68 protein-coding genes (2 of these 68 only partly in view) are annotated in these 54443 nt (G+C 37.9%); 38 read left to right on the forward strand and 30 right to left on the reverse strand.

The window, feature by feature from the left end; genetic code table 11:
• A protein-coding gene (locus tag ACOZIR_RS08920) for a hypothetical protein (RefSeq protein ID WP_045293340.1) crosses the window boundary here: on the reverse strand, nt 1–16 show its beginning. The gene continues 251 nt to the left of window position 1, outside the view; 16 of the gene's 267 nt are visible here — the first part of the coding sequence; its start codon is at nt 14–16; its stop codon lies beyond the left edge, outside the window.
• Nucleotides 17–215: 199 nt separating this feature from the next.
• Here ACOZIR_RS08920 and ACOZIR_RS08925 point away from each other — a divergent pair, with 199 nt between their 5' ends.
• Complete coding sequence (locus ACOZIR_RS08925) at nt 216–965, forward strand: SDR family NAD(P)-dependent oxidoreductase (RefSeq protein WP_216144819.1); 750 nt, start codon at nt 216–218, stop codon at nt 963–965.
• A 42-nt stretch (nt 966–1007) separates the two neighbouring features.
• On the opposite strand, the gene ACOZIR_RS08930 is transcribed toward ACOZIR_RS08925, so the two are convergent.
• Together ACOZIR_RS08930 and ACOZIR_RS08935 are read right to left on the reverse strand one after the other, a co-directional pair.
• Complete coding sequence (locus ACOZIR_RS08930; protein WP_048018963.1) at nt 1008–1538, reverse strand: GNAT family N-acetyltransferase; 531 nt, start codon at nt 1536–1538, stop codon at nt 1008–1010.
• Between the two features lie 235 nt (nt 1539–1773).
• Nucleotides 1774–2778 (reverse strand): DUF3231 family protein, encoded by a 1005-nt coding sequence (locus tag ACOZIR_RS08935; RefSeq protein ID WP_045293334.1) that lies wholly within the window; start codon nt 2776–2778, stop codon nt 1774–1776.
• A gap of 317 nt (nt 2779–3095) precedes the next feature.
• On the opposite strand from ACOZIR_RS08935, the gene ACOZIR_RS08940 reads away from it, so the two are divergent.
• From ACOZIR_RS08940 to ACOZIR_RS08965, 6 genes are all read left to right on the forward strand, one after another.
• Nucleotides 3096–3890 carry an AAC(3) family N-acetyltransferase gene (locus tag ACOZIR_RS08940; RefSeq protein ID WP_310877859.1) on the forward strand — a complete coding sequence of 265 codons (795 nt, stop codon included), beginning with the start codon at nt 3096–3098 and terminating at the stop codon, nt 3888–3890.
• Nucleotides 3891–4160: 270 nt separating this feature from the next.
• Nucleotides 4161–5393 carry an NAD(P)-dependent malic enzyme gene (locus ACOZIR_RS08945; RefSeq protein WP_013057787.1) on the forward strand — a complete coding sequence of 411 codons (1233 nt, stop codon included), beginning with the start codon at nt 4161–4163 and terminating at the stop codon, nt 5391–5393.
• A gap of 164 nt (nt 5394–5557) precedes the next feature.
• The gene (locus tag ACOZIR_RS08950) at nt 5558–5863 is read left to right on the forward strand and encodes an antibiotic biosynthesis monooxygenase family protein (RefSeq protein WP_013057785.1); all 306 of its coding nucleotides are present in this window, start codon (nt 5558–5560) and stop codon (nt 5861–5863) included.
• The gene (locus ACOZIR_RS08955; RefSeq protein WP_045293326.1) at nt 5860–6225 is read left to right on the forward strand and encodes a hypothetical protein; all 366 of its coding nucleotides are present in this window, start codon (nt 5860–5862) and stop codon (nt 6223–6225) included. Before ACOZIR_RS08950 ends, ACOZIR_RS08955 begins: the two co-directional genes overlap by 4 nt.
• 218 nt (nt 6226–6443) lie before the next feature.
• Nucleotides 6444–7088: a hypothetical protein gene (locus ACOZIR_RS08960; RefSeq protein WP_045293324.1), complete on the forward strand. Its 645-nt coding sequence runs from the start codon at nt 6444–6446 to the stop codon at nt 7086–7088.
• A 99-nt stretch (nt 7089–7187) separates the two neighbouring features.
• Nucleotides 7188–7607 carry an Rrf2 family transcriptional regulator gene (locus ACOZIR_RS08965; RefSeq protein WP_013057782.1) on the forward strand — a complete coding sequence of 140 codons (420 nt, stop codon included), beginning with the start codon at nt 7188–7190 and terminating at the stop codon, nt 7605–7607.
• A 30-nt stretch (nt 7608–7637) separates the two neighbouring features.
• Here the strand turns inward: ACOZIR_RS08965 and ACOZIR_RS08970 are convergent, their stop codons facing one another.
• From ACOZIR_RS08970 to ACOZIR_RS08990, 5 genes are all read right to left on the reverse strand, one after another.
• Complete coding sequence (locus ACOZIR_RS08970; RefSeq protein ID WP_025751143.1) at nt 7638–9260, reverse strand: APC family permease; 1623 nt, start codon at nt 9258–9260, stop codon at nt 7638–7640.
• Nucleotides 9261–9661: 401 nt separating this feature from the next.
• On the reverse strand, nt 9662–10117 hold the full coding sequence (locus tag ACOZIR_RS08975) for a hypothetical protein (protein WP_014459377.1): 456 nt from the start codon (nt 10115–10117) through the stop codon (nt 9662–9664).
• Between the two features lie 239 nt (nt 10118–10356).
• Nucleotides 10357–10809 carry a DMT family transporter gene (locus ACOZIR_RS08980; protein WP_013057779.1) on the reverse strand — a complete coding sequence of 151 codons (453 nt, stop codon included), beginning with the start codon at nt 10807–10809 and terminating at the stop codon, nt 10357–10359.
• Nucleotides 10810–10821: 12 nt separating this feature from the next.
• Nucleotides 10822–11250 (reverse strand): DMT family transporter, encoded by a 429-nt coding sequence (locus ACOZIR_RS08985; RefSeq protein ID WP_310877858.1) that lies wholly within the window; start codon nt 11248–11250, stop codon nt 10822–10824.
• A 70-nt stretch (nt 11251–11320) separates the two neighbouring features.
• Complete coding sequence (locus ACOZIR_RS08990) at nt 11321–11635, reverse strand: ArsR/SmtB family transcription factor (protein ID WP_013083854.1); 315 nt, start codon at nt 11633–11635, stop codon at nt 11321–11323.
• A gap of 296 nt (nt 11636–11931) precedes the next feature.
• Here ACOZIR_RS08990 and ACOZIR_RS08995 point away from each other — a divergent pair, with 296 nt between their 5' ends.
• From ACOZIR_RS08995 to ACOZIR_RS09005, 3 genes are all read left to right on the forward strand, one after another.
• On the forward strand, nt 11932–13422 hold the full coding sequence (locus tag ACOZIR_RS08995; RefSeq protein WP_310877857.1) for an MFS transporter: 1491 nt from the start codon (nt 11932–11934) through the stop codon (nt 13420–13422).
• Between the two features lie 286 nt (nt 13423–13708).
• Entirely contained in the window at nt 13709–13879 is a 171-nt protein-coding gene (locus tag ACOZIR_RS09000; RefSeq protein WP_013057775.1) for a hypothetical protein, read from the forward strand.
• A 146-nt stretch (nt 13880–14025) separates the two neighbouring features.
• Nucleotides 14026–14418, forward strand: coding sequence for a hypothetical protein (locus ACOZIR_RS09005; RefSeq protein ID WP_340141935.1), 393 nt, complete (start codon nt 14026–14028; stop codon nt 14416–14418).
• Between the two features lie 23 nt (nt 14419–14441).
• Here the strand turns inward: ACOZIR_RS09005 and ACOZIR_RS09010 are convergent, their stop codons facing one another.
• Nucleotides 14442–14798 carry a helix-turn-helix domain-containing protein gene (locus ACOZIR_RS09010; RefSeq protein WP_029714436.1) on the reverse strand — a complete coding sequence of 119 codons (357 nt, stop codon included), beginning with the start codon at nt 14796–14798 and terminating at the stop codon, nt 14442–14444.
• A 267-nt stretch (nt 14799–15065) separates the two neighbouring features.
• Here ACOZIR_RS09010 and ACOZIR_RS09015 point away from each other — a divergent pair, with 267 nt between their 5' ends.
• Together ACOZIR_RS09015 and aspA are read left to right on the forward strand one after the other, a co-directional pair.
• Entirely contained in the window at nt 15066–16049 is a 984-nt protein-coding gene (locus tag ACOZIR_RS09015; protein WP_340141936.1) for an asparaginase, read from the forward strand.
• A gap of 20 nt (nt 16050–16069) precedes the next feature.
• Nucleotides 16070–17500: an aspartate ammonia-lyase gene (aspA, locus tag ACOZIR_RS09020; RefSeq protein WP_421535551.1), complete on the forward strand. Its 1431-nt coding sequence runs from the start codon at nt 16070–16072 to the stop codon at nt 17498–17500.
• Between the two features lie 31 nt (nt 17501–17531).
• Here the strand turns inward: aspA and ACOZIR_RS09025 are convergent, their stop codons facing one another.
• The gene (locus tag ACOZIR_RS09025; RefSeq protein ID WP_340141937.1) at nt 17532–17975 is read right to left on the reverse strand and encodes an HIT family protein; all 444 of its coding nucleotides are present in this window, start codon (nt 17973–17975) and stop codon (nt 17532–17534) included.
• 254 nt (nt 17976–18229) lie between these two features.
• On the opposite strand from ACOZIR_RS09025, the gene ACOZIR_RS09030 reads away from it, so the two are divergent.
• The 4 genes from ACOZIR_RS09030 (at nt 18230) to ACOZIR_RS09045 (ending at nt 20416) form a co-directional block, all read left to right on the forward strand.
• Nucleotides 18230–18652, forward strand: a complete 423-nt coding sequence (locus tag ACOZIR_RS09030; RefSeq protein ID WP_071273162.1) for a MerR family transcriptional regulator — start codon at nt 18230–18232, stop codon at nt 18650–18652.
• A gap of 427 nt (nt 18653–19079) precedes the next feature.
• The gene (clpP, locus tag ACOZIR_RS09035; RefSeq protein WP_310877984.1) at nt 19080–19661 is read left to right on the forward strand and encodes an ATP-dependent Clp endopeptidase proteolytic subunit ClpP; all 582 of its coding nucleotides are present in this window, start codon (nt 19080–19082) and stop codon (nt 19659–19661) included.
• A 12-nt stretch (nt 19662–19673) separates the two neighbouring features.
• Entirely contained in the window at nt 19674–19838 is a 165-nt protein-coding gene (locus ACOZIR_RS09040; protein WP_169746674.1) for a hypothetical protein, read from the forward strand.
• Between the two features lie 161 nt (nt 19839–19999).
• Nucleotides 20000–20416 carry a hypothetical protein gene (locus tag ACOZIR_RS09045; RefSeq protein WP_045293309.1) on the forward strand — a complete coding sequence of 139 codons (417 nt, stop codon included), beginning with the start codon at nt 20000–20002 and terminating at the stop codon, nt 20414–20416.
• A 281-nt stretch (nt 20417–20697) separates the two neighbouring features.
• Here the strand turns inward: ACOZIR_RS09045 and ACOZIR_RS09050 are convergent, their stop codons facing one another.
• On the reverse strand, nt 20698–20967 hold the full coding sequence (locus ACOZIR_RS09050) for a GlsB/YeaQ/YmgE family stress response membrane protein (protein WP_013057765.1): 270 nt from the start codon (nt 20965–20967) through the stop codon (nt 20698–20700).
• 350 nt (nt 20968–21317) lie between these two features.
• Between ACOZIR_RS09050 and ACOZIR_RS09055 the strand changes: the two genes are divergently transcribed.
• A complete protein-coding gene (locus ACOZIR_RS09055; protein ID WP_045293307.1) occupies nt 21318–22133 on the forward strand; it encodes an STAS domain-containing protein in 816 nt (271 codons plus the stop codon).
• A gap of 43 nt (nt 22134–22176) precedes the next feature.
• Here ACOZIR_RS09055 and ACOZIR_RS09060 read toward each other — a convergent pair whose 3' ends face one another.
• Nucleotides 22177–22362 carry an aspartyl-phosphate phosphatase Spo0E family protein gene (locus ACOZIR_RS09060; RefSeq protein WP_013057763.1) on the reverse strand — a complete coding sequence of 62 codons (186 nt, stop codon included), beginning with the start codon at nt 22360–22362 and terminating at the stop codon, nt 22177–22179.
• Between the two features lie 158 nt (nt 22363–22520).
• The gene (locus tag ACOZIR_RS09065; RefSeq protein ID WP_013057762.1) at nt 22521–22784 is read right to left on the reverse strand and encodes a GlsB/YeaQ/YmgE family stress response membrane protein; all 264 of its coding nucleotides are present in this window, start codon (nt 22782–22784) and stop codon (nt 22521–22523) included.
• 197 nt (nt 22785–22981) lie between these two features.
• Here ACOZIR_RS09065 and ACOZIR_RS09070 point away from each other — a divergent pair, with 197 nt between their 5' ends.
• From ACOZIR_RS09070 to ACOZIR_RS09080, 3 genes are all read left to right on the forward strand, one after another.
• Nucleotides 22982–23746, forward strand: a complete 765-nt coding sequence (locus ACOZIR_RS09070) for a GNAT family N-acetyltransferase (protein ID WP_045293305.1) — start codon at nt 22982–22984, stop codon at nt 23744–23746.
• A gap of 142 nt (nt 23747–23888) precedes the next feature.
• Nucleotides 23889–24365, forward strand: coding sequence for a hypothetical protein (locus tag ACOZIR_RS09075; protein WP_014459392.1), 477 nt, complete (start codon nt 23889–23891; stop codon nt 24363–24365).
• 138 nt (nt 24366–24503) lie between these two features.
• Nucleotides 24504–24980 carry a hypothetical protein gene (locus ACOZIR_RS09080; protein ID WP_045293303.1) on the forward strand — a complete coding sequence of 159 codons (477 nt, stop codon included), beginning with the start codon at nt 24504–24506 and terminating at the stop codon, nt 24978–24980.
• Between the two features lie 36 nt (nt 24981–25016).
• Here the strand turns inward: ACOZIR_RS09080 and ACOZIR_RS09085 are convergent, their stop codons facing one another.
• Together ACOZIR_RS09085 and ACOZIR_RS09090 are read right to left on the reverse strand one after the other, a co-directional pair.
• Nucleotides 25017–25850 carry an STAS domain-containing protein gene (locus ACOZIR_RS09085; protein WP_045293302.1) on the reverse strand — a complete coding sequence of 278 codons (834 nt, stop codon included), beginning with the start codon at nt 25848–25850 and terminating at the stop codon, nt 25017–25019.
• Between the two features lie 238 nt (nt 25851–26088).
• On the reverse strand, nt 26089–26871 hold the full coding sequence (locus ACOZIR_RS09090; RefSeq protein ID WP_045293299.1) for a PAS domain-containing protein: 783 nt from the start codon (nt 26869–26871) through the stop codon (nt 26089–26091).
• Between the two features lie 152 nt (nt 26872–27023).
• Here ACOZIR_RS09090 and ACOZIR_RS09095 point away from each other — a divergent pair, with 152 nt between their 5' ends.
• The 3 genes from ACOZIR_RS09095 (at nt 27024) to ACOZIR_RS09105 (ending at nt 29115) form a co-directional block, all read left to right on the forward strand.
• Nucleotides 27024–27287: a hypothetical protein gene (locus tag ACOZIR_RS09095; RefSeq protein ID WP_310877851.1), complete on the forward strand. Its 264-nt coding sequence runs from the start codon at nt 27024–27026 to the stop codon at nt 27285–27287.
• 351 nt (nt 27288–27638) lie between these two features.
• Complete coding sequence (locus ACOZIR_RS09100) at nt 27639–28304, forward strand: cobalamin B12-binding domain-containing protein (protein WP_045293297.1); 666 nt, start codon at nt 27639–27641, stop codon at nt 28302–28304.
• Nucleotides 28291–29115, forward strand: coding sequence for an STAS domain-containing protein (locus tag ACOZIR_RS09105; protein ID WP_045293295.1), 825 nt, complete (start codon nt 28291–28293; stop codon nt 29113–29115). The genes ACOZIR_RS09100 and ACOZIR_RS09105 overlap by 14 nt, the downstream gene beginning before the upstream one ends.
• A gap of 406 nt (nt 29116–29521) precedes the next feature.
• Here ACOZIR_RS09105 and ACOZIR_RS09110 read toward each other — a convergent pair whose 3' ends face one another.
• Entirely contained in the window at nt 29522–30436 is a 915-nt protein-coding gene (locus tag ACOZIR_RS09110) for a LysR family transcriptional regulator (RefSeq protein ID WP_013083830.1), read from the reverse strand.
• Nucleotides 30437–30845: 409 nt separating this feature from the next.
• Here ACOZIR_RS09110 and ACOZIR_RS09115 point away from each other — a divergent pair, with 409 nt between their 5' ends.
• Nucleotides 30846–31949, forward strand: coding sequence for a citrate synthase/methylcitrate synthase (locus ACOZIR_RS09115; protein ID WP_016764746.1), 1104 nt, complete (start codon nt 30846–30848; stop codon nt 31947–31949).
• Nucleotides 31950–32006: 57 nt separating this feature from the next.
• Here the strand turns inward: ACOZIR_RS09115 and ACOZIR_RS09120 are convergent, their stop codons facing one another.
• The gene (locus ACOZIR_RS09120) at nt 32007–32471 is read right to left on the reverse strand and encodes a DUF4306 domain-containing protein (protein ID WP_223260182.1); all 465 of its coding nucleotides are present in this window, start codon (nt 32469–32471) and stop codon (nt 32007–32009) included.
• A gap of 188 nt (nt 32472–32659) precedes the next feature.
• On the opposite strand from ACOZIR_RS09120, the gene ACOZIR_RS09125 reads away from it, so the two are divergent.
• Nucleotides 32660–33544, forward strand: coding sequence for a diacylglycerol/lipid kinase family protein (locus ACOZIR_RS09125; protein WP_045293294.1), 885 nt, complete (start codon nt 32660–32662; stop codon nt 33542–33544).
• A gap of 29 nt (nt 33545–33573) precedes the next feature.
• On the opposite strand, the gene ACOZIR_RS09130 is transcribed toward ACOZIR_RS09125, so the two are convergent.
• Nucleotides 33574–34137: a YitT family protein gene (locus tag ACOZIR_RS09130; RefSeq protein WP_310877850.1), complete on the reverse strand. Its 564-nt coding sequence runs from the start codon at nt 34135–34137 to the stop codon at nt 33574–33576.
• 359 nt (nt 34138–34496) lie between these two features.
• On the opposite strand from ACOZIR_RS09130, the gene ACOZIR_RS09135 reads away from it, so the two are divergent.
• Together ACOZIR_RS09135 and ACOZIR_RS09140 are read left to right on the forward strand one after the other, a co-directional pair.
• Nucleotides 34497–35666, forward strand: a complete 1170-nt coding sequence (locus ACOZIR_RS09135; RefSeq protein WP_310877849.1) for an MFS transporter — start codon at nt 34497–34499, stop codon at nt 35664–35666.
• A gap of 180 nt (nt 35667–35846) precedes the next feature.
• Nucleotides 35847–36293 carry a GNAT family N-acetyltransferase gene (locus tag ACOZIR_RS09140; protein WP_045293289.1) on the forward strand — a complete coding sequence of 149 codons (447 nt, stop codon included), beginning with the start codon at nt 35847–35849 and terminating at the stop codon, nt 36291–36293.
• Between the two features lie 325 nt (nt 36294–36618).
• Here the strand turns inward: ACOZIR_RS09140 and ACOZIR_RS09145 are convergent, their stop codons facing one another.
• Nucleotides 36619–36978, reverse strand: a complete 360-nt coding sequence (locus ACOZIR_RS09145) for a hypothetical protein (protein WP_310877848.1) — start codon at nt 36976–36978, stop codon at nt 36619–36621.
• 66 nt (nt 36979–37044) lie between these two features.
• Nucleotides 37045–37911 (reverse strand): YitT family protein, encoded by an 867-nt coding sequence (locus ACOZIR_RS09150; protein ID WP_014459409.1) that lies wholly within the window; start codon nt 37909–37911, stop codon nt 37045–37047.
• A 162-nt stretch (nt 37912–38073) separates the two neighbouring features.
• On the opposite strand from ACOZIR_RS09150, the gene cobT reads away from it, so the two are divergent.
• Nucleotides 38074–39111, forward strand: coding sequence for a nicotinate-nucleotide--dimethylbenzimidazole phosphoribosyltransferase (gene cobT, locus ACOZIR_RS09155; protein WP_221777852.1), 1038 nt, complete (start codon nt 38074–38076; stop codon nt 39109–39111).
• Nucleotides 39112–39169: 58 nt separating this feature from the next.
• On the opposite strand, the gene ACOZIR_RS09160 is transcribed toward cobT, so the two are convergent.
• The gene (locus ACOZIR_RS09160; protein ID WP_013057740.1) at nt 39170–39304 is read right to left on the reverse strand and encodes a hypothetical protein; all 135 of its coding nucleotides are present in this window, start codon (nt 39302–39304) and stop codon (nt 39170–39172) included.
• Nucleotides 39305–39621: 317 nt separating this feature from the next.
• On the opposite strand from ACOZIR_RS09160, the gene ACOZIR_RS09165 reads away from it, so the two are divergent.
• On the forward strand, nt 39622–40302 hold the full coding sequence (locus ACOZIR_RS09165; RefSeq protein ID WP_045293283.1) for an FHA domain-containing protein: 681 nt from the start codon (nt 39622–39624) through the stop codon (nt 40300–40302).
• 15 nt (nt 40303–40317) lie between these two features.
• On the opposite strand, the gene ACOZIR_RS09170 is transcribed toward ACOZIR_RS09165, so the two are convergent.
• The 3 genes from ACOZIR_RS09170 to ACOZIR_RS09180 form a co-directional block, all read right to left on the reverse strand.
• Nucleotides 40318–41085 carry a class I SAM-dependent methyltransferase gene (locus tag ACOZIR_RS09170; RefSeq protein ID WP_045293281.1) on the reverse strand — a complete coding sequence of 256 codons (768 nt, stop codon included), beginning with the start codon at nt 41083–41085 and terminating at the stop codon, nt 40318–40320.
• 187 nt (nt 41086–41272) lie between these two features.
• Nucleotides 41273–41734 carry a DinB family protein gene (locus tag ACOZIR_RS09175; RefSeq protein WP_045293279.1) on the reverse strand — a complete coding sequence of 154 codons (462 nt, stop codon included), beginning with the start codon at nt 41732–41734 and terminating at the stop codon, nt 41273–41275.
• A 122-nt stretch (nt 41735–41856) separates the two neighbouring features.
• A complete protein-coding gene (locus tag ACOZIR_RS09180; RefSeq protein ID WP_013057736.1) occupies nt 41857–42132 on the reverse strand; it encodes an AbrB/MazE/SpoVT family DNA-binding domain-containing protein in 276 nt (91 codons plus the stop codon).
• A 411-nt stretch (nt 42133–42543) separates the two neighbouring features.
• On the opposite strand from ACOZIR_RS09180, the gene rpsN reads away from it, so the two are divergent.
• Nucleotides 42544–42813, forward strand: a complete 270-nt coding sequence (gene rpsN / locus ACOZIR_RS09185; protein WP_045293278.1) for a 30S ribosomal protein S14 — start codon at nt 42544–42546, stop codon at nt 42811–42813.
• Nucleotides 42814–42842: 29 nt separating this feature from the next.
• Here the strand turns inward: rpsN and ACOZIR_RS09190 are convergent, their stop codons facing one another.
• Complete coding sequence (locus ACOZIR_RS09190; protein ID WP_421535552.1) at nt 42843–44132, reverse strand: SH3 domain-containing protein; 1290 nt, start codon at nt 44130–44132, stop codon at nt 42843–42845.
• 570 nt (nt 44133–44702) lie between these two features.
• Between ACOZIR_RS09190 and ACOZIR_RS09195 the strand changes: the two genes are divergently transcribed.
• Nucleotides 44703–45236, forward strand: a complete 534-nt coding sequence (locus tag ACOZIR_RS09195) for a GrpB family protein (protein WP_028412757.1) — start codon at nt 44703–44705, stop codon at nt 45234–45236.
• Nucleotides 45237–45271: 35 nt separating this feature from the next.
• Here ACOZIR_RS09195 and ACOZIR_RS09200 read toward each other — a convergent pair whose 3' ends face one another.
• The 4 genes from ACOZIR_RS09200 to ACOZIR_RS09215 form a co-directional block, all read right to left on the reverse strand.
• Nucleotides 45272–45952 (reverse strand): DUF4397 domain-containing protein, encoded by a 681-nt coding sequence (locus tag ACOZIR_RS09200; RefSeq protein ID WP_045294843.1) that lies wholly within the window; start codon nt 45950–45952, stop codon nt 45272–45274.
• A 115-nt stretch (nt 45953–46067) separates the two neighbouring features.
• Nucleotides 46068–46505, reverse strand: a complete 438-nt coding sequence (locus ACOZIR_RS09205; RefSeq protein WP_045294844.1) for a hypothetical protein — start codon at nt 46503–46505, stop codon at nt 46068–46070.
• A 92-nt stretch (nt 46506–46597) separates the two neighbouring features.
• A complete protein-coding gene (gene nfsA, locus ACOZIR_RS09210; RefSeq protein WP_045294845.1) occupies nt 46598–47335 on the reverse strand; it encodes an oxygen-insensitive NADPH nitroreductase in 738 nt (245 codons plus the stop codon).
• Between the two features lie 29 nt (nt 47336–47364).
• Entirely contained in the window at nt 47365–47649 is a 285-nt protein-coding gene (locus ACOZIR_RS09215) for a putative quinol monooxygenase (RefSeq protein WP_013057729.1), read from the reverse strand.
• Between the two features lie 204 nt (nt 47650–47853).
• Here ACOZIR_RS09215 and ACOZIR_RS09220 point away from each other — a divergent pair, with 204 nt between their 5' ends.
• A complete protein-coding gene (locus ACOZIR_RS09220) occupies nt 47854–48168 on the forward strand; it encodes an ArsR/SmtB family transcription factor (protein WP_013083811.1) in 315 nt (104 codons plus the stop codon).
• Between the two features lie 19 nt (nt 48169–48187).
• Here the strand turns inward: ACOZIR_RS09220 and ACOZIR_RS09225 are convergent, their stop codons facing one another.
• Complete coding sequence (locus ACOZIR_RS09225; protein ID WP_045294847.1) at nt 48188–48523, reverse strand: CHY zinc finger protein; 336 nt, start codon at nt 48521–48523, stop codon at nt 48188–48190.
• A 177-nt stretch (nt 48524–48700) separates the two neighbouring features.
• Here ACOZIR_RS09225 and ACOZIR_RS09230 point away from each other — a divergent pair, with 177 nt between their 5' ends.
• The 6 genes from ACOZIR_RS09230 to ACOZIR_RS09255 all read left to right on the forward strand — a co-directional run.
• Nucleotides 48701–49768, forward strand: coding sequence for an undecaprenyldiphospho-muramoylpentapeptide beta-N-acetylglucosaminyltransferase (locus tag ACOZIR_RS09230; RefSeq protein ID WP_029714620.1), 1068 nt, complete (start codon nt 48701–48703; stop codon nt 49766–49768).
• 499 nt (nt 49769–50267) lie between these two features.
• Nucleotides 50268–50822 (forward strand): signal peptidase I, encoded by a 555-nt coding sequence (gene lepB, locus ACOZIR_RS09235; RefSeq protein WP_028412768.1) that lies wholly within the window; start codon nt 50268–50270, stop codon nt 50820–50822.
• A 90-nt stretch (nt 50823–50912) separates the two neighbouring features.
• Nucleotides 50913–52007 (forward strand): NADH-dependent flavin oxidoreductase, encoded by a 1095-nt coding sequence (locus ACOZIR_RS09240; RefSeq protein ID WP_045294849.1) that lies wholly within the window; start codon nt 50913–50915, stop codon nt 52005–52007.
• 249 nt (nt 52008–52256) lie between these two features.
• Nucleotides 52257–53144 (forward strand): sulfite exporter TauE/SafE family protein, encoded by an 888-nt coding sequence (locus tag ACOZIR_RS09245; protein ID WP_013057718.1) that lies wholly within the window; start codon nt 52257–52259, stop codon nt 53142–53144.
• A gap of 443 nt (nt 53145–53587) precedes the next feature.
• The gene (locus ACOZIR_RS09250; RefSeq protein WP_013083806.1) at nt 53588–54049 is read left to right on the forward strand and encodes a hypothetical protein; all 462 of its coding nucleotides are present in this window, start codon (nt 53588–53590) and stop codon (nt 54047–54049) included.
• A 115-nt stretch (nt 54050–54164) separates the two neighbouring features.
• Nucleotides 54165–54443, forward strand: the 5' portion of a protein-coding gene (locus ACOZIR_RS09255; RefSeq protein WP_045294851.1) for a hypothetical protein. Its footprint extends 180 nt past the window's final position; the window shows 279 of its 459 coding nt (coding positions 1–279); it begins with the start codon at nt 54165–54167; the stop codon falls past the right edge of the window.

Genomic DNA, 54443 nt, shown 5'->3' on the forward strand with positions numbered 1-54443 from the left:
CTGTGTGTTCATGCATAGCCATCACCTCCTTACCCTATAGTAAATGCAAAAAATGACAGACTGCTTGTACACATGCTGATTTTTAGTAAAAAAGGCGTTCAACTATGCCTAACTTAACTAATTTCATAGCAATAAGGTGATGAATAGAAACGGCTGGTAGAAAAAAAGAATGCTATAATGTAAAAGAAAGGAATTTTCATCAAGGAGGGAGAAACATGCACCAAAAAAGAGTAGCGGTTATTACAGGGGGAGCAAGCGGAATTGGCAAAGAAACTGCCTTAAAGTTTGCACAAAAAGGAGACGCGGTGGTCATTGCTGATTATGATGAAGGAAAAGGAAAAGAGACTCTTCAAAAAATTGAAGAAGCTGGTGGCCACGCTTTATTTGTGCAAACGGACGTCACCAAGTTTGAAGAAGTGGAAGCACTGATTGAGGAAACGGTGAACAAATTTGGACGAATTGATGTGATGTTTAACAATGCAGGGATTGGACGCCCTACATCTATTTTAGATCAAGACCTAGAAGAATATCACCGTATTATTAATGTGAATCAGCACGGCGTTACATATGGAATTATGGCAGCGGGCAGGAAAATGAGAGAGTTAGGTATTAAAGGCGTCATTATTAATACGGCATCTATTTTTAGCTTCTTAGCTTCACCCGGTACCTATGCTTATCACGCAACAAAAGGAGCTGTTGTGATGATGACAAAGTCAGCTGCGCTAGATCTCGCTAAATACGGTATTCGCGTCGTCGCCGTTGCGCCAGGGTTTGTTGATACGCCTATTATTCAAGGCTATAAAGACAACGGTATGATTGAAGGAATGAAAGCGAAAACGATGAGCAGAGAGCTCACTACACCAAAACAAATTGCAGATATGGTTTATTTGCTTTCTTTAGAAGAAGCGGGAGCTGTAAACGGCAGCGTCATCATGGCTGATGATGGGTATGCGGCATTTAAATAAAATAAAAAAAGGATTCTTTTTAAGAAAAGAATCCTTTTTTTACTATGTAGGAGGCAGGGAGCTATATACAAACGTATCGTGAGCTTTTCCGTTTTGATACATATAGTTTTTTAACACTCCTTCTTGTTGAAATCCGAGTTTTTCAAGCACGTGCTGAGATGCCTTGTTTTCAAGAAACACAACAGCTCCAATCCGCACTAGCTGAAGGGTAGCAAATCCATAAGCCATAACAGCCGAAGCAGCTTCCGAAGCATAGCCGTGACTCCAGTGCTGAGGGTGTAGCTCATAGCCAATTTCCGCGCGCTTATGCTTTTGGTTCCACTGATTCAATCCAACTGTCCCGATTAGTTCCCCCGTATCGAGCCGTTCGATTCCCCATCGCAAACCTTTTTGATTTCTGTAGTTTTCAGCAAAAATATCAATCAGCACCAAAGCTTCTTGGAAAGTTGTGAATTTTTCTTGCCCGTAATATTTGATAACTTCTTCCTGAGAAAAGCAGTCAAAGATAGTATCTGCATCCGCTTCTGTTATTTCACGCAGTTTAGTGCGAGGTGTAGAAAGAATAGGAAACAATTTTTCTCCTTTCTATTTTATATAGAAAGATTTCGGCAGCTTGGAAAAAATCCCTTTTATTTTATTTTTCTGTTATAAATTAAGTAGAGATATGAGCTAAATGACTAGGAAAAAGATAGGAACAGCTTCTAAATAACGCAAACAATTTTTATGTAAGGGTAGCAAAAACAGTATACTAAAAAAACAAATAGGACTAGCTGCACGTTTAGCAGCTAGCTTTCCTGTAGCAAAGAACCTATTTTTTGGTTAACTGATTGCGATCTTCAATTTGAGGAGGCTCTTCAAGCCATCCGTTTTGAATCATAATTTTTCCGCCTTCTTTTGCCAAACTGTAAATGTCTTTTGCAAGCTGGAGCATCTTTAATGGCAAATCACTTCTTAAACTAAAGGCTCCTCCTAAGGCGTTACTCCCCAGACCGAACGTACTCAAAAGACTCGTATTGTACATCATCAGCTTATCTGAAAAAGGAGGAACGGTTGAATTCGTCGCTTTTCCAGCATGAGTAGCCGGAGGTTCTATGTAGCTATGGCGTAAAATATCACCTAATTCTGTTTCAATTTTCTTCGAAAGCTTCATACCCCTGACAAAATGCTGCTGTGCCTCTTTGTTGTTGGCCACTTGAGCAAAACCAATCATCAGCTGCATTCCTACAAGATTTGTATCAACAGCATGTTGAATAAGTGACACTTCAATGGTATTCAACGATCTTTTTTCGCTAAACCAGCTCAATCCGCCTATATAATTTTGCGCATGGACAAAATGAACTTCCTTCGGCATAGAAACGTATGGGGGTTTTGCGATGACACCCGTTTCTAACAATACTTGTGTGGATTGATTGTATATGTCCTGTGCTTCTGCTGTTGCATCTACAAAGAAATTCCGTATATCTTCTCGGTAAGACATGGTCGAATGCAAAGCAAACAGTCCTGTTTCAATTTGAGACATTAAGCGTATATACATAACTTCAAACATATGGTCGTATAGCTTAGGAACTCCTACATTCACGTCATCTTTCGTAAAACCAATTGGGATAACAGCGCCTTCGTTCTCAAATATTTCTTTTATTTGCGCTACACTTTTTAAAGATCGGCTGTAATATAGCTCAAAAAGTTCTTTGTAATCCTGTTTATCTTCCAGAAAATATTCTAAGAACCTCAAAATCATCGTTTTTTCCTGATAAGTCATCCATAAGTTAGCAAGCTCTGAGGACGTGAGCGGCGGAAGTTTTGATGTGCTCATTGTACACATTCCTCCTGAAAATAGTGATAGGTAAATATGTATAGCTTCCTTAGTATTGCTTTTATTTATAGGAATATTCTTCTTTTTAATTTATTGAAAGACCTCAGTAGCGGTTATTATAGTAGGATAATTGAAGGGAATAAACCTTACCAATAAGTCAGTTGTAGGATAACTGATATGAATAAAACTAAGTTTTTCTATTACTTTAAATAATTTGACAATTGATGTTATTCTTACTATTATGGAAACATAAGTTTTACATATATTTCTAGAGTTCAGCAACATATTCTAGCAGCCCTATAAGTAAGGAGCTTACGATGAAACACATTGTCCAAGCAACAGATCATCCTAGAACGAAAGACACGTTAAAAGAAGAATTACGCAGGTTAGGCATAACACAAGGGATGACTATCATGGTTCATTCTTCGCTATCTTCATTAGGGTGGGTAAACGGAGGTTCAGTGGCCGTTGTTCAAGCTTTAATGGAGACAGTGACAGAGGAAGGAACGATTGTTATGCCATCACAGTCGGTCGATCTTTCGGATCCATCAGAATGGGGCAATCCGGCTGTACCAAAAGAGTGGTGGGAAACTATTCGGGAAACGATGCCTGCATACGATCCAGCCCACACGCCAACAAGCGGGATGGGACAAATCGTAGAAACGTTCCGAACATATCCTGGCGTAAGAAGAAGCAGCCATCCAATGTATTCATTCGCCGCTTGGGGAAAGGACAGCGAAGACATCTTAAGAGATCATACCCTTGAATTTAGTTTAGGCGAAAATTCTCCTCTTGAAAGGCTTTACAAAAAACATGCCTTTGTTTTATTATTAGGTGTCGGGTTTGGGAATAATACTTCTTTTCATCTAGCAGAATATCGGATTCCATATCGAAACGTGATTCAAAAAGGATCTCCAGTTATGGATTCAGGAAAGCGAGTATGGAGGACGTATAAAGAATTAGAGTTTCGAGAAGAGCTGTTTGAAGAGATAGGTGAAGCGTTTATTGAAGCAAAAGGAATAAAAGCTGAAAAAATCGGTTCAGCACGTGCATACTTCTTTTCAATGCCTAAAGCCGTCGATTTTGCTGAAACGTATTTGAAAGCGCTATAGTGAACGGTTGTATGCTTTCTAAGTTGTCTGTATATCAGACAACTTGAAGTGAGACAAACAAGAGTCGCCGACACGTTCAGACGTTATATTAACAAAGCGCGGCAGTCGTTTAAGCAAGATAGTTTACTTTTTATGTTTCTTGTTTCATAATGGCACTTGTCTGTGAATTTATTCAGTCAGGTTGTCTTACAATTATGGAGATAAAAAGCAAGTGTTAAATAAATTCATTAAAAAATTTAAATGTATAGAAAAAAAGGAGAGAATACAATTATGTCACTACGTGATCAAGCACTACATATGCATCAAGAAAAACAAGGTAAGTTAGAAGTTAAATCAAAAGTTGAAGTTCAAAACGCTCAAGATTTAAGCTTAGCTTACTCTCCGGGAGTAGCAGAACCTTGTAAAGAAATTCATGAACATCCAGAAACGGTGTATGATTACACAATGAAAGGAAACATGGTCGGCGTTGTGACAAATGGTACTGCTGTTCTTGGTCTTGGAAACATCGGACCTGCGGCTTCACTTCCCGTTATGGAAGGCAAAGCAATTTTATTTAAAAGCTTTGCAGGCGTAGATGCATTCCCAATTACACTTGATACAACAGATACAGATAAAATTGTTGAAACTGTGAAATTAATGGCTCATACATTCGGAGGCATTAACTTAGAAGATATCGCAGCTCCACAGTGTTTTGAAATTGAAGAGCGCCTGAAAAAAGAAGTAGATATTCCTGTGTTCCATGATGATCAGCACGGTACAGCGATCGTAACAGTAGCAGGACTTGTAAATGCACTGAAAATTGTCAATAAATCAATGAAAGACTTAAAAATCGTCTTAAACGGAGCAGGAGCGGCTGGCATTGCCATTACAAAGCTTCTTTATTCTTACGGCGTACGTGACATGATTATGTGTGATACAAGAGGTGCTATTTATGAAGGCCGCTCTCAAGGTATGAACAAAGTGAAAGCCGAAGTGGCTTCGTATACAAACGTAAACAAAGAAAGCGGTACGCTAAGCGATGTAATTAAAGGCGCAGATGTATTTATTGGTGTATCTGCAGCAGATGCATTATCTCAAGAGATGGTTAAATCAATGAATGAAGATGCAATTATCTTTGCGATGGCAAATCCTAATCCAGAAATCAAGCCAGACGCTGCAAAAGAAGCAGGAGCGGCTGTTATTGGAACAGGTCGTTCAGACTTCCCTAACCAAGTAAATAACGTTCTTGCATTCCCTGGAATTTTCCGCGGTGCGTTAGACGTTCGCGCTACTCATATCAACGAAGAAATGAAAAAAGCTGCTGTTGAAGCAATTGCAGCCCTTATTACAGAAGAAGAGCTAAACGCAGATTACGTTATCCCTGGACCATTTGATCCTCGCGTAGCGCCAGCTGTAGCAGAGTCTGTAGCAAAAGCGGCAATGGATTCAGGTGTTGCCCGTATTACAATTGATCCAGCGCGTGTAAAAACACATACAGAACAACTAACAAAAATCGAAAACTAATAATGGCTAAAAAAGCCCTTTGAAACGCTGTTTCAAAGGGCTTTTTATGTTAAAGACCTGCTGTAACCCCAGTGAAATCTAAACGTAACACCATTTCATCTCCCGTATGATGTACAATAAAGAGAAAAGAACCCAGGTTTTGTATCATAAAGGGAGGAACAAAGATGTACACCGTATTTTCAACATTTAATGTACCGGATGAAAAAGCTGAAGAAGTGATTGGAATTTATAAAAATCGTTCAAAATCAGTTGACGAGGCGCCAGGATTCGTAGACTTTCTACTTCTTCAAAACGATAAGCGAGCAGGGGAGCTCACCGTTCAGCTTACATTTGATACGAAAGAGAATTATTTAAGCTGGGTACGAAGCGAAGATTTCAAGCGTATTCATGATTTAGAGAAAAAGTACCCTGATCAAGAACTGGCAGCCGTCATCCCAAAAGTTTCTCAGTACAAAGTGGTGGCACGATGAGTTCACTTCCCGTTAATAAGATCGTTGAAAGAGTAACGGAGAAAATCTACGAGTTAGAACCTTCTTTGCTCGAAAAATTCGGAGAGCGCGGCAAAGAAAGATGCCATGAAGATAATCATTATCATATGAAGTATCTTGAGACAACATATAAGTTAGACAACCTGCAAATTTTTACGGACTATGCCTTATGGTTAAACAATTTACTCACAAGCCGAGGCATGAAAACACAGCATATTATTGATAATTTTAATTTTATACAAGAAGCGCTGTTTGAACTAGATAATTATGGTGATACACAAGTACAGGCGTATGTGACTTACTTAGAAGAAGCGAATCATATACTGAAGCAACAGCAGCTTTAAAAAGAGGCTAGGACAAAAATGTTTTAGTTGCAAGGAAATCCGGACGGGTTTGATTCTTAATAGAGAATTCAACCCGTTCGGATTTTTTCATTGGTAGGGTGAACGTAGGTTTTCTGTATGTAAATGCTTCTAACTGTTGATTTAGTTATATTTCACTCTCTTTTTTTGTTTTACATATGTATAAAGGTGGAAATAAAAAAAGAAAAAGGAGAATACATATGCAAAAACAGCTAACAAAAGGAATCCTGTCCTTAGTCACTCTATGTATGATTGGAAGTGCGGCAGCTTGTTCAGGTGAACCAGCTAACAAGACAAAATCTGATAATCATAAAGCAGAGGAAAAACCTATTGAAGACCGTCAAGAATTAACAAAGCTACAGCAGTATTCCAACGACCCAGACATTAAAAAGGGGAAAGAAGAAGATTTTGACTTGATCGGTACGTTAAAAAAAGACGCTGAAAAAGAAATGACGCTGAATATTGATGATCAACTCGTTAAAGTACCAAAAAGCTCTGGGATGGAAGTGGAAGGCTCACAGCTAAAAGATATGCTTAATAAAGAAGTAGAAGCTGAAATTGACGCAGCTAAACAAGAAGCAATTAGTATTGAATTAACTCCAAAAGCAAAAGCAGATAAAGATGGCGTGTATGAACAAGATGGAGACGAACGTAAAATTGTGGGTATTTTTATAGAAGAAAGTAACAAGCATATAGCGGTAAAAGTGCCAAGCGGCAAAAAAACGTATCAAAAAAGCACTGACTTTGAAAAAGAAGAAAAAGGCAGTTTAAAAGAAAAGACGGTATACCTTGAAATCAACTCAGCTAACGAAGTAGAAAGTATAGAAAAAGAAAACCGTGAATAAATAAAGCTACACTTCTTCTTTCCCTCCTTGCTCTCTTGACTTTTTGAACTGTGTCACTTAACGTTACAGTAGAGAAAGAAAAAAGGTGGTTTATGGAAGATGAACAGTGAATTTACCATTGCCGTGCACAGCTTAGTGTTCCTAGCAAATTTACCAGATCACCGAGCAAGCAGTGAATCGATTGCTTATAACATCTGTACCAATCCTGCACGGGTTCGGAAAATAATGAGTACACTCAGAAAAAACAACTTGGTTCGGACAAAAGAAGGGCTAGGCGGGGGTTATACTTTAGGCTGCAGCCCTGCTGAAATAAGTCTTGGGCTGATTTATCGAGTTATATCGACTGGAACGCTGAAGCCTCACTGGTGCAGCGGCGACCCTGACGCTGACTGTATTGTAAAATCAAACATTCAAACAGTGATGGACGACATTTTTACAGAGAGTGAGCAAAGCGTAATTAGGCATTTAGATCAAATTACGATCGAAGACGTGCTGAAAAAAGTTAGAACTGCTCATTAAAAAGCACCTTGCATGAGCAAGGTGCTTTTGTTATGACTCTTTGGAAGCGGCTGTTTCAGCCGCTGCTGCTTTTAAGCCGTCATTTACTTTTCTTCCATTCTCTAAATACTCCGTTTTGAAGCCGCTTTTTAAAGCCCATGTGTAGAAGAGAAGAGAAACAACAACAATAATGCCCATATCCCATCCATATTTAATAACATTAAGGCCGCCAAACTTTTCGCTTCCAAGCCAAGAAATAGTCATCATACAAAGTAAGTATACAACCATCCATACGCCGCCTTTGAAGTTCTGTCGAAAGCCTTTCCATTTAGCCTTTGCTTGATAATAAAAATAAATAGGAAGGCCGATTAAAATAATAAACAAAACTTGTCCAGTTAGCGGCCAGCGCGCCCAATATAAGGTTAAAGAAGCAAAAATAAAACCGAGCGGCGCAATGATGCTCAATCCTTTTAAACGAAGGGGACGATATAAATCGCTGCCAGTTCGTCTTAGCGTCATAACCGTAACAGGACCTGTAATGTAAGAGATAAGCGTAGCGACTGAAATAATTTCAGCAAGTACGCCCCAGCCCCGAAATAAAAACAAAAAGACAAGAGCAACAGCTAAGTTAAAAAACATGGCTTGACGCGGAACACCATAAATCGGATGAAGGCGTCCTAGAACGCTTGGCAAATATTTATTTTGTTCCATACCATAAATCATTCGAGCAGTAGTAGCTGTATACGTAATACCTGTTCCAGATGGTGAAACAAACGCATCTGCATACAGGACAATGACAAGCCAGTTAATGTTAAGCGCAATGGCTAAATCTGCAAACGGAGAGTTGAAATTTAAATGACTCCATCCCTTCGCAATATCAGAAGGATTTACTGCACCGATAAAAGCAATTTGAAGAAGCAAATAAATGACTGTAGCCACTAAAATTGAGCCTACTACTGCAATCGGAATAGAGCGGCCCGGATTTTTTGCTTCTCCTGCCATATTAATAGGGCTTTGAAAACCGTTAAAAGCAAACACAATCCCAGATGTAGCGACTGCTGTTAGCACACTAGCCCAGCCGTTTGGTGCGATGCTGCTTCCAGAAGTGAAGTTCTCGCCGTGAAAGCCTACAAATAAAAGTGCTCCGATTGTAAGTCCTGGTATAACAATTTTAAAAATAGTAATTAACGAGTTGGCTTTGGAAAATAGTCCAACTGTCCAATAATTCAGTAAAAAATAAATAATCAATAGCACAGTAGCGATAGCTAATCCTTCGCCAGTTAACGTTCCTTTTTCTACGAGGTGGCTTGTCCACTGTGCCCACTTCCAAGGCCACGAACTCATATACTGTACAGAAGCTACTGCTTCGACTGGAATAACGGATACAATCGCAATCCAGTTTGCCCACGCAGCAATAAAACCAATAAACGAACCGTGTGAGTACTGCGTATACTTGACCATCCCGCCGGCTTCGGGAAACATGGATCCTAATTCACTGTAAGAAAGTGCAATAAATAAAATAACGACCATTCCAATGACCCATGATAAAATAGCTGCCGGCCCTGCAATTTGAGCTGCTCGCCACGCTCCAAATAACCAGCCGGAACCAATAATTGACCCAAGGCCCGTCATGGTTAACGCGAATGTTCCCATTCTTCGATGTAAATTGTTCATCTGACTAACACCTTTCATGTAAAATAAGTCTTTCATTCAAACGTTGTTGCTTTATTATTATTATTCTGAAATCTTTTGCTGTCAACTTTTGTCGTTACATGAAGTTCTTAATACCTATTGATTTCCAGTTATGCAGGACAGCTATCCTCAACCTTTCTGTCATGGCAATTAAAGCGCTTTACTTTCTTTTTCATCCTACCAGAAACCCTACAGAAATAGATAAAAACCGACAAAAAGTTATCAAGTTCGTATCTTATGCACTAGCAATATGAAAAAATTAGGGGATAAGTGGTAGTTATATTCCCTGAAATTGTGAAGAAAAAACAGGCTTCATAATAAATCCCCTTTTGAATAGCGGGATAAATACCTTCAAAAGGGGTAAGAATTGGCTTTTTGGGCCTTTATCTTTCTTGATGTTTATATTCGAGTAATTTTACGACGTTTTCTACATCATTTTCAGCAGAAAGTTCGTTGATATTCACTTTATAAATAAGCGTATCCGTTGCAAAAAATTCATCTTCTCCCTCAGGTTTTACTTTCAAGTTTAAGATTTTCACCCTCACAATATGAGTGAACTTACCGCCTTTACCGGGCTGTATTTCACCCATTTGTATCCCGATATCATCTTTTTTAATCGGGCGAACTTTTACTTTTTTATGCTGTTTACCGTAAACCTTCTCATAATGAGAAGTAATATCTTGGTGTACCCAAGGTTCAAGAGATTGATAAATAAAATCTTTTACAACTGGCTGACTTACGTGTGATTCTATATTTTCTTCTGGTATATTTTCTTCTGCGGAAATGGAAAGCGTAAAACAAAAAAAGACAAATGCTGCTAAAAACAAAAATTTTCCCACGAAAAAACCCACCTTACCTGTTCGTTTATGTAGTCGATTTTCTAGATCTGCATCTTTATCTTTTGAACAAAGGCATGAAGGTATGCACAATTTTTTTGTGGAATTTACCTCATTAAAAATCAATTTAGTTTAAATAAAATATGTTCTAAATCATTGATTGAAAATTCAAATGTGGTTTGCGCACAAAAAAATAGCCAAGTGCACCTTTATATAGACACTTGGCTACTTTCATGATCGTTTTATGCTGCTGTTTTCTTATTGCCTTTAAAAATAAAATAAAGAGCTAATAACATAAATGCTACACCAATCCAGCGTGATAGATCAAAGGGGACTTCCTTGCTTCCAAACCAGCCAAAATGGTCGATAATCATACTTGCAAATAACTGACCGATAACAGTTGAAATATTAGCTGCTGTTACGCCAATTTTAGGAACAGCTAAAACGGTTAGAAATAAATAAGATGCTCCGAATAAAGCACAAGTAAGCTGCCATTTAGGGACATCGAAAACAGAGAGAATGTTTCCTTGTCCAAAGAAGACAACAACAATCGTTAAAATCATGGCACCTGTTGCAAAGGTTAAAAAAGCTGTTTCAAACGTACCTGTTTTTTTGCTTAGTGTACCGTTAATAGAAGACTGAGCGCTTAGCGTTAATCCTCCTATTAAGGTAAGTATCACCATTAATAAACTCATTATAAAACCCTCCTAGAAAATAAGTACAAGCGCAATTCCCATACATACAATAGCCATTACGCGTTCTTTGTTAATTTTAATTTTGCTGCTGCCAAGCCAACCAAAATGCTCAATGATCATACTTGTAATCATTTGGCCCACAATAACCGCAACCATTGAAACACCAATTCCGATAAAGGGGATACTAATCACTAGAATCGTTAAATAAACCGTACCTAATAATCCACCGGTTAAATTCCACTTAGGCGCTTTTAAGACGTAAGGTAAATCTCCTTTTCCAGCAAATAGGGTGGTCAGACCTAAAATGAGTGTTCCCATGACAAAAATATAATAACTGCTTTCGAGTTTTCCAACTGTTTTTCCAAGTTCTCCGGCAATGGCGCCTTCCATACTTAAAGCAGCGCCGCCTAGAACCGCAACTAAATAAACCAACAACTTCACGTTTATCACTCCGATATTTCTTTATATTTGTATATCTAGAAAAATAGATATAATAAGTGAAAAAAACTCGTTAAAGTTTTTTTCGTAAGAATGAAGAAAGCTCTTGAAGCGTTTCTTCATTTCGGCGATAGTATGTCCATTGACCGTGCCGAATTGACTCTAACAAACCTGCTTTTTGCATCATGGAAAGATAGCTGGACACAGTGGACTGAGACAGCTGAGCTTTTTCCTGAATATCTCCCACGCAAACACCGCCTCTGCTGCTGACCTCCTTAGGCAAATGTGCTTGTTTGTCTTTAAAATGCTTTTCAGGTTCTTTTAACCACTCTAATATATTTAATCGAGTTTCATTAGATAATGCTTTAAAGATATCAATAGGTTTCATACTTATTATTTTATTCGTCACAGCTCAGATGTCAAATGTTCAAGTTTACATTTTATAGCTAAATAATCAGCGATGGGTTGAATTATAACAGCTGTGAACAAAAAGTCAACTTATAATAGGGTATAAAGAAGAACGGTTTACCCAGCTGTTTTTCTGCTTATATAATTAGAAAGCATCTTATTTTTTTGAGCAGAACAGATGACATATTCCTTATTTTTCAAGGGATAGTTTAGTAAAATAGAAAAAAGTGAATAACAAAAGAAGCTGGTTTACTTACTTAAGGGGGAGGGCTGCATATGCAAGGGAAAACAAAACAAGTGCGCTTTCGTAATATGGTAGCGTATGGATTTGGGGATTTGTTTGGGGGAGGATCCTTTTTTATTATCGGCACATTGTTTATGGTGTTTTTAACGGATGTAGTCGGGCTTTCTCCTGTAGAAGCAGGAACGATTGTAGCTCTTGGAAAAGTGTGGGATGCTTTATTAGATCCAACCATTGGGTATATATCTGATCATCTTCAGACAAAAAAAGGACGAAGAAGAGTCTTTTTTCTTTTTGGAATCATTCCAGTTGCCATCACGTTCAGTATGCTGTGGATTCCTATTGAAGGCTCGCATATGTTTAAATACACCTATTTTATTTCAGCCTATCTTTTATTTAATACGGCGTTTGGTATGGTAATGGTCCCTTACAACACGCTAGCAGCAGAAATGACGACAGATTATAGTATTCGTTCAAAAATGACGGGAATACGCATGGTCTTTTCACAAGGCGCTTCATTTTTAGGTGCTTTTTTCCCGAAACGAATCATTGATGCATTTCCAGGTGGACAAGGGTATTTAATCATGGGCATTATCTTTGGTTTTCTTTTTGCTCTTCCATGGATTTTTGTTTACAAAGGAACATGGGATAGCGGAGAAGTAGTGGAACGAAAAAAGAAAAACGGATTTTGGTTAGAATTTAAGCAGCTGTTTATCAGTTTTGGAAGTGCATTTAAAAACAAGTCGTTTAACGTGTATCTTGCCATGTATTTAGCATCTTACATTGCAATGGATGTGTTTAATGCTCTTTTCTTTTATTTTATTGCCTATTACATGCTGCGCGAAGTTATCTATGCAGATACCCTGAGCTTTGTGCAAATTACACAAGTGCTATTTATTCCTCTTGTTACGTACATAGCCATTAAGTTAGGAAATAAATTAACCTATAACTTCAGCATGGTCATTTGGGGAACGGGCATTATTTTATTCAGTTTCCTAACAAAAGATAGCTCTTTAGTTCTTATTTACTTAGCGGCATTTTTTTTAGGAAGCGGTCATTCGGGAGCGATCATGATTCCATGGAATGTACTGCCGTTTGTATCAGATGTAGATGAGATGATTACGACAAAAAGAAGAGAAGGCGTGTATGCAGGGCTGATGTCATTTATTCGAAAATCGTCTCAGGCGCTTGCGATTTTTCTTGTAGGCGTTGCCTTAAAGAATATTGGCTATGTACCAAATGCCGAGCAGTCAGCGTCTACTCTAGCCGGCTTACAAAAGCTGTTCATGGTTGTACCTGCTATTTTGATTCTCATGGGAATTATAGCAACCATATGGTTCAAAATAAGTCCGAAAAATCACAAAATTTTATTAGCTGAAATTGAAAGAAGAAAAAAGGGCGGCCGGGCGACGGCCGTTACTCCTGAAGCGAAAGCGGTTTGTGAAAGTTTAACGGGCTATAAATACGAACAGCTTTGGAGAGACGTAACTATTTCAAAAGAAATTCGAGACAAAACGGTTGTTTAACCTTTAGCTTCACGAAAAAGAGTAAAATTTTTAGCGCGGCGATTCGCTAATTATATCCAATAAGAAACTTCCTCTGACGTATTGCCTTTTAACAACAATAGAGATTCTCCTGCCTATTGACTCATTTTTTAGGTGAATTTTAGAAAGGAAGGATTTTTTGCCATTAAAGATGTGCAATTTGGCACGTCTTGATAGGGTGGATTGTACAATTTATAATGAAACTATAAACTCACCACAGGCGCTTTCAAGGCGCAGGTATAAATTAGAAAAAAGGAAGGTACAGTTTATGCCAATTCGATATGTTTGTCCACAATGCCAAGGAGCCGGTAAGAAATTTGGATTTATAAAGTGCAAAGTGTGCAACGGCGAAGGAAACATCATCATGTCTTCTAATGAGCCAGATCCAACTAAAAATAAGAAATTAAAATCATCTTCTAAACAAGATAAAGCAATGTAGGCTATTGCTAATAAAGGTATGTATGAACCCCGCTTTTCTATAAAAAAGCGGGGTTTTCTGCTAGACAGACGAACGCTTTTCTTATGATACAATAAAATGAAAGTCGCTAAAATAACAGATAGGGAACCGAAGGAAGAGGGAGATAGATGGAATACACAGCAAAACAGTTTACGCCGCAGTTAGAACAACATATACATACGGTTGAAAAGTCTATGCAAGAACGTCTCATATCCATATATGAACAATATAAAGAAGCTTTTAAAAAGAAAGGGGTGCAGCTTTCTATAAATGTGATCCGCGAAGGGGAAAATCCTTTTCATCCTGGTTATCACGCCACTATTCAAGTGGGTATTTTAGAAAAAGGTGAGTTTTTAGATGGTCTTTTTATTCCTATCTGGCACTGTGTACGCACGTTTTTGGGCATTCGTTCTTCGAAGAAGCTCCCAGGCAGCAAGATAACCGGAGAGCTGATGGAAGAAACAGAAGAGGAAATAACAAAAGAAGTAGTAGGCTATTTAGAAATGCAGCTAGAAGATTAGAAGCAACCTGCTTCTAATCTTCTTTACATTGAAGAAGGTGCAGTTTCTTTTTCAATTTGTCTTTTAGCACGAATAAAGGCCGTCAGCTGCTGAATTTCTTCTTGAGACAGTTCCGCACCGTCGACCGTAATTCTATGAGTTTGAGGCGATGTTAATTCGATGGGTGCATCTGAAGGAGAATGAGGTTCCTTTTCCTTACCTAGCAAGTAGTCTGTTGATGTATCAAATAGTTCTGCGATTGTAACGAGTGCTTCAAGAGAAGGACGACGATAGCCAGATTCGTATCCTGCGTAGGTGCTTTTAGCAATTTCAAGCTGGTCAGCTGTATATTGAAGAGACCATTTTTTTTCTTTCCTGAGTTGAGCTAATCTGCTTAACATTCATGACGCTCCTTTGTAGGTGTAGTATGTAAAAAACCGAGACATTCAGCTCGCGCGCAGATCTTTGTAATCAAACCGTGAGCTAATTTACATTTTTATTCATTATATCATTGCTGTAGAGAAAAGTGTACGCGAAACGAATAATTTTTCTCTTGATTTATTGAATTCGGGTTACTATAATTACAGGTGAAGTACGCGAAATGAATATAATTTATTTGATAGATTGTCAGGTTTTTTTACAGAAATTAAGCAAAGGGGATGTCGGTTTTGAAAAAACTATTATTGTTATCAACTGGCGGAACGGTCGCTTCACTTGAAGGTGAAAATGGACTCGTTCCTGGAATGGAGCCAGATCAATTACTAAGCTACATACCTGATTTAAATGAACATTGTCAAATTGACAGCAAATCTCTTATGAATCTTGATAGTACAAATATGCAGCCTGAATGTTGGATAGAGATGGCAAAAGCGATTGAAGAGCATTATAATGAATACGATGGTTTTGTTATTACTCACGGAACAGATACAATGGCCTACACATCGGCTGCTCTTTCTTACATGCTTCAGCATTCTAAAAAACCAATTGCGATTACAGGATCTCAAATTCCTATTTCTTTTAGTAAAACGGACGCGAAGCGCAATATTGCAGATGCGATTCGTTTTGCATGTGAAGAAACAGGCGGAGTCTATGTAGTCTTTGACGGTCGTGTGATTCAAGGCACAAGAGCAATTAAGCTTCGTACAAAAAGTTATGATGCATTTGAAAGCATTAACTATCCATACGTGGCGTCTATCCATGATAATACGGTGGAATATACAAAATCCATTCGCTCTAGTAAAGAAGAGTTAACGGTTAATACATCTCTTTGTACGGATGTAGCAGTTGTCAAACTGTTTCCTGGCATTAAACCTGAATTTTTTGATGGATTAAAAGATGTATATCAAGGCGTTGTTGTTGAAAGCTATGGAAGTGGAGGAATTCCATTTCAAGTTCGCAATATTTTAGCCAAGCTTGTTGAATTGATAAACCACGGTGTATCCGTTGTCATTACGACTCAGTGTCTTGAAGAAGGAGAAGACATGGGCATTTATGAAGTAGGCCGAATGATTAATCATGACAGCGTCGTTCGCTCAAAAAACATGAACACCGAAGCCATTGTTCCTAAATTAATGTGGGTGCTCGGACAAACGAAAGACCCTCACCAAGTTAAAAAGATGATGGAAACGTCGATTGCAGAAGATATTAATTAAAAAAGAAAGCAGGTACAGCTATGAAACAAGAAACAGCAGGATATCGTACAGAAGCTGATTTTCTAGGAGAAAAACAAATTCCAGCAGACGTATACTACGGTGTACAAACCGCACGTGCCGTAGAAAATTTTCCGATTACGGGTTATAAAGTACATGAAGAAATGATTAAAGCGCTTGCTATCGTAAAAAAAGCGGCAGCGCTTGCGAATATGGACACAAAGCGCTTATATGAAGGTATTGGAAATGCCGTGGTGCAAGCAGCTGATGAAATTTTAGCAGGTCAGTGGCATGAATATTTTATTGTGGATCCTATTCAAGGCGGAGCGGGGACATCAATGAATATGAACGCAAATGAAGTGATTGCAAACCGTGCTCTTGAAATTATGGGAAACACTAAAGGTGAATATGGAAAATTAAGTCCTAACAGCCATGTGAATATGTCTCAGTCAACAAATGATGTATTTCCAACAGCTATCCATATTTCAACGCTGAACTTATTAAATAAACTTCTTGTTACAATGAATGATATGGATGATGTATTTAAACGAAAAGCGCAAGAATTTGATCACGTGATTAAAATGGGCCGTACGCACCTTCAAGATGCTGTGCCCGTTCGTCTTGGTCAAGAGTTTGAAGCATACAGCCGCGTGTTAGCGCGCGACATTAAGCGTATCAGCGCGACGCGTGACCACTTGCATGAAGTAAATATGGGAGCGACGGCTGTTGGAACAGGCTTAAATGCAGATCCTCGCTATATTGAAAATGTAGTCAAACACTTAGCCGATATCAGCGGGCTGCCGCTTGTGCATGCAGAGCATTTAGTGGACGCTACTCAAAATACAGATGCTTATACAGAAGTATCTGCAGCTCTTAAAATCTGTATGACGAATATGTCTAAAATCGCCAACGACCTGCGTTTAATGGCATCTGGACCTCGTGCAGGTCTAGGTGAAATTAGCCTTCCTGCTCGTCAGCCTGGTTCTTCAATCATGCCAGGAAAAGTAAATCCGGTTATGGCTGAATTAATCAATCAAATTGCGTTTCAAGTAATGGGAAATGACCAAACAATCTCTCTTGCTTCAGAAGCAGGTCAGATGGAGCTTAACGTAATGGAACCTGTGCTTGTATTTAACTTGCTTCAATCGATCAGCATCATGAACAACGGTTTCAGAAGCTTTACAGATCACTGTTTAGCAGGAATTGAAGCAAACGAAACGCGCATGAAAGAATATGTAGAAAAAAGCGTAGGGATTATTACAGCTGTTAACCCTCACTTAGGCTATGAAGTCGTATCGCGTATTGCGCGTGAAGCGATTTTAACAGGAAAACCAATTCGTGAGCTTTGCCTTCAATACGATGTGTTAACAGAAGAAGAATTAGATCTCATTTTAAATCCATTTGAAATGACGAACCCTGGTATTGCAGGAAGTTCATTGTTTGATCGTCAGTAAATAAAACGGCTTCCATATGGAAGCCGTTTTTTTATAAACATATTTGCTGAATAACTGAGCGCATTTTTTGAGCTGTTGCAGCCAAGGTGTCATCTTTTTCAGCATATTCGGGAATTTGCGTATAAAAATCTCCGAAACACTCCTCTTGGTAGCGCGGAACGATGTGCATGTGAAAATGAGTTAACTCGTTAAACATTCCTCCGTTCTGAGAGAGAGTAACTCCATCTGGAACAAAGAGTGTCTTCACTGCTTTTGTCATTAGCTTCGCTGCATTCATCACGGCCAATATGTGTTCAGTATCGAATTCTTCGATTTCCACTATATGTGCTTTAGGAAGAATTAAGAGATGTCCTTCGTTAAACGGCTTGTGGTCTAGCAGGCATGTCACAAACGAATCTTCAAATATTACATGCGATTTCTCCTGGTTATTTGCTAATCGACATCCTAAGCAATCTATACTTGGATTCCCCATCATATGTTCTCTCCTTTTTTAAGATAACTAAAGTGTAGCACGAGAAGTATCAGGAGAAATAGGTTGAAATATACACAGTTGTTTTTTCGCTTAGTAAAGAGAGCCCGGATATATAACCTGGGCTCTTTGGTTCGTTCTTTTTATTTATATGCTCAGTTTCTTTATCTAAAAATTACCATGGTTTTAATTGTAAAAACAAAACCTTTACAGTATAATGACAGTGTAACAGTTAACTGTAACTAATAAGGAGGGATTGTTTGAACACGTATACAGGCAAGCAAATTACGGAGTTATTAAATAACGAAGGTGCGGACCTGAACTTGCGTACGGTGCGGTATTACACGCAAATAGAAATTGTTCCTCCGCTGGAGCTAGTAGGAAATAAGCGCGTTTATACAGATCACCATGTTCACTACTTTCGAGCCGTTTTAACATTATCAAAAGCAGGGGAGTCACTAGCTTCTATCCAAGAAACGCTGCGTTCAATGAGTCTGGAAGAAGTGAAAAGTATAGGTGCGCAGCTCCCTCTTTACCAAAGCAAACAAATTCAAAATCAAGAAATGCATCAAGTCAATGAAGATGTATTTGTAGCTATGAATCGGAATTTATCAGCAGACGTACGGCACAAAGTAATTGAGTCTGTTACTCAGATTTTAAAGGATCATTCATCGCATGATTAAATTAGCCGTGGCAAAGTCAGTGATGGAAAAAGAAGAAGGAATGAACCACCTTTGTATTACATTTGAACATTCGCAAGTAAAAGTTAAAAACATCATGATTGATATTCAGCTGCCCGAAGGTTTGTTCAAAACAAGAAACTTAAATGGGTATTGTGAAAACAAACAAGGGCAAATCGAAGTAAAACATATTGACGATGAACCTTTATTAATAGAGCTCTACACGGAAGAGACCGTTTTATATCCACAGGCAGAGATTGCAGTTGCTGTGACTTACCGCGATGAATGCTTGCATATACAGCAAGAAAGGCATTCTCTAATGATTAAATTTACGGATGAAGATTTGATAGGGGACTCATTTTTAAATCACGAAATCAGTGCAAAAGTAAAAAAATTTGCTCGTATTAATTCAGTGGAAAGAGGCGGTCAGATGAACTTAACTCCATATGTAGTAGAACAAACAAGCAAAGGAGAGCGTGCCTATGATATTTATTCAAGGCTGTTGCTCGATCGAGTGATTATGCTCACAGGTGAAGTTACGGATGAGGTGGCTACTAGCATTATCGCTCAGCTTCTATTTTTAGATGCAGAAAACCCAGAAAAAGATATCAGCATTTATATTAATTCGCCAGGAGGGTCCATTACAGCGGGCATGGCTATTTTTGATACGATGCAGCTTATACGTGCAGATGTAAGCACATTGTGTATAGGGCTAGCGGCATCTATGGGTTCATTTTTACTAGCTGGAGGGAAAGAAGGGAAACGTTTTGCTCTTCCTAATAGCGAAGTGATGATTCATCAGCCGCTAGGAGGAGCAAAAGGACAAGCAGCTGAAATTGAAATTCGAGCGAAACGTATTTTGCGGTTAAAAGACCACCTAAATGAACTTCTGTCTGAACGAACAGGACAATCGCTTTCAACAATTAAAAAAGACACTGATCGAGATACATTCTTTACAGCGGATGAAGCAAAAGAATATGGCTTGATTGATCAAATTCTAGCTCATCAATAAGGAGGATGACGTGTGGAAAAGTCAAATCGTTATTCAGTAGAATATGAATGGGGAAACGTGATTTATTACCAAGAAGTAGAAGCAATGACGATACAGGAAGCAAAAGAGCGCGTTCAACATACAAAAGTAAACACCGCTATTCGCGCTGTTCATGTCATAGAAGATGTCGAATCTTAACGAAAAACTGGATCCTTTCGGGGATTCAGTTTTTTTGAGCAAATGAAGCAGGGATTTATATGAGGAAAAGAGAATGCAAAAAGAGATTTAAAAACGAGCAGCTGGTAGCATCATTCAGCAAGAACATCTCATTTCAATTACAAAAAGAAAGGTAGATGTAAATGAAAAAAGTATGGTCTGGATTAGTTGTTCTCATTGCTATTTGTTGGGTGATAACAGGATGTCAGCAAAGCAGTGCTTCAAGCGGTACTGTTGATCAAAAGCTCGTAATCGAAAAATACATAGCCGATAATCAATATGGCCATGCGGTTAAAATGAAAGACCAAAATCAAGTGCAGAAAGTGCAGCAGTGGTTAAAAGATGTATCATGGAGAGAAGAAAAAGCTGAAATGATTCGAAAACCTAACTACATTCTTCACTTTGAACCGGCGGAAACAAAAAAGGATATAAAGGTGCAATCTTATCGGATGTGGGTCAACTTAGAAAACGAAACCGTTGAATTAGCTACAGATACACACTACGCACAGTTAAAGGGCAAACAAGCAAGGTCATTTATTGAATTAGTAGAGCCGAAATAGAAAACAGCTATAAAACAGTGTCCAATGAATGCTAAAACTGCACTTATTCATATGGAAGCTATCTTCACCGATATACTTGATGATCTCGAAGGCACAGAGCTGTTTATTGCTAACGCGCTTGACATGAGGGTGTAGAAGTATTAAATGGGAGAGGTGACAAGCAGCAATTTTTTAAATGTAGCAACAAAGAATTACACTTACAGGTAGGTCCGTTGTTAAAACATTTTTCCATAAGAAATAAGGGAAAAAGAGAAATCAAGACGCTGATTTCTCTTTTTTATTTAGGCGTGTCGATGATTATTATTTCCGCGCATTTTGCGTAAAACAAAACTCACAATTAAAACTAAAATAACAGCACCAATAATAGCAGGAACAATTGCGAATCCGCCGATCTCTGGACCGAAATCTCCAAAAATTAGAGAGCCTAACCATGCTCCAATGAAACCAGCAATGATGTTTCCGATAATTCCACCTGGAACATCTCGTCCTGTTAACGCACCAGCAAGCCAGCCGATAAGTCCTCCAACAATAAGCGTCCAAATAAATGACATATATCTAACCTCCTTTTTATAGGGAATTCCTTTTCAGTCTTTCCTAAAACACACGTTGTCATGCGACATCCTTGCTGCAAACCCTTTTACATTTTTTCATCTATTTATCATATATGCTAAGATAGCCCAACATTAAATTGAAGAGTTATGTATGAGAATTCACTGCGAAAGTAACGATAAAATGAAGGAGAGAAGTTCAGCTTATGTACGTTTTAGATTCAATTTAGCTCATTCTATTCGCAAAAGGGGACATCTGGTTCATTTTTAAAAGCTTTTTCCCTTAGTTTTACTTTTTTTAACGGTATATGTGATATCATTTTAAGTAAACAAATTCTTAACGGGAGAACAATATGGAGTCATTATTATTAGATAAAAAGCTTAAACACATTACGAATTTAATTCTAGAAAAAAAAGAAGAGTTCTCAAAACAAAAACAATATGAAGACAAAGATATTCAACAACAGTTAGAACCGTGGCGCGTTCATTTAATTCAAATATACGCTGATTCTGTATCAACAAATGATACGAAAAACTTTGAAGTGCTTGAGGAATGGGGAAGAGAAGTAGCGAATTTACTCGTTGTCCTTCAGCTTCCGTTGGATGTCGCATTAGAAGAAATCAGCTATTACCGAAATATTATCGGGGAAATTATTAAAGAAGAAGCAAAAGCTGAAACATTTACGTTTGATGCCTTCTATCAAGTTATTTCTCGTTTCAACTTAGTAGTGGATAAGGCCGTGCACTGGGTTAGTAAATCATATATGACCGACTTTGCAAACAAAATCCAATCGGCTCGCTATGCAATTGATGAACTTTCAATTCCTGTAGTACGCATTACGAAAGAAATTGGCGTGATTCCTCTTGTTGGCGATTTAGATACAAATCGAGCTCAAATTTTAATGGAAAATGCCCTTCAGCACGGCAGCGAGTACAAGCTAAATTGGTTGATTATTGATTTATATGCGGTTCCAATTATTGATACAATGGTAGCGGACCAAATTTTTAAAGTAATCGGTGCTTTAAGATTATTAGGAATTCAAGTGGTTTTAAGCGGTATCCGTGCTGAAATTGCTCAGACGATGGTGAACTTAGGATTAGATTTGGCTGATATTACGACTTTCAGTAGCCTTCACCAAGCAGTGGAATATGTTAATCAAGCGGACTAATATAAAACAAAATCCCATGATATGGTTATATATTCATGGGATTTTATTGGTAGAAGAAAATTTGAAGTTTATTTAACAAAGCATCTAATGATTGACTAACTTGGAGTGTGTTAGGACTTGTCATTCCTTCACGGACAGCCGTTTGAATCATTAACGTTCGTGTCTGTTCGATTTCTTCTATTAGTATTTGGTACATGGATTTGTCTTTTGAGTGGGTTGAAAGCAGCATGTTAATTCCTCTTTTTTCTATAGTGATTACGGTTAAATTAACATTAATAGGTTTATTTTTCAATATTATGAAATTAAAAATAGTAAATTTTAAGAATTTTTCATATAAAAAAAGAACCTCTTTTTCAACAGAGGTTCTTTTTCTAATATAATAATTTATTATGCATGTTTATGATTACCACGCATTTTTCTCATAATGAAACTTACGATTAACACTAAAATGATTGATCCGATAATAGCAGGAATAATAGCAAATCCACCTACAACTGGTCCGAAACTTCCAAAGATAGCTGAACCTAACCAAGAACCGATAAAACCGGCAATAATGTTACCAATAATACCTCCCGGAACGTCTCTTCCCGTAATTAATCCGGCAAGCCACCCAATAATACCACCTACAATAAGTGCCCATAAAAATGACATAAATATCATCCTCCTTTTTAATGATGTATTGCTTATATAGGTTAGTACCCCACTTAAAAGAAAACTATTCGTAGAATAACAAAAAAAAATAAAAAAACTTGAAAAAAATTTACGAACTGCGATAGAGTCATAGAAAATAGACTAACTAGTATATAATAGAAAAAGAAACATAGTTTAGAAGAGAAAGGAGACATGAAGTGAAAATAAAAAATCAAAGCGATGTAGTAGAACAGCACTTGATTCAGCACTGGATGTATTTTCAGCATACGAAGAAATCTGTGAAGGTGGATACACCAGAAATGAAATGGATTTCTGCATCTCCTTACAATCGGGGGATATATGCAGGAACCCGTCATATTGAGCCTGCGTTAGGGATATGCTCTTCGGAAGGGGAAGAACCTCTATGGATTGTTGGTCCATCTTCATATGATAACCTTGGGCCAGTTCTTCATAAAAATGGATTTGTTCCTTATGAAAAATGGATCGGAATGATTCAGCACATTCAAGAAAAAGAATACGTACACACAGGAGTAGAAGGGTTTCAATGTAAGCGAGTGCACACAGAAGCTGAATTGAAAGAATGGATTACGGTATACATAGACGGCTATCAAAAACCAAAAGAATATCAAGCTGACTTTCTTGAAAGGTTTAGGGAGCTTATGCAGCACACTGACCAATATCACTTATATTTGGGTCTTTATCACAACCGGCCAGCTGTAGCTGGGTCTCTCTTTTTTTATGACGGTACAGCGGGTTTGTACTGTATCACTACAGCTAGACATATGAGGAGAAAAGGCCTGGCCACCGCATATTTGAAGGAAGTTCTTACTGAAGCAAAAAAACAGGCAGATACGTGTATCTTGCATGCTACAAGTGCAGGAAAGCCAGCCTATGAAAAACTTGGTTTTACAGCGGTTAACGAATTTGATGTATACAGACGGAGAAATAGAGATGGAAAATAATAAGCTGCAGCTTGTGAAATAAGAGACAAAATTCGACAAAATTTTAAAAAAGTGTAGCTTCCACTTCGTTTTTGGTGTATCCTAGGACAAAGCAGCAGCATGAGCTAGTGTTGTACATAGAACACAGATAAAAGGAGTCATTATGAAACATTTTTTTAAAACGAGCACGTTTTGGATAGGTTTGGTTGTTGGAATCGCGCTCACATTTGGGGGATACTTTACTGTTACTAGTATTTATGATTATTATTTAGGACGAGAACAGCTGAAAGTATTGACTGCCTCTCAGAAAAACCTTCAAACTGCTTTTAAAGAGTATAATCAGCTTATGGCCGAAAAAAAAACCAAAAAGCAATTTATCAATGAACTCGATGATATTTCAAATACAATAAACTATGAATATAATGAATTAGCTTCCCTTGATCCTACGATGAAAACGATGTATAAGCATACGGGCGTCATCGATGATATGGAACTGATGATTGATAATATCGATAGCATTTATGAATTAACGATGAATGATCACAAAGACGCAACAAAACCGCTTCAAACCTACGTATCTGATTTAATGGAATATGTAGAAAAAGATATGAAAAAAGAAATAAGCATGCTAAGTAAATAGAACAAAACAGCTGTCTAAACAAATAGGCGGCTGTTTTTTTTGTTGATTATAAAAGGAATCTTTTGGTGGCAGGCGAAAGAGTATACTATGCACCCACTCACTTACGTGCACCACGTTTACAAAAAGGGAGGACATAGTATGAAAAAAGTGGTGGTTATCCTATTTAGTTTGTTTTCATTAACCGCATGTCAGGTTCCTACAGCTGAAACGCTTGAAGATCCGTATCCACCCGCTATAAAAATAAGAGCGGAAGGCAAAGAAGCCATCATCAAGCCTTTCTTTTTTTGCTGGACCGAATGTGAAGCTGATTTTGGCGAACGACAAAATTTTAGACAAATTGTTATGAAAGATAGTATTCCCGTCTCTCAAGGTGGTCAAGTGTCCATTGAAATAGACGGTAAAAAACCTAATGCGCTTTATTACAAACAAATTCGCAATCAGTCTATTTATGAAAACGTAGTAGAAAAAAAGGACATAAAAAAAACATCCGCTATTACAGTAGATTCTACCTCTCGCAGCGATCGGTATATACTCGTAGCGGACTGGAAAGATAACAAAGGAAAAAAGCTAATCGGGCGTGTCTATTACACCCCAGTAAAATTTGAAACGCCATAGATATGACTCTCTATGCTGTAATAGAGAGTCATATGCTTAACTAATAGAATTAAGCGCCTGTGCGAGGGAAGAAGTAGTTTTAACATGTTCAAATGAAAGCCCTAAGCGAATTGCAGTTTGAGAAATTTCCGGTCGAATTCCAGATAAAGTTGTTTGCACCCCAATTAAACGAAGAGCTTTTACCAAATTAAAAATCTCTTGTGCCATCATCGTGTCAATCGTAGCTACACCGAGCAGGTCAATACATAAATGTTCAACGTCTTTTTCCGAGCATTGCTGAAGCGTATTTTCTAAAATAAACTGACTTTTGACCGTTCCAATATCCCCGACAAGAGGCAGAAGTGCAACTTTGTTTTGAAGCATGATGACAGGAGAACTTAATTCATTAATTAACTCTTTCTGAGCGTTCAGCTGTTCTTGCGTATTTTTATGATATTCTTGGATAAAGATGTAAATAGATAAATCAAACGCTTTAACAATAATGTCGTACCACATAAACATCTTATCTACGCTTACCTCTCCTGAATGCAAAGAGATAAACTTCTTTAAGTAATTAACGACAATTCTTTGTGAATTAAAATATTCTCGAACGATAAAGTGAAGAGGCGTACTTAAATGCTTTGGATCACGTGCAAGTTCGACCGACCACTGTTGGAAATCTGAAAAAAAGTATTCCTCATCCTTTATAAATACGTCAAATAAATGCTGAAAATAATCTTGATTTTGCTGCTTCAGTTCTTTCACAATTGCTGGATTTTTACTCGAATACACGGAGAACTCATTTTCATCGTCGAGCTGGTCGTACCAGTCTTCAGTTAATTGAAGAGAATGTTCTTTAAAAAAATGATATAGGTCCTGATTTCTATGCATGAAGACTCTCCTTACATATGTATAGTCTAATTGTTTTATAAATAAAGGCATAAAAGCATCCCCTGATCTAGAGTGAGGATGCTTATAAATAAATCCATTATGAAGCGCATTTATTTTCCTATACGCCTTGTTTTCCCTAACTGTATAATCTCAAACCCAATTTATTAAAAAATAAACATTTTTTAACTAGCTTATTCATGCATTTTACCTATTTTTCATAAAGAACCACTTCTTGTGCTTATAGCTTTAGCTTCGGTAAGGCATCTTTAATGCTTTGATAGACTAAAATAAAGGACATATCATCTTCTATAGTGCTCATATGTATGGCCATGTTAGGGGAAATTCCCGTTAAAACAAGCTGAGTCCCCATAAGCTTCAGCCAATTGTAAATATTAAGAATATCACGGCCGAATGAATCATTAAATTGCGCTAACCCTGATACGTCTAGGATTAAATAACGATCTTTGCTGGTTGTATTATGCGAGGTGAAGCTGTTAAATAGCATTTCTATACGCCGTTCGTTTAACGTTCCGATTAATGGAAGAACGGAGATTCCTTCTTCTATTGGCACGATAGGAGTGGATAGTCTTTCCACTTCTTCTAAAGCTTGCTGAAGCTGTTCTTGGGCTGTAATTTCTATGGTTACGTCTTTTTGAACACCGATAAAGTAGTATTTATCTTCTTCTTCGACGTACGTTGGGTCAATCGTTAGCTGATTATGAAAAAAAGAGCCGTCTTTTCGATAATTCACAAGCGTAACAGAAACTGACTGATTGCGGCTAATAGCGCTGCGAATTTCATCAACGTGGTGCGGGTTTGTAAGAGGGCCTTGTAGAAAACGGCAATTTTCCCCTAATACTTCTTCTTCCTTATAGCCGGTCATAAGGGAAAACCCTTGGTTGAGGTAAATAATTGGATTATCAGGTAAAGAAGGGTCCGTCACGATAATACCAGATTGTGAGCTGTGAAGAGCTTTATTTAAAATGGACCATTTTGAATCTTGAGCTTCAGGTGTAGTCAATGTATTCCCTCATTCCTTGGAATTTTTATAAAAATATTGTGACATAAACGCGTCAAAAAAACAATTTTCGACGCGTTTACTGTTAGAGAAAGAATGAAGATAAGGAAAAATATGTTATAATAGTTTTATGGGTAAAGGGAGTGTGAACAAACGTGATAACCATCAATTTATTTAACGTTAGTTTCTTTGTGATGGCGCTAGTAGGCTTTATTCTCATTTTTTGTTTGCGTATAAGGTTCAAGCGGCCACTGTCATTGTTTAAATGGTCTTTTTTGTTCGGAACGGTGCTGCTGTCGCTAAGCGTATACTTGTTTATGGCGACCAGCCAATATATTCATTTGATATGGAATACAATCGGTTCAGTTATGACAGCGCTCTATCTTATCAGTATTATGGTCGGAGCAGAGGAGTCATAAATACATATGTTTGAAGGTCTATTGAAAGTGGAAAATAAGTAGAGATGCTGAAAAGAGAAAGAGATGAACTTACATTCTTTTAGCCGAAATGATGACAACTGGAAAAACACCTCGGTAAAAAATGCCGAGGTGTTTTTGTGAATAAAAGGGAAAGGAGAATATTTAGAGAAATACTAGTCATATTTTATTGAGTGTAGTAAAATAAAAAGTTATTATTCTATTTTTAGGTTGTTGCTATTGGCAACATGTGTTAGTCTAAAAGTGGTATACATTTTAGGCGATCTTGAAAAAGAGAGACGAGAAGCTTTTATTCAAGTTTCTTAAAAGCTTGACGTTTACTGAGGTGAAACAATGAAATCTCAAGTACAAAAATTTGTAGGCTATTTATTAGCTGGTGATCAAGACAGCGCTTGGGAAGTTGTGCTGGAAGAAATACAACAGGGAAAGAACAGCCTAGATATTTATGAAAATTTAATCACAACCGCAATGCGAGTAACTGGAGATATGTGGGAAGAAAATATCATTTCTGTAGCTGATGAGCACGTCGCAACTACGACGTGTGATTATGTGCTAACTCGCTATCGCTTTTATAAAAAAATTCAGGGACACGCTTCAGACACCGCTCCAAGGGCACTGCTTCTATGCTTGGAACAAGAACAGCACTTTATTGGTTTAAAGATGGTGGCTTTATTGTTTGAGGAACATGGTTGGAATACGCGCTTTTTAGGGGCCAATCTACCTCTTGAATACGCTGAGAAAATGGCTATGGAATGGAAGCCGCACATGGTAGGATTATCCGTCAGCATTCCTTATCATATTGAGAGGCTTGCTGAATATACCAAAACTTTGGACAAATTAGAACCAAGACCAACAGTAATGGTAGGAGGGCGCTTAGTTTCTCAAATTGATTTCCGTTCTTACTGTTCTGAGCATACACGCCTAATTCCGGATCTTTACCAACTAAATAACTGGTTAATCAGTTATCACAAAGGAGTGGAAGTTAATGTCGATGCTTGAATATGTTCCAATTCCTTACTTTCTAGTGGATACTGAATTTAATATTTTGGAATGGTCGCAACAATCAGGTCATTTATTTAAGCCTTCAGCTAATTTTTTAGATCTTGTAGATGTATTTAGTCAAGAAAAGGCGAGAAAGTTTTTAAGCTTGCGCCAAAAAGATTCTCGAGAATTGTCTGTAGACGAACCCCATGATGAGCAAACGCTTGTCCAAAGCCGAGGCCAGGCTATTCAGAAAGTAGAGCTTGTGATGCAAACCAATGATTCGCCGTATTCACTGTTTGAATGCTTAATTCAATGGGATAGTGATATAGGTCATTTAGTTTGTATTCGCCAAGATGAACGTATACAAGAGCTAACGAATCTTGTTCAAGACCACCGGAAACGATTAGCAGATACAGATTTCGAACTGCTTGAACAAAAGGAACGTCTTGAAAAATCGTTGCAAAAAATTAAGCAGCTGTCCGCTTCTTTTATTAAGTTATCCTCTAAAGTAGGACTTATACCTCTTTTTGGAGACTTAGACACAGCTCTTGTAGCTGAAAATACGTCTATTTTACAAAACTGCGCGCACGAAGGAAATTACACTACGCTTCTATTTGACTTTGGAGGCTTAGATATATTAACAACCGAAGGAATTCAAGCTTTTGCAGGCTTTATGCAGTCCTTCTATCTTATGGGTATCACATGCTATATTATTGGCATGAAGCCTCACCATACGGCTGCTTTGAAAAATAGAACGTTTGGTGAACAAATTATTTATATGAATAACCTGAGTGAAATTATTGCTGTGAATAAAAATGTGAGTTAAAAGGGTGGAGGAGAAGAAAGTTATTCTTCTCCTCTTTCTGTATACACTTCTTTTGCTATAATTAAACATTTATTAAATCACATACTTGAAGGGTTTATTGAGTTTTGAAGAATTGAGTCCGTCATCTTGAATTTCATAATTGATTTATTTTCACATCACAGTACCAAAAAGCAAGTCAACAGCTGCTAGCGCATCAGTTCGTTACTAGAAAAGCGGTACAAAAGGAAGACCATAAAAAGAGATTGGGACATAACGAAAGGAATGCAACCTAAAGATGACCAATTTTGATCAGTGAGCGGAGCTGCTAGGTGGATGATTTTTTCAGTCAATCAGATGACTAAAAAGATTGAAGAAAATAGCAAAGATGACTAAAAGCCTCTTTCTAATGAAAGAAGAGGCTTTTTTGTTAAGAGTTTGCTGACATTGTATGAGACGGCAAAATGATGTCTTGGTCTACTAGGAAAGATAAAAGTTCTCGTGTAGCATATGACATATAGCGATCTTTTTTCAAAATGATGCCGAGCTCCCACATTGGAGTAGGTGCGGCAATTGGAATACTTTTAATAAAAGGGTTATTGATCTTTGGAAACACGGACTTTGGTAAAATGGCAATACCTAATTCAGAAGCGACTAGTTCAATAATCAAATCCCATTGCGAACTTTCATACGCTATTTTCGGATGAAAACCAGCTTGAATGCACTCGTGAATAATGCGATCATGAAGAGAAAAATCTTTGCTGAACAGGACAAACGGCTCTTCTCTCAGCTCGCTCAAAGCAACGATTGATTTGGCTGCCAGAGGATGCTCATGATGAATGTATAAATTAAACTCTTCTTCAATAAACGGATAGACGTGAAAAAGAGGGTTTTGAATAGGTAACACGATAATACCAAGGTCTACTTGTTCGTTTTCTACAAGTTCGACAATTCGCTTTGCGCCAAGCTCCACAAGCTCTAATTTCACCTGAGGATGTTTTGATGTAAAGTTTTTTGCAATCATCGGGAACACAACAGTCCCTACTAAAGGAGGAATTCCTACTTTAATATCTCCTGTAGGCAGATTTCGTAAATCATCTAACAAAGCATGCAGCTCATGAAGAGTGGATACCAGCTTTTGGCTTTGCCCGTATACAATCTGTCCTGCATCGGTTAACGTCAGCTTTCGAGTAGAGCGATCAAAAAGATCTACCCCGAGTTCTTCTTCTAGTTTTTTTACAATTTTACTTAATGCTGGCTGAGACAAGTGAATTGCAGCTGCTGCTTTCGTGAAACTTTTTTGATTAACTACTTCCATGAAATGTTGCAGTTCTCGAATATCCATAAATTCTCCTCACTAGTATTCTTAGTTTTCATACTATTTATTCTATTTATCTATTTTACTTATGATTCAAATAAATGTAAACTCTTACATAAGGAAGTGAATAGTGATTCATCTAAAAATAGCACATCAAATTCCTCTAAATACGTTAGAAACCCGCATGTTTGTAAGCGTTAACAAAAAAGTACCCTCGAAGAAAATCCCAGAAAAATATTTTTTTCTCCCGTAAAACAAAGCCGCGAGCGCAGAAATAACACGTGTTGAAATGTTCATTTTGTATACTGTTCTGACAATTAAGAAAGAGGAATAAAATGGTATAGTGCACCACTAAGGTGAGTCTATTCATTCTGCAAACGAGCCGTACATAGAAAAAAGGGCCGGTTTGTTAAAAATAATTGGGGGAGTGGTTGAGATGACATACGTTAAAGGACTAGAAGGAATCGTTGCAGCTGAAACAAAAGTAGGGCATGTTGATGGAGAGAAAGGTCAGCTGATTTATCGCGGATATTGGGCAAAAGATTTAGCGATCAATTATTCTTTTGAAGAAGTTTCTTATTTAATTTGGAACGGCACGCTGCCAAATCATGATGAGTTAAAAGCATTTAAACAAAAAATGGTGACTCATCGTACGCTTCCGGCTAATATTGTTGCGTTAATGGACTGTTTGCCAAAAGATACAGAAGTGATGAGCGCGCTTCGCACATGTATCTCAGCATTAGGAGATCCTTCATACAGCTGGCCTCCAACAAAAGAGCAGGCGCTTGCGATTACAGCGGTAACACCTACCATTATTGCCTATTGGTATCGTAAAATGAATGATTTAGAAGTAGTAGAGCCTAACGAGCATTTGGATCATGTAGCAAACTATTTATACATGATTAATGGAGAAATTCCAGATCAAAGTTTGGTTACCGCGCTGAACGCATATTTTGTGTTGACAATTGAACACGGGATGAACGCCTCAACCTTCTCATCACGCGTTATTTCATCTACCGAATCTGATATGGTTTCAGCGATTTGCGGAGCAATCGGCGCGATGAAAGGTCCGCTTCACGGAGGAGCTCCTTCTGGCGTTATTACCATGTTTGATGAAATTGGCAGTGAAGAGAATATTGAGCCTTGGGTTCGTAAAAAATTAGATAATAAAGAGAAAATCATGGGATTTGGTCATCGTGTTTATCGTACACATGACCCGAGAGCAGAAGCATTAAAAGAAGTATCGAAACAAATCTCAGGAGACAACGGGCTATTTGATTTAATTGTTAAAATTGAAGATAAAACAATTGAATTACTAAATGAATACAAGCCGGGTAGAGGCATTTATACCAATGTAGAATATTTCGCTGCAGCGGTCATGAAAGCGGTTGAGCTTCCGTCTGAACTATTCACTCCGACCTTCACAGCAAGCCGTGTGGTTGGTTGGACAGCTCACGTCGTAGAACAGTCAGAAAATAATCGTATTTACCGACCTCAGTCTGCGTATATTGGTTATACGCCAGTTGAACAAAATCAATAATAATGAACCGGATTTCACATAAAAAACGTCGGTAGATCCGACGTTTTTTTCATATGGTTAAATATATTCTTTTTGAGAATAAAATCGCTTTAATAAATAGAATAATCCGACTGCTAAGCATAAACTTGCTGCAGCTAAGCTAGAGGTAATCATGGCGTGTTCACCTTCGGTAGGGGTATGTGAAAGTTTATAGCTGCTGTAGCATAAGAGAGCTGTGATACATAAACAGCAGGAGCTAATCAATCCATACCGCTTTTTGAACCCAATAATAGATAGTAATACAATCAAATAAATTCCGCTCACCATCATCATAATTGGAAACTGAGGGTGGAATTTAATTGTATATAACAAATAATCGATGTGAGAATAGTGATGAACCGCCGAGGACTTTGTTAGTCCTCCGGTCAAACTAGCTGATAAAGGTCCTTCAAGCATCGAAGAGCCGTTATACCAAGTAGCGACTGAGGAAAGTAAAAAAACAAAACAACTTGCAAATAGCTGCGTCATGCATTTTATTGACACGTATAGAAAGCTCCTCTCAATAACCATCTTTTGTTAATACAAGTCCGAAAATTATTATAGCAGGTTTTGAAAGTAAAAAAAGCACTATTGGAATGGTTTCATAAAACGTTCATATTTGAAAAGGTTTGTTTTTTAAAAAGAAAGGGAAAAAAAGTGAAACGGAAGATATGAATAGAGGAGAGAGAAAGATGAAGGCAGCAGTGATTTTGAATCCAAACGCAGGAAACAAAAAATTAGTAAATGAAATTGACTTTATATGTGATCGGTTAAACACTGCATTTGAGACGGTTACTTTATATAAAACAGAGCAACCTGGAGATGGTGCCGAGCTGGTGAGAAAATTGGAAGGCAAAGCGGATGTCATTATTGGAGCAGGAGGAGACGGGACGATTTATGAGCTGATCAACGCTCTTGCTCCGCTGAAGGAACGTCCTGTATTTGCTATTTTACCTGGAGGAACGTGCAACGACTTTTCGCGTGCAATTGGAATGAACCAAAATCCTTTAAAAGCAGTGGAGCAAATTATTGAAAAGCAGACGGAGGCAGTGGATGTTGGAAAACATGGCGAAGATTATTTTTTAAACTTTTGGGGAATCGGCCTCGTAGCTGATGTATCTGAAAATATTTTAGAAGAAAATAAAGAGAAATTTGGTAAGCTCTCTTACTATATGAGCGTAGGTAGAACGTTAAATCAAGCAGAGCCTTTTCAATTAAAAATGACGAGCGAAAAAGCTTCCTATGAAGGAGAAGCAGTTATGGTGTTAATTGGGAACGGTCCTTTTTTAGGAGGAACTCGCGCTATGCTAGGAAACAGCTCATTTCAAGACGGATTATTAGATGTATTCGTTATTAAAGAAATGGGAATCGAGCCGGTTATGGCATGGTTACAAACAACCCCTGATGAGGAACAGCTTGACCCTGAAAGCAACCTTATGCATTTTCGTGCAAAAGAAGTCCATATCGAAACCACTCCTGAAAAAACGGTAGATTGTGATGGAGAAAAAGAAACGACAACACCTTCAACGATTACGGTTCTCCACAATCACATAAATATGATAGTAGGAAACAATTAAAAAAAACGCTGAAACTTCAAGCGTTTTTTTTATGAAGACAGCCATCGCGGAGAAGTGAAGAGCATAATCATTATGCTGCTCATCGTAATAACAAGCATGGAGTAGCAAAAAGCAGTAAACCCGATAATATGTAAGCCCACTATCATAATCGTACTGTCTAAGATAAAAATGGTTATTCCTATATTGATTTTCCATTTTTTTGATACAATAATGGCGATTAAATCCAGACCGTCCGAACTGATTCCGTAGCGAAGCATCAGTCCTATTCCCATTCCTACGAGTGTGCCTCCAAGCAATGAGCTAAAGAGCAAAGGAAGCGCCAGCGTGCCTTCGAGAATAGACAGCCATTCTGTCATAAAAAAAGAAACAAATAAACCTATACTTCCATAAAAAAAGTTTTGGCGATGACGAAAAAAAGCATATAAATAGACAGGTACGTTCAAAAAGAAAATGGACATTCCGATAGGAGTTCCAAACACATAATATACGATAAGCCCAAATCCTATAAGTCCACCGTCTAGTAAGTGATACGGAGCAATAAATCCGTTTAGCCCTAGTCCAATTAATAAGCTGCCGCAGCAAATCGAAACCACTCTCGAAAAAATATCCCTCACCCTATACGTTAAATTTTAATAGGAGTACTCGTCCATTTATGTATATGGCAAGCTTAGGTTCTTTAGAAGTAAAGAAGAAGAAAAAGAAAATTATGTAAAAAGCATTGATTCTCTAACTCTGATATTCTATAGTTAATCTAACTTCGTTTTCACGACAATTTCTTGATTTTTTACGATACTGTTTAACTGTTTGTATTTTTTAATATATAAAAGAGTTGTGTTCTGTAAAAAGCATACGATTGTAATAAGTCGATAAAAGCAAGCTGCTATATAAAGGGGTTGATTACGTGTAGGATTCTCTTTCTTTTCAGTCATACTAAAAAGAAAGAGGGATTGTCGTGAAAAATCGTTCCGTACTTTTTTTATGGTTTGGTCAAAGCCAAGCCAATTTAGCAGATGTATTATATATTGTTGCGTTAATCAGCATTCTTTACGCTCAAAATAGTTCTCCTGTGCTGCTTTCATGCATTCCGTTTACCATTACGGCTGCTAAGTTTTTGAGCAGTTTTACCGTGCCTTTTCTTATAGATCGCTACAGAGCTAAGCGTATTCTTGTGGTGTCTCAGCTGTTAAAAACTATTGTTTTGTCTATGTTTTTCCTGTGGCATATGTCGCTTATCAGCATGCTGTGCTGCGTGGCGCTTATTGCTTTTTTCGATGGGTGGACAGCTCCGGTTCAAAGCTCTATGCTTCCTCATTTAGTAGATAAAGAGAAGCTGTTAAAATGGAATAGTATGTTTAATGTCACGGATCAAACGATTCAAATTGCAGCCTATCCGCTTGGAAGCTTTCTGATTATTAGCTGGGATGCTACTGGTCTTTTATGGCTGTCATTTTCGTTATTTAGTTTGTCACTCGTATTCATGCAGGCCATTCGCATAAACGTTCATTCTTCTAAAACGAAGCAAAAACAAGGGTTAAAAGAGGGGTGGAAGCTAATTTGGCACTATCCGCGCCTGCGGGTTTTATTAGTCATGGAGGTTTTAGAAGGGATGGCTGCCGGCGTTTGGGCATCAGCTATTGTCTACGTGTTTGTGAAAGAAATATTAAATAAAAATGAAGCTTGGTGGGGATATATTAACAGCAGTTTTTTTGTTGGAACGGTTCTTGGAGGTTTCGTTTTGCTGAAGATTTCAGTTGAGCAAGAGAGAAGTCTTTATCATATCGTAATACTAGGCAGTCTTTTTTCAGGTTTCTTTACATTATTGTTCGGAGTAATATCTGTGCCTTTTCTTTCACTTTTACTTAGCTTTACTATTGGCATTGCCCTTCAAATAAGCGCTACGTGTTCTTACACGCTTACGCAAACGGCCGTTCCTTTAGAAAAGCTTCCTAAGGTGCTTTCCGCTACGCTGAGCGTTTCATATGTGACGTTTGGGCTTTCGGTACTGCTGCTTGGCGCTGTTGCTTCGCTAAATGTGACGGCGGCGTTTCTAACGGCAGGAGGACTGATTGTAATCAGCGGCTGCGTAGGTTTATTCTTACGAAATTATGCGCTTACTAACTAAAAAAGGTTGCTGTTTGCAACCTTTTTTTAAAACCTCCTCTCTCCTCAACCATAAGCCCTATAAGGTTGTTTGCTTTAAATACCTATTCTGTAAAAATAGGGAGCTTTTCACGAAAACGAAAGGAAAAAAAGTATAGCTATCGAATTATGTTAAAAGCGTTGAGCTAAAAGGAGTGATTAAATGGTTGTCATTCGACAGGCGGTTGAAACTGATCGAGAGCGACTGGCTACGTTAATGCAAGAATATATAGTGAAATTCTGTGAGCAGCCTGACCCTTCCCGGAAAGCTTTAACTTTACATATTAAGCGCCTATTGAATAATCCTTCCTACGGTATTCAGTTTGTTGCTGAATTGGAAGGGAAACTAGTAGGCTTTGCGACGGTGTACGTATCGTGGAGCACCTATTATTTTAAAGAAACAGGCGTCTTAAAAGATTTGTACGTATCTCCTTTAAACAGAGGAAATAAAATTGGTGAACGTTTGTTTAAGATCTGCCTTGCCTATTCTCAAAAGTATGAGTTTGCAGGTATGACCGCTGAGTGCAGCAGTGAAAACAAAGTTGCTCAAAACCTTTATCAAAAAATGAACGGTAAAGAAAATGCAGGGGTTCAATACCGTTTTTTTTAAGAGAAGTGCAGCTTTTACTTTTAAGACTTCTACTAAATGGCAAAAATATGTTATAGTATGAAAAGTGAAATTGATGAAAATGTCGGTGGGCTATATGTTAGATGATCGTATGAATAGTAGGGGGAAGTTGGACTAGCTGTTTGAAAGGCGGCCATCCTATTTTTAGTATAGCCGCAAGGAAGGAGCAGGACCTTGAAAAAAAATCCAATCTTAAACGCGTGGAAAATAGTAACTGCAACGAGCGGTTTTTTACTTGCGCTGTTTATCTTTAAAGTCCGAAAAGGAAGATAACCATATAAAAAAAGCTCCTCGATTGAGGAGCTTTTTATTGTTTAGTAATAGGAAACGTCAAGGGAGTCACTGTTGATAAAGAATCTCTGTAAGAATGATAGGTGAAATAATGACGTGTTGGACTATAAATAGTCATGTAAAGTAAATAATCATATTTCGTTTCCATATAGAAAAAAACGCCGTCTGCGTGGAGTGTATAGAAAGAGTACGAAATCCCGAGCAGCGTTTGCTTTTGTACGCTTGTGCTTGGATTTTCTTTAATCCATTCATACAGTTCAAACACACTCACTCCTGGTGATGATTGCAGCGTATGTACTTTGTCATATAACTTATCAGATACAACGGAAACCGACTGTTTTAATTGGTGAAATAAGTTGGACACTTGTTCTTTCATTGTGGTGAGCTCCTTTACGGGTAGTCAGCTATTAGCATGCTCAGAGAAATCCACGCTTATGTATAGTTAGTGGATGGCTGATTTGAATTTGCCGCCCTGTGCTTCTTGGGTATCCATAATGGTTGTAAATGCATGTGGATCAATTTCAGAAATAATGGTTTTAAGCTTGGTAATTTCTAAACGCGTCACAACTACGTATATGACTTCTTTTTCTGTACCTTCAAATCCACCTTTACCATACAGCTTCGTCACGCCGCGACCTAGCCGATGCGTAATAGCGTCTGATAGCTCTTCATAGTGATTAGAAACAATAAAAGCTGCTTTTGTTTCATCAAGCCCTTGAATAATCGCATCGATTGTTTTAGAAGCAATATAGTACGTAAGGATCGAGTACATGGCCTGTTCCCAACCTAGCACAAACCCTGCCCAAGCAAAAATGAAGATATTTAAAAACATCACAAATTCGCCCACAGAAAACGGGATTTTTTTTGTTAATAAAATACCTAAAATCTCAGTTCCATCTAACGCTCCGCCGTGACGAATGACCGTTCCTACACCTGCTCCTAACAGGAGCCCGCCAAATACAGTAGCAAGAAGCGGTTCAGATGTTACAGCTGGAACATGGTGCAATTGAGATTCTACAATGGATAAAGCAACAACTGCAAACATAGATGAAAAGCAGAAGCTACGACCAATTTGTTTGTATCCACTATATAAAAAAGGGAGATTAAAGATGATGATAAGAAGACTGAACGGCAATTTCGTTAAGTAAACTAAAATTAGAGAAATACCGATAATACCGCCATCAATTACGGAATTTGGGACTAAAAATAATTCGATAGAAACGGCAGCCAAGGAAGCTCCAATTAACATCATAATGTAGCGGTAAATGAGCCGACCTGCCTTTTCCTTTTTGTGCTGTTTCGTTGTCATAAAATCTTTCCTTTCAACATACTGCCTATACACAACTCTTACTAGTATAACTAAGTCTTGGGAACTCTATCCAATTATCTACTTTAAAAAAGACTAGCCAGAATAAACAAAATCCTGTTAAATTAAACGGTAGACATTTACTGAAATAAAGGAGCTGTACATATGATAAACGTTTCTATTCCACCGCTTCAAACAAGCGCTGGCGAAAAAGCGGCACGCTATATTGATACATTAACCAAACCGATAGGAAGCCTTGGAAGACTCGAAGAAATAGCAGTTGAATTAGCCGCCATGACCGGGGAAGTTTTTCCGGCAGTCACGCCGCCAGGAGTCCTCGTTTTTGCAGGCGATCATGGAATTGTAAAAGAAGGAGTTTCAGCTTATCCGCAAGACGTAACGGCACAAATGGCGCTGAATTTTTTGCAGGGGGGAGCAGCTATTAACGTGTTTAGTGGGCAAATAGATGCCCAGTTCAAACTGATTGACATCGGCATTGCTTCTAACCTTTCCCATAAGGACCTTGTACAACGCAAAGTGAAGCTGGGCACAGCAAGTTTTTATAAAGAAGACGCGATGACGCGCAGTGAGGCAGAACAGGCTGTTCAAGTCGGATATGAAGAAGCTGAAGAGCTTATTGCAAAAGGAATTAAATGTTTGATTGTAGGAGAAATGGGCATCGGAAACACTACGTCAAGCACGGCTATTTTAGCTGTATTAACAGGAGAAAAAGTCTCTAAGCTTGCAGGAATGGGCACAGGAATTTCTGACGAACAACTGCGCCACAAAGTGAACGTGATTGAAGAAGCGCTCCAAAACAGGCACATCAACCCTCAGGATCCCATTGATATTATTAGTAAAATAGGGGGTCTTGAAATTGCCGGGATGACAGGTGCTATGCTGGCGGCAGCTGCTCACCGTATTCCTATTTTAGTAGATGGTTTTATTTGTACAGTTGCAGCCCTTCTAGCGACAGAAATCAATACACAAGCAAGAGACTATATGTTTGCTAGTCACGAATCTGTTGAACAAGGTCATGCGTGTGCAATGAAGCTTCTTGGCAAAAAACCGCTCCTCAACCTCAATCTTCGGTTAGGTGAAGGAAGTGGAGCTGCTGTTACATTTCCGCTGCTGCAATCAGCTTCACTCATGATTGCCAATATGGCCACGTTTCAATCTGCCGGAGTGTCTGAGAAAGAATAAACCTAAAAAAGACATGGGAACAAAACCATGTCTTTTTTCTTTATTTTATAAAAAAATCTTATATTTTTAACATCATAAACCAATAAATGCTAAAGCTAGCACCTGTTAAAATAAACGATCCAATAATTAACAATACCAGTGCAACGCGTCGTTTAATCGCTTGAATTTCTCTATCTTTTGGCAAACGTCCCATTGGTCTTCCTCCATTATGTAAATATTTCACGTATTTTCCTATTTTACTCCGCTTTAAAAAGAGAGAACATATGTCAAAGTTACTAAAAATCAAATTATTTTACAACAAAATTGTATCCCCGTTACAGCAGGGCAAAGAATACGTATTTTTCAGTTAGAAAAGGATTGCTCTAAAGGTTTACTTACATGGCAACAACCTTTATCATATAACTGACTATACTATGATGTTATCCAAAGTTGGAAGAAATCTCAATAAATGTGAGTGTTATAATTACATGATAAGAGTCAGAAAATTTTAAAAAAGAGTGTGAGCAAACAATGAACGGTATGTTGATTATTCGGAACGGTGCTCCTTTTTATGAAGGAGCTTCCGTCCCTATTCCAAAAGATAAAGCCTGTATTATCGGACGAAGCAGTGAAGAATGGGAGCCTTATCTGGCCTTTCAAAGTGCTTACATTTCACGCAAGCATTTTGAAGTAACGTACGAAAGCAATGCCTTTTTCATTACAGACTTGTTTAGTAAACACGGGACAAAAGTAAACGGAGAAGAGTTACAGCCTGGAACCCCTCGTTTATTGAACGATCGGGATGCCATTACCTTAGCAAATGAGGAGGCAGCTTTAGTATTTAGAAATGATGATATAGATGCCACCCTCGATTTAGGCCCTTTGCTAAAACAAATAAATAAGCCATTTTACACATTAGATCCAATTTTACAGAAAGTAAAAGTAAAAGAGGAAACGTATATTCTGTCAGATAAAGAATACGCTTGCTTAGCTTATCTTCTAGAATACAGCAATCAATTTGTTTCAAAAGAAGCATTAAAAAAAAGCGTTTGGCCTGAACGAGTAGAGTCAAATGGAGAAATTCTAGTAGCAGCAGAAGAGCTGAATGCACTGATTTACCGGGTTCGTAAAAAAATAGGGACGTATTTAGAAATCGAAGTGATTCGAGGAAAAGGATATTGGCTGCACTTTAACGAAAATGGACGTGAATAGAATCACGTCCATTTTTTAATCTCGTTTAACAGCATGTACACGTATATGTTTAGCTTCTGCTAGCCAAGATCCGTTTTGAAATAGTTTGTCTTGCATTCGATTTTCTAAGCGCGTAATGAGGACATTTTTAGTTTCTGTTGTCACGTGAGCAAAAAGAGGGGCTGCATTTGTTTCCAGCCAATTACGCAAGCCGTTTTCCCCTTTTAACAAGAAGGGACGGCTGTAGTGTATAGCCGTGGTGACTTGAAAATTCTGTGATTCCAAAAGAGAAGAATATTCAGCTACAGAAGGAAAGTACCATGGGAAATCTACATCGTTATAAGGGATATCAAACGTTTTAAATTGACGAATGATTTCTGTGAAAATTTCGTCCATGTTTCCTTTTCCCCAAAATTCTGCTACAAATCGGCCATTTGGTTTTAAAGCATTGTAAATGTTTTTAATGACAAGATGAGGGGGACGGATGTCGTGTAAAGTTGCATTGGAAAAAACTGCGTCAAATTGTTCGTAATAAGGAAGGTTAAGGGCATTTACCTGTTCAAAGGATAGAGTTGGGTACTGATGACGAGCCTGTTCAATCATATTTTCAGAGCAATCGATGCCCGTCGCACGGACATGAAGCTTATTGAGCTGCGAAATAAATTCGCCAGTGCCACAGCCAATATCTAAAATATGTTCGCCAGCTTGAGGAGAAAGAAGGTTCATAGCACTTCCTCCAAATGAAGAAACAAACGGAAGATGATACACTTGAGCAATTTTTTGTTGATTAACAGTTTGACTCATGAAGTGATTCCTCCTTTGTAAAAGATGATGACTATCGTTTTATAAGAAGAAACAAGCTTTGAATAGTAGATATGAAGTTATTGATAGAATTATACCATATATCTTACTTATTATGCCGAAAACTCCGAAGAAAAAGCGCACCAAACTTCTAGCTTGGGCGCTTACAAGCCGAACTATTTTATAACCATTAACCGAACTGAACAAATAGAGGAAGATCCGTATGACCCATCTCACGTACGTAGACGTATAAATTTCCTTTATGATGAATTTCATGGTCAATGGCCATTTGTAAAAGTTGTCTTCCGGGAAGCTTTCTTCCAAACGCTGCAGTGGCGTCAATTGTCTTGTTTAAATCATCTTCGCTAAGTGAACGTAATACGTCTACTGTTTTTTTCGTATATTCAGCTGCAAGGTCTGATAATGACTTGCCGCTAAAATCAGCTTTTTGACCAAGGGGCGATAAATCGCCGGATTTTACCACTGATGCAAATGCATAAAAAGATGTTAAAATATGCGTAGATAAGTCAAAAGCAGACATAGATGTCGGAGCAGGTTTGTAGTCGTAGTGACCTGCTTCAATTTTGTTGATTAATTCATTCGTTACGTTTCGATGTGCTAAAAAGTGATGAGTAATTTGTTCAACTGTCATGATAACACGCTCCTTTATTATGTATTCCGCTTCTGAGTATAGCATTTGAACAACAGAAAGCGAAGAAAAAAACCTTCTCAAAAAGAAAAACAGCTGCATGTGAGCAGCTGCTTTTCTTATTATTAGAAATTACGTTGTTTTAACTCTTCAAGTAATAACTCCATACCTTCGCGGCTTAAAGTTAATTTACCATCTGCGATTGTTACGTTGTCAGAAGATACTTCGCCAGTAATCGCACAAGCACCGTTCGGCTCATATTTCTTTAAAATAATTCGATCTGTTTCGACAAAAATTTCAACAGGATCTTTTACATCTATTTCAAGAACACGTCTTAACTCTTTAGGAATTACGATACGACCTAAATCATCTACTTTTCTTACAATACCAGTCGATTTCATTTTTTAATCACCTTTACTTTTATATTTTATTGAGTACGCAAAATATTATTTTTGGAATTTCTAAGATGATTATATACTAGATAACCGCTAAATTTGTCGAAGTTATTAATATGTAAATGAACTGTAATATTATTGAAATATTATCTGTAAATACAAATCCTCCTACAATATGGAATATATAGGGCTCTTTGTATGATATAGGAGATGAAGGAATTAATTACATTTGACATACATTTTTTTTATGTTTATGCAGCAGCCTAGGGCAGGCTACATGTAAGCGTGAAAGCAAACAAGTTGAAAAAATGAAGAAAATATGATTAAATTTAAAAAGTAATTTGCTCAAAATAATTAAATCGTAATGATTACGTATTTCAAATAAAAAATTATTAAAACGAAAGGATGACAAAGAGTTTGGCTAAAAAATCAAAAGTGGTAAAAGAACAAAAACGTCAAGAGATGGTAGCGAAGTATGCGCAATTACGCCAAGAGCTGAAGGAAAAAGGAGATTACGAAGCGTTAAAAAAATTGCCTAGAGATTCTTCAGCAACGCGCTTAAATAATCGCTGCCGCGTTACCGGTCGTCCGCGAGGCTATCTTAGAAAATTTGAAATGTCACGCATCGCTTTTAGGGAATTGGCCTACAAAGGACAAATCCCAGGTGTTAAAAAAGCAAGCTGGTAGTATAAAAGCCCTCATAATGAGGGCTTTTATTATTTATTAGCTGCGAAGTATCGAGCAATCCCTTGGTAAATACCTGTAGATATTTGCTGCTGATACGCGTTAGAAGAAACAATTTGCTCGTCGTGAGCATTTGATAAAAAGCCTAATTCAAGAAGTACAGCCCGCTGGTTGTTTTCTCGAGTAACATAATAATCTCCAAAACGAACCCCCATATCTTTCATAGAAGGCGCGTTTTCAGCCATGCTTTCTTGAATATATTTTGCTAATTCTTTATCTTTGGATTCACTGTAATAAAATGATGCGATGCCGTTTGCAGAAGATGACGTAGACGCGTTATAGTGAATGCTGATAAATGCATCTGCATGCTTTGCTTCACTAACATCCACGCGTCCGCTCAGTGAAATAAAAGTATCGTTTGAACGTGTCATAAATACATTTGCTCCAGAATTAGCTAAGCGGCTTGCCACAAGTTTTGCTGTTGTTAACGCTAAGTTTTTCTCAATTGATGACTTGCCTGAAGTGCCAGGATCATATCCGCCGTGCCCAGCGTCTACCACAATAATTTTATCTTTTAAAGCAGCAGATGGGGAAGGTAAACTAGCTAAAGTTGTAGAACCAGCCGCAGCTGTTAGCCCTTTTGATACCCATGCTGTTTGACTCCCTGAGTACTGAATTTGCACCCAGTCATTTGCTTCGCCTATTTTTTTGAATCTTTCACCTGCTTTTGCTACACGAATAATTCCCGCACTTAAGCTCGGCTGACTGCGCAAATTTGAAGCTTTTGTAATTTGAATCGACTGGGCTGATTGTGAAGACTGTCCAGAATCAGCTTTTAAATACTGACTTGCTACCCAGCCTGTTTGACCTGATGCCGTTTTGATCTGTGACCAAGATCCGCTTTCTTTTACCACCGTTACTTTTGAATTGCGCGGTAAGTTTGTCACGACCGATGCGCTTGTGCTTGCAGAAGAGCGAACGTTTAATGAACTGGCGTTAACGACCGCTGACTTGGATGTCGAATTTGCCGTGGACGTACTGGTTGTTTGCGTTTTGTTTATGTATTGAGATGAAATCCAAGCTTCTTTACCGTTATACGTAATTTTAGCCCATCCCTTGCTTTCATCTACTATATTAACGGTGTTTCCCTTCGTTATTTTTCCAACGACGGCACCGCTTGTACTAGGCGTTGCACGTACATTTAACGATGTAGCAGTTACTTTGGCCGATTCAGCTGCATCTGCATCAATTGAATGCAAAAGCAATGAAGAGCTTAAGAGAACAGAAGAAACGGCTGTGTACATGACATGTTTTTTATTCATTTTTTCCTCCTTGCAAATTACAAATTTCAACATAAGTTAATTGGTATACAAAGCATATATCGGCAAATAGCCCAAAATTTTGAGTGAAATCTACTATTATCTCATAATGCCGATATTATCCATCATACTATATGTCGAAATTCAATTGTATAATGAATTTGAACTATCTGCCATCCTTACAGATAAAATTTTACATTAATGTAAAATATAATTATATCAAAGGAGAAATTCAGGGATATTAAGGGCATTTAAAGGTCTTTAGTCCTTTGTTCACCGATGTTTTGAGGACATGTTTTATACTAGAAAAAATGTGAAATAGTATAAAGCAGCTGAATGTGAATATGATAGAGGAGAGATAGAAAATAAAAGAGTATCTATCTTTTGGAGGAGGAAACATCCACAATTATGAAACATTTAGAATAAAAATAACAAAAATATATAAAATAATATAAAGCCTGTCTAGAGGGGTGTAAAGCTCGTAGCATAAACCAAAAGTAAATAGTTAGAAAATTCTTTCTTTTTATTTTAAAACATGGTACAGTATAAAAAAGTGAAAGGGTGGAAACTGATATGCGAAAGATTGTTCAGTATGAAACAAAGTGGTCGCTTTTGTATCAAATGGAAAAAGAAGCGTTGCTTAATACACTAAAAGATTTTTCAGTAGACATCGAACATATTGGAAGCACGTCCGTTCCTGGATTGGCAGGTTCACCAATCGTTGATATTTTAATCGGAGTCAAACGTGAAGAAGACATAAATGAAGTGCGCGCTATATTAAAAAATAAATCTCACGTATATGTAGCGGAAAAAGAGATGTTCGTCTTATTAAAGGAAGGTGTTCCAGCTGCACACTACCCTCCAATTATGACAGCTAAAAATGCCCGTAAGCTCATTCCACATGATGCTAGAAGAAGTCATGTGTACGTAACGGTCAGTGAATCACCTTACTGGAATGAAAGAATTAATTTCAGGGAGCAGTTACGCTCGAGCGAACGTGCTAGAAAAAAATATGAAGGTATGAAATACGAGCTTTCAAAACGATTGTGGAACGATATTTCTACCTATGAGTACAAAAAAGAAGAATTCATTCAGCGCAGTCTATAAAAAACGTCATTTCAATTGAAATGACGTTTTTTAAATTAATTATCTTGTAAAACAATGGTCTCAAGCTTGTCAGCAGTATTTACTGCGAGAACCGTATAGTTTTTACCGCTTTGAAGATTTGTTCCTGGAAGACTTAGTATTTCTTTTCCATCTGCTGTGGAAACAGATAGATCATACGAACCCGGATTTACTACTTGATAACCTGAAATGCTTTTAAAAGACAGATCTTTAAATAAAGGAACAGCACCTTTAGGACCTACGTTTACCGCAGGAGCATCAGGAGATAAATGAGCAACACGCAAGCTTGCTTTTCCAGCCATCCCTTGCTTATTATTCGTGAAAGCCTGTAGTTCAAGATTTTCTGCTTTATTTACAGCGGCTACTGTATACGATTTTCCACCGTCTACAACAAGGGTAGCTTCGATGATGGAATCTTTTGTTCCTTTTGTCTTCGCTTCGTATACTTCTACTTTATGAGAACCAGCTGACAAAGGCAGGGAGTTGGAGACATCTTTAAACTTTGCTCCTTCTACTAAAGCTTTGTCATCCACAAAAATGTCTACAGCTGGAGCATCAGGTGAAGCATGAACGATACGAACTTCTGCATTTTGAGCTGGTCGCTCATCTGCAGCAGGAGGTGTTTCAGCGGCAAATACTAACATGCGGCTAAGTGCCAAGAAGGCAATCACTGCTACCATTACGAATAGTCGTTTCATCAAGTATCACTCCTTTTTTAGTATACACAGCTTTATGTAAAGAGAAGGACTGTGCAGTTGTTAGCGTATACTAAATAAAATCAACTATTCGTTTGTTTGTTAACTTTTGACGTGTTTACTGAGATTTCTGACGGAAAAATCGAAGAATAGCTAAAATATTGTACAGAGCTGTGAGGAGCCATGTCAATAAAAAGCCTAGGCCAAGCCCAATATTGGCATCTATATACGTATGCGTGAAGTCATCATATACGACGTAGGTAAGAGGAGCAATCGACAGTAAAAATAGAAGAAAAAACAAGAGCGTTTCCCATCTGTTTAAAGTGAAGGTTAAATAAAAGAAAAGGAAAGCGGAGAACAATAGAAGAGTGTCTCGAATAGCCCAAGGTAAAACGCCGATATGTGGATTAGCGAGAAGAAAAGTCGGGACAATCGAAAGGAGGAAAAGGAGAGAAAGTAAAGTCACGTGAAGGGTGTGCTTTTTTGTAAAAGCCGGTACCAATAAAAACGCTGCGGTTGCACCTAAAAGAAAATTACAAATTAAAATAAACTCCATATCAACACCTCATTTATTGAGTATTACTTTTAGTCTATTCAGTACGCTGTTAAAGTAGATAAAAAAGCTGCGATGTTCATCGCAGCTTTTGGTTATTCGAATTTAAACCCTTGTTTTTCAAGCATCGCTCGAACTTCTGGATAATAAATGGTTTTATAAATAGCTGATACAGTTTGTGACCAGTTGCGGTCATCAGCACCGTTTGTTCTCATTTTCATATACTCTGCCATTTCAGCATCATAGTCTTGAATCAATGACTTTAAGTCGTGATTATAGCTTTCCCGATGGTGCACAGCAGCTTGTGGCAATCGAGGTTTTTTCGCAGACTGATCTGCTGGATGTCCAACGACAAGACCGCTTACTGGGAATACGTATTCCGGTAAATCTAGCAGTTCAATGACTTCAAGCGGCTTTCTGCGAATTCCTCCGATTGGGACTGTACCTAAACCGAGTGATTCTGCTGCAACTGTTGCGGCTTCTAAAGAAATTCCAGCATCGGTTGCCCCCACTAAAATTGACTCAAGTCCATCGGTTACGCCAAGAGGCGCATCGTTAAGCTCAGCAGCAATCTTAGCACGATTAAAATCCGCACAAAAGATTAAGAATAGAGGAGCTTGGTCAATCCACGCTTGGTTGCCCGCAAGCTCTGAAAGCTTTTTCTTTTTTTCTTTATCTTGGACGCTAATAATAGTCACTTGCTGTCCGTTAATAGAAGAAGCGGCTGACTGAGCAGATTGGATAATCGTATCTAAATGTTCGTCGCTTACTGCTTCGTCTGTATACTGACGGATAGAACGATGATCTTGAATTGTACGAATTGCTTCATTCATGATGCGTCATCCTTTCAAAGAAGTTATTCTTAGCCTTGTAATGTTTTTACATCTAAAGGTGCTACAAGTACGCCAGTTTGAGCAAATGCTACAAAACTTTGGAAGTGAGCTGATTTATTGTGTGCTTGAATTGCTTCTTCGCTTTTCCACTCTTCAATCATCATAAATGTGTTAGGTGTAAAAGCATCTTCAAATAGTTGATAGTTGCTGTTTCCTTCTTCTTGTAAAGAATGCTTAATTAGTTCTTGTACGTTTTCTAAAAATTCTTCTCTTTTTGCTGGGTTAACTTTCATTGAAGCTTGTAAATGAATCATGGGTGATTCCTCCTTTAATAATGATGGTGCTTTATATTATTTGTTTTGTTTTTAATCTTTCATTCAATTTATGATTAAAATGAAGATAAGTTCGAATATCATCGAACAATGAAACTATAACACCGATTAAATAACAGTGCAAGGAATTTAGTTCGAAAGTTATCGAACATTGATACACAAAAGAAGCTGTGTTATATTTTAAGCATGAGAAAACCTTATCAACCACCGAAATCTGAAATTAAATTAACGCCTATTCTACACGCGTTGAGTGATCCTAATCGGCTGCGAATTGTACAGTGTTTAGCGACAAGAAAGGAGCAGACCTGTTCGTATTATCAAAAATTAAATGTATCAAAATCAACGCTATCACATCATATTAAAGTACTTCGCGAAGCTGGAATTATCAAACTACGTATAGAAGGTACGCAGCACTATTACTCCTTGCGTTTAGAAGAACTTGAGGAATTGTTCCCAGGTCTGCTTCCTTCCATTATAAATATAGATGAGCAATTGTTTTAAAAGCTGAACGATGTTTTGTTCAGCTTTTTTGTTCAAAATAAATGTGTCCATGCAGGCTGCATCCGGGATTAAAAGAAGAACGACAGTGAGGGCAAGTCGAGTTACAGGTTAAGTATTCATTAATTGATAGCTCATGTTTACATACTCCGCAAAGAATAGCTTTTTCATTAAACATAGCTTTTGGCCACCTTTTAATGTCGTGATCCGCATGTCCGTTATGACATTGATAGCACGGATAATATGTATGACAGCAATAAAATTTTATTGCGATAATATCTTTATCCGTATGATAGTGCGTACAGCGCGTTTCGGAATCCACTGTGTCCCCTTTTACTGCAGGTACAGATTTGTTCATTATCATCACTCCTTATGAAAAGTATAGCATGCTTTTATACGCCTTATCATACATATGTAAAAAGAAAAATGCTATAATAAAACCATCGTTTTACATGTCAGATTGCATGCTAAAAAGATCAGATAAAAATTGATGTCAAAACAGATCGATTAAGTGAAGTAAAGAGAGGAAGAAAAAATGAGTAAGCAAGTTATCGTTTTTACCGGAGGCGGAACAGCTGGGCACGTAACACCAAACATTGCCATTATGAAAGAATTAGACAGTGAAAAATGGGATATCCATTATGTCGGTTCTCATAATGGTATTGAGAAAGAATTAATTACAAAATTAAACGTTCCATATCATGCGATTTCAAGCGGAAAGCTGCGTCGCTACGTCGATATGGAAAATGTAAAAGATGTATTTCGAGTAGCAAAAGGGGTTGGCGATGCACGTCGCGTGCTAAAAAAGCTAAAGCCTTCTCTTGTTTTTTCAAAAGGCGGTTTTGTCACAGTTCCTGTTGTAATGGCTGCTAAATCTTTAAACATTCCCGTGTTCATTCATGAAAGTGATTTAACACCGGGACTGGCAAATAAAATTGCGCAGAAATTTGCCACTAAAATTTTTACTTCTTTTGATGAAGCGGCAAACTACTTTCCAAAAGAAAAAGTGCAGGTCGTTGGTTCACCTATTCGAAAAGAATTATTTAGCGGAAGCGCAGCGAACGGGGAAAGCTGGCTTCGCTTTTATGATAAGCGCCCAATTTTAACGATTATGGGCGGAAGTTTAGGAGCACGCCGTATTAATGAAATTGTTCGAGAGTCTTTGCCTGAACTGCAAAAGAAATTCCAAATTGTACACCTTTGCGGAAAAGGCAATATTGATACAAGCCTTGAAAAAGAGTCCGGCTACCGTCAGTTAGAATACGTAAACGAACAGCTTCCTGATGTTCTAGCGGCAACTGATTATGTGATTACACGCGGCGGATCAAATGCCATTTTTGAGTTTTTAGCTCTTCATAAACCGATGATGATTATTCCTTTATCAAAAGCACAGAGTCGCGGAGATCAAATTTTAAATGCACAATCCTTTAAGAAAAAAGGCTACTGCATGGTTGTAGAAGAAGAGCAGTTAACAAAAGAACTGTTTTTGCGTGAAGTAAATGAGCTTCAGCAGCAGGCAAGTACGATGAAGCGTACAATGCGTGAAGCAACAAAAACGGATGCCATTTCAATTCTTGTAAATGAAATTGAGAAAATGAGCTAAAAAAAGCGTTCTTATCGAGGAGATAAGAACGCTTTTTTTCCGAAAGAGGAGAAGGAGGAAGCAGGCCGTAAAATAATTCATGATGAAATGGAAAGTATTTTGTCACGCGCGTCTGAACAAAATGTTGTGCCGATTATAGATAACCAAAACATTTTTATTGGATCTGTGCGGCGAAGAGAGATTATAGAGTATTGTATCTCTCAACTTTTTATACGTGGAGAAACGCCTTTAAATGTGAAGATTTAGTTAAGTTTGCGTAAAAAACATAATTTTTACATAAAAGGTAGTCTTTTTTTATATAATTAATGTTATAATAAGAGATGTAAAGACGAAACTTGCGTAATGTAAGCCTCTAACATTTGTTAGAGGTTCTTTTTTTACATAGCATAAAACATTTGATTTCAGTTCTTTCTATGATTAAGTTAGAATAAGTGTTAAAGTAAGAAGTTTCTTGCTTTTTACATAAGAAAAGTGAGCTGTACAAAGGAGACAAAGTATATTGACTACGGAAAAAACAAAAAGCGATCAATTACGCAGCATATTCAAAACAATTATCTTCGCTATCGCTCTAGTATTTATGATTCGCGCATTTTTATTTTCTCCGTATATTGTAGAAGGCGCTTCAATGAACCCAACGCTGCATAACGGAGAGCGTTTGTTTGTGAATAAACTGTCGTATTCGCTTCATGATATTCGCCGCGGAGATATTGTGATTATTAAAGATGAGGCTAAGAATAAGCATTATGTAAAAAGAGTAATCGGTCTGCCAGGTGAAAAAATCGAAATGAAAAAAGATCAGCTTTATATTGATGATAAAAAAGTAAGTGAACCTTATTTAAAAACGAATCGTCAAATTGCCAACAACATGGATATGGAGCTAACAGGAGATTTTGAACCCGTTCAAATACCTAAAAACGAAGTATTTGTAATGGGTGATAACCGTCTGTACAGTATGGATAGCCGTAATGGTCTAGGTCTCATTGATGAAAAACGGATTGTGGGAAAAAGCGAATTTGTATTTTACCCCGTCAAAAAAATAAGAAAAACGACGTAAAAAGAAATGCCGGCAAAGGTATTTCTTTTTTTGTGCCTATGTCTACTCGGCTCCTAGATGGGTAAGCTAAGGAAAAAAGGTGTGAATTAATTGAAGGCAGCCTATGAAAAATTATTTAAACATTTTAAATTTGTTGATGCTCTTGAGATGAAAAATCGATTAGCAATGGGACCTATCCTCACATACGCTTCACGGGAAAACGGAGAAATATCCGATATTGATATGTCTTTTTACGAAAAACGAGTAGGGGGCGTCAGTACGGTAATTATCGGTCCCGCGTTTATCACAGAAAATGGCCAAGTAGCACATGGTCAAATCGGAATTCATCGTGATCAGGTCATACGAAAGCTTCATCAACTAACCCAAATGATTCATAGAAGAGGAGCTAAAGCGATTCTTCAACTATCGCACGGGGGCAGAAAGTGCGTAGAAATGGAAAATAAGTGGCAAGCCATTAGCCCAAGTGAAAAGCCTCATAAACGTAAAGGGAAAAAGCCTGTTCAAATGACCGAGCGCGATATAACTTATATTGTTCAAGCATTTGGCGAAGCTACCACCAGAGCTATGGAAGCAGGGTTTGATGGAGTAGAAATTGACGGGGGAAATGAATGTTTACTGCAGCAGTTTATATCAAGGCAAGCCAATGAACGAAGTGATTCTTATGGTGGAAGTGCAGAAAACCGCTTCACTTTTGCACTTGAAGTTATTCGTGAAGTGACGCGTCGAGCAGCACATGCGGGCAAACCATTTATTGTGGGATATACATTAGCGCCCAAAGAAAAAGGCTATTTAGGAAATAAAGTGGAAGATACATTTGAGTGGATTGACCGTCTTGTTTATACAGAAATTGATTATTTACATATCAGTGCTTTACATGAACCTACCTCAAAAAGGGAAGAAAATCATTCACTGCTTTCTTCGATTGTTAAGCACGTCAATCACAGGGTCCCTCTTGTGGGTACAGGAGGACTTATGGCAACGGAAGTAGCAGAAGCTTTTGAGCAAGGGCTGTCTTTAATTACGATTGAACAAGCATTAGTTGTACAGCCAGATTGGGTAGAAAAAGTGATAAATAGCGATGAGCCTGCTTCTATGGATGTGACGTCATTAGATAAAGATGTGAGTTTGCCACCTGAAGTGCTAGCTCACTGGCAAGACATGCATAAAAATGACCGCCCTTATTAAGTGAGCGGTCGTTTTTATGTGGTTGACTTAACAAGAAGAATTTTATTTTACTGATACTATAACCAAGCAGCATACATAGACTAAAAGAAAAACTAAAAACACAGTTGACTTCTAGGAATAGTTAGGATTACAATATAAACAACTTATTCATAAAACGGACAGCTGATCGGACATACCGAAGGCTTCTAGCAAACAACTGTTGGAGGCCTTTTTGTGCTTTCTAACAGAAGATGAAAGTGGAGGGACAACATGAAAAAGTTAATTACGTTTGCACTTATTGGCTTTTTAGCTCAGTTAATTGATGGATCACTCGGAATGGCATACGGGGTGACGTCAACTACGCTGCTTTTAACGTTTGGAATTGCACCAGCTGTGGCTTCCGCATCTGTTCACTTAGCAGAAGTTGTAACAACAGCAGCTTCTGGTGTTTCGCATATTAAATTTGGAAACGTAGATAAATCGATGGTGTTAAAACTGATTATCCCAGGTTCCATCGGAGCTTTTGTAGGAGCCTGCTTTCTAAGTAATTTACCTGGAGATGCAGTAAGGCCTTACGTTTCAACATTCTTATTGCTCCTAGGAGTTTATGTGTTATTTCGTTTTTTATTTACGTTTAAAACAAACGAAGAAAAGAGCACTAAACCTTTATCGACGAAGCAGTCCATTCCGTTGGGATTAATTGCTGGATTTGCTGATGCTACAGGAGGCGGCGGCTGGGGGCCCATTGCAACGCCTGTATTGCTAGCTAAAAAAGGCACAACAGCACGGAAAGTCGTTGGAACCGTGGATACAAGTGAATTTGCTATTGCCGTCTCGGCTACACTTGGCTTTTTAATTTCTCTTGGCTGGGAGCAGGTAAACTGGTTCTGGGTAGGTGCCCTTATGATTGGCGGAATTATCGCGGCTCCGATTGCTGCATGGTTTGTTCGTATTATCCCGGCTCACTTGCTTGGTTCACTTGTTGGTGGGTTTATCATCTTAACAAATGCTCGAACACTCTTAAACACTTGGGTATCAAGCAGCTCTACTCAGATAGCTGTATATGCATTCATACTTATTGTGTGGGCAGCAGCGATCATTTACTCACTGTTACAAGGGAAAAAGTATAATCAAAATCGAAACGTAGAAGTTTCGTAATAAAGAGGATGGAATAAAAGTAGCTTAGTTAAAGAAAGATCTGAACGTGTTTGATTCTTGATGGAGAATCAAATGTGTTCAGATTTTTTTATGGTTAAAGTGAAGGCAGCTTCATGTATATAGTGGCTTCTAGCTGTTGGTTGAAGGGCAAGGCAAAGTGGAACAGATGAGGCCCTGCAGGAGCGGCCGCCCTCGGAAAGCGAAACCTTGTACGGAAATCCGTCGTAACAAGGGATGCATACTAGCGCATTATCCCATTTGTTTGTCTTTAGATTGGGGTGATTTCGTTATGTCTCAATCCCTTTTATTATCTAAATTCCGTAAAATGGACGAGCGTAGATATTTTTTTGGCTTCTTATGATACAATAGACGAGTTCATTCATGAGTGGGAATACTTTCTAACACATATAAAATTCATTGAATCGTCGAGGTGTGAAGAGTAAGTGGTCTATTTTATTTTAGTATTAGTAGCAGCTATCGAAGTAATTGTCTTGTTGATTAATCGACCTGTATTTGCAAACATTCCGTATGTTCAAGTATATATTGTTCCTTTGTTAATAGTAATTGTCATCACGATGTTGCTTTCGCGAAATCCAAAGAGATTTATGCGGTGGTTTAAACAAGGGCTTATTACGATTTCAGTCGTTGTACTTGTATTCGTACCGGTTCTCTATGCCAAAAATCTCCCGTTGTATGGATATAATGAAGCAAAAAAAATGCTTGCGCAAAGAGAACAGCTCTTGCTAAGCCAGTTTCAAAAAGGAAAATACGTATATCCAGCAAAAGACAGCCCTAAAAAATACCGTTATCTATTTAAAGTCAATCGTGGAAACGGCATGCTTGAATATGTATTCGACCCATACACAGGCGGTTATGAAGTTGTGACAGATGTGATAAAAAAATAAAGGTTTAGCTTATTTAAAGCTAAGCCTTTTTATATGAGAAAAATTGAAACTTTTTGAAAATCTGTGCGTATTTATTAAAGAACGTTCACAAAAAAGTCACAAAAGGAGTTGCGCAATGGGAAAGTTAGAATACCGACTGCTAAAGCCTGATGATACGTTTGTATCTATTTACCACTATCAATCTATTGAACTTGAACAAATTTTAGCAAGAAGAGAATGCGAATTTTTTGTTAAAGAAGGAGTAACGTATAAACAAACTTCATCTGCAGTCGAAGATGATATCCATATTATTTATGTAAAGGAGCATGAGTACGGAACGAAAGAACAGGTAGAAGAGGATAATCGAGAGATTACGTTAGAAGTCCGCGAATTGAATTCTCTTCGAGGACATCCA

It is taken from the genome of Priestia sp. D3YE.R1, from assembly GCF_049199565.1.
Taxonomy (GTDB): domain Bacteria; phylum Bacillota; class Bacilli; order Bacillales; family Bacillaceae_H; genus Priestia; species Priestia aryabhattai.

Bases quoted from the DNA above. Each gene is read 5' to 3' on its own strand.
- ACOZIR_RS08935 (WP_045293334.1), bottom strand. From the start codon at position 2,778: ATGAGCACATCAAAACTTCCGCCGCTCACGTCCTCAGAGCTTGCTAAC.
- ACOZIR_RS08940 (WP_310877859.1), top strand. From the start codon at position 3,096: ATGAAACACATTGTCCAAGCAACAGATCATCCTAGAACGAAAGACACG.
- ACOZIR_RS08960 (WP_045293324.1), top strand. From the start codon at position 6,444: ATGCAAAAACAGCTAACAAAAGGAATCCTGTCCTTAGTCACTCTATGT.
- ACOZIR_RS09140 (WP_045293289.1), top strand. From the start codon at position 35,847: ATGGTTGTCATTCGACAGGCGGTTGAAACTGATCGAGAGCGACTGGCT.
- ACOZIR_RS09175 (WP_045293279.1), bottom strand. From the start codon at position 41,734: ATGACAGTTGAACAAATTACTCATCACTTTTTAGCACATCGAAACGTA.
- ACOZIR_RS09075 (WP_014459392.1), top strand. From the start codon at position 23,889: ATGAAACATTTTTTTAAAACGAGCACGTTTTGGATAGGTTTGGTTGTT.
- nfsA (WP_045294845.1), bottom strand. From the start codon at position 47,335: ATGAATGAAGCAATTCGTACAATTCAAGATCATCGTTCTATCCGTCAG.
- ACOZIR_RS09205 (WP_045294844.1), bottom strand. From the start codon at position 46,505: ATGGAGTTTATTTTAATTTGTAATTTTCTTTTAGGTGCAACCGCAGCG.
- ACOZIR_RS09110 (WP_013083830.1), bottom strand. From the start codon at position 30,436: ATGGATATTCGAGAACTGCAACATTTCATGGAAGTAGTTAATCAAAAA.
- ACOZIR_RS09195 (WP_028412757.1), top strand. From the start codon at position 44,703: ATGCGAAAGATTGTTCAGTATGAAACAAAGTGGTCGCTTTTGTATCAA.
- ACOZIR_RS09190 (WP_421535552.1), bottom strand. From the start codon at position 44,132: ATGAATAAAAAACATGTCATGTACACAGCCGTTTCTTCTGTTCTCTTA.
- ACOZIR_RS09060 (WP_013057763.1), bottom strand. From the start codon at position 22,362: ATGCTGCTTTCAACCCACTCAAAAGACAAATCCATGTACCAAATACTA.
- ACOZIR_RS08945 (WP_013057787.1), top strand. From the start codon at position 4,161: ATGTCACTACGTGATCAAGCACTACATATGCATCAAGAAAAACAAGGT.
- clpP (WP_310877984.1), top strand. From the start codon at position 19,080: ATGAACTTAACTCCATATGTAGTAGAACAAACAAGCAAAGGAGAGCGT.
- ACOZIR_RS09085 (WP_045293302.1), bottom strand. From the start codon at position 25,850: ATGCATAGAAATCAGGACCTATATCATTTTTTTAAAGAACATTCTCTT.
- ACOZIR_RS09045 (WP_045293309.1), top strand. From the start codon at position 20,000: ATGAAAAAAGTATGGTCTGGATTAGTTGTTCTCATTGCTATTTGTTGG.
- ACOZIR_RS09225 (WP_045294847.1), bottom strand. From the start codon at position 48,523: ATGAACAAATCTGTACCTGCAGTAAAAGGGGACACAGTGGATTCCGAA.
- ACOZIR_RS09150 (WP_014459409.1), bottom strand. From the start codon at position 37,911: ATGACAACGAAACAGCACAAAAAGGAAAAGGCAGGTCGGCTCATTTAC.
- ACOZIR_RS08995 (WP_310877857.1), top strand. From the start codon at position 11,932: ATGCAAGGGAAAACAAAACAAGTGCGCTTTCGTAATATGGTAGCGTAT.
- ACOZIR_RS09230 (WP_029714620.1), top strand. From the start codon at position 48,701: ATGAGTAAGCAAGTTATCGTTTTTACCGGAGGCGGAACAGCTGGGCAC.
- ACOZIR_RS09215 (WP_013057729.1), bottom strand. From the start codon at position 47,649: ATGATTCATTTACAAGCTTCAATGAAAGTTAACCCAGCAAAAAGAGAA.
- ACOZIR_RS09080 (WP_045293303.1), top strand. From the start codon at position 24,504: ATGAAAAAAGTGGTGGTTATCCTATTTAGTTTGTTTTCATTAACCGCA.
- ACOZIR_RS08950 (WP_013057785.1), top strand. From the start codon at position 5,558: ATGTACACCGTATTTTCAACATTTAATGTACCGGATGAAAAAGCTGAA.
- ACOZIR_RS09220 (WP_013083811.1), top strand. From the start codon at position 47,854: ATGAGAAAACCTTATCAACCACCGAAATCTGAAATTAAATTAACGCCT.
- ACOZIR_RS08965 (WP_013057782.1), top strand. From the start codon at position 7,188: ATGAACAGTGAATTTACCATTGCCGTGCACAGCTTAGTGTTCCTAGCA.
- ACOZIR_RS08980 (WP_013057779.1), bottom strand. From the start codon at position 10,809: ATGAGTTTATTAATGGTGATACTTACCTTAATAGGAGGATTAACGCTA.
- ACOZIR_RS09165 (WP_045293283.1), top strand. From the start codon at position 39,622: ATGAACGGTATGTTGATTATTCGGAACGGTGCTCCTTTTTATGAAGGA.
- ACOZIR_RS08990 (WP_013083854.1), bottom strand. From the start codon at position 11,635: ATGAAACCTATTGATATCTTTAAAGCATTATCTAATGAAACTCGATTA.
- ACOZIR_RS09000 (WP_013057775.1), top strand. From the start codon at position 13,709: ATGCCAATTCGATATGTTTGTCCACAATGCCAAGGAGCCGGTAAGAAA.
- ACOZIR_RS09160 (WP_013057740.1), bottom strand. From the start codon at position 39,304: ATGGGACGTTTGCCAAAAGATAGAGAAATTCAAGCGATTAAACGACGC.
- ACOZIR_RS09115 (WP_016764746.1), top strand. From the start codon at position 30,846: ATGACATACGTTAAAGGACTAGAAGGAATCGTTGCAGCTGAAACAAAA.
- ACOZIR_RS09105 (WP_045293295.1), top strand. From the start codon at position 28,291: ATGTCGATGCTTGAATATGTTCCAATTCCTTACTTTCTAGTGGATACT.
- ACOZIR_RS08955 (WP_045293326.1), top strand. From the start codon at position 5,860: ATGAGTTCACTTCCCGTTAATAAGATCGTTGAAAGAGTAACGGAGAAA.
- ACOZIR_RS09065 (WP_013057762.1), bottom strand. From the start codon at position 22,784: ATGTCATTTTTATGGGCACTTATTGTAGGTGGTATTATTGGGTGGCTT.
- ACOZIR_RS09055 (WP_045293307.1), top strand. From the start codon at position 21,318: ATGGAGTCATTATTATTAGATAAAAAGCTTAAACACATTACGAATTTA.
- ACOZIR_RS09125 (WP_045293294.1), top strand. From the start codon at position 32,660: ATGAAGGCAGCAGTGATTTTGAATCCAAACGCAGGAAACAAAAAATTA.
- ACOZIR_RS08970 (WP_025751143.1), bottom strand. From the start codon at position 9,260: ATGAACAATTTACATCGAAGAATGGGAACATTCGCGTTAACCATGACG.
- ACOZIR_RS09005 (WP_340141935.1), top strand. From the start codon at position 14,026: ATGGAATACACAGCAAAACAGTTTACGCCGCAGTTAGAACAACATATA.
- aspA (WP_421535551.1), top strand. From the start codon at position 16,070: ATGAAACAAGAAACAGCAGGATATCGTACAGAAGCTGATTTTCTAGGA.
- ACOZIR_RS09100 (WP_045293297.1), top strand. From the start codon at position 27,639: ATGAAATCTCAAGTACAAAAATTTGTAGGCTATTTATTAGCTGGTGAT.
- ACOZIR_RS09200 (WP_045294843.1), bottom strand. From the start codon at position 45,952: ATGAAACGACTATTCGTAATGGTAGCAGTGATTGCCTTCTTGGCACTT.
- ACOZIR_RS09145 (WP_310877848.1), bottom strand. From the start codon at position 36,978: ATGAAAGAACAAGTGTCCAACTTATTTCACCAATTAAAACAGTCGGTT.
- ACOZIR_RS09245 (WP_013057718.1), top strand. From the start codon at position 52,257: ATGAAAAAGTTAATTACGTTTGCACTTATTGGCTTTTTAGCTCAGTTA.
- ACOZIR_RS09010 (WP_029714436.1), bottom strand. From the start codon at position 14,798: ATGTTAAGCAGATTAGCTCAACTCAGGAAAGAAAAAAAATGGTCTCTT.
- ACOZIR_RS09180 (WP_013057736.1), bottom strand. From the start codon at position 42,132: ATGAAATCGACTGGTATTGTAAGAAAAGTAGATGATTTAGGTCGTATC.
- ACOZIR_RS09050 (WP_013057765.1), bottom strand. From the start codon at position 20,967: ATGTCATTTATTTGGACGCTTATTGTTGGAGGACTTATCGGCTGGCTT.
- ACOZIR_RS08925 (WP_216144819.1), top strand. From the start codon at position 216: ATGCACCAAAAAAGAGTAGCGGTTATTACAGGGGGAGCAAGCGGAATT.
- ACOZIR_RS09025 (WP_340141937.1), bottom strand. From the start codon at position 17,975: ATGATGGGGAATCCAAGTATAGATTGCTTAGGATGTCGATTAGCAAAT.
- ACOZIR_RS09170 (WP_045293281.1), bottom strand. From the start codon at position 41,085: ATGAGTCAAACTGTTAATCAACAAAAAATTGCTCAAGTGTATCATCTT.
- cobT (WP_221777852.1), top strand. From the start codon at position 38,074: ATGATAAACGTTTCTATTCCACCGCTTCAAACAAGCGCTGGCGAAAAA.